Source organism: Micromonospora sp. NBC_00362 (assembly GCF_026342155.1).
Lineage (GTDB): Bacteria > Actinomycetota > Actinomycetes > Mycobacteriales > Micromonosporaceae > Micromonospora > Micromonospora hortensis.
The window spans coordinates 3,152,332-3,208,776 of the sequence record NZ_JAPENH010000001.1 but is presented as its reverse complement, the minus strand read 5'-3'; the positions used below and the strand labels follow the sequence as shown (position 1 = coordinate 3,208,776).

General features: G+C 71.7%; 57 protein-coding genes (2 of these 57 cut by a window edge). 26 read left to right on the top strand and 31 right to left on the bottom strand.

Annotation, left to right across the window (positions count from 1 at the left end; genetic code table 11):
- Positions 1-552, top strand: the 3' portion of a protein-coding gene (locus OG992_RS14565) for a ribokinase (RefSeq protein ID WP_266303494.1). The gene continues 345 nt to the left of window position 1, outside the view; 552 of the gene's 897 nt are visible here — the last part of the coding sequence; its start codon lies beyond the left edge, outside the window; it ends in the stop codon at positions 550-552.
- Between the two features lie 49 nt (positions 553-601).
- On the opposite strand, the gene OG992_RS14560 is transcribed toward OG992_RS14565, so the two are convergent.
- The 4 genes from OG992_RS14560 to OG992_RS14545 form a co-directional block, all read right to left on the bottom strand.
- Complete coding sequence (locus OG992_RS14560; protein ID WP_266303493.1) at positions 602-1,330, bottom strand: hypothetical protein; 729 nt, start codon at positions 1,328-1,330, stop codon at positions 602-604.
- A 47-nt stretch (positions 1,331-1,377) separates the two neighbouring features.
- Entirely contained in the window at positions 1,378-1,767 is a 390-nt protein-coding gene (locus tag OG992_RS14555; protein ID WP_266303492.1) for a hypothetical protein, read from the bottom strand.
- On the bottom strand, positions 1,764-2,246 hold the full coding sequence (locus tag OG992_RS14550; protein WP_266303491.1) for a DUF6232 family protein: 483 nt from the start codon (positions 2,244-2,246) through the stop codon (positions 1,764-1,766). Before OG992_RS14550 ends, OG992_RS14555 begins: the two co-directional genes overlap by 4 nt.
- A gap of 361 nt (positions 2,247-2,607) precedes the next feature.
- Complete coding sequence (locus OG992_RS14545; protein ID WP_238684707.1) at positions 2,608-3,087, bottom strand: DUF6232 family protein; 480 nt, start codon at positions 3,085-3,087, stop codon at positions 2,608-2,610.
- A gap of 98 nt (positions 3,088-3,185) precedes the next feature.
- Between OG992_RS14545 and OG992_RS14540 the strand changes: the two genes are divergently transcribed.
- Together OG992_RS14540 and OG992_RS14535 are read left to right on the top strand one after the other, a co-directional pair.
- Positions 3,186-3,959, top strand: coding sequence for an enoyl-CoA hydratase/isomerase family protein (locus tag OG992_RS14540; protein ID WP_210781058.1), 774 nt, complete (start codon positions 3,186-3,188; stop codon positions 3,957-3,959).
- A 121-nt stretch (positions 3,960-4,080) separates the two neighbouring features.
- Positions 4,081-5,703, top strand: coding sequence for an acetolactate synthase (locus tag OG992_RS14535; protein ID WP_266303490.1), 1,623 nt, complete (start codon positions 4,081-4,083; stop codon positions 5,701-5,703).
- Positions 5,704-5,751: 48 nt separating this feature from the next.
- On the opposite strand, the gene OG992_RS14530 is transcribed toward OG992_RS14535, so the two are convergent.
- Genes OG992_RS14530 through OG992_RS14520 form a run of 3 tightly spaced genes read right to left on the bottom strand, consistent with a single transcriptional unit; the run spans position 5,752 to position 6,890 of the window.
- Positions 5,752-6,168, bottom strand: a complete 417-nt coding sequence (locus tag OG992_RS14530) for a PLD nuclease N-terminal domain-containing protein (protein WP_238684705.1) — start codon at positions 6,166-6,168, stop codon at positions 5,752-5,754.
- Between the two features lie 27 nt (positions 6,169-6,195).
- A complete protein-coding gene (locus OG992_RS14525) occupies positions 6,196-6,501 on the bottom strand; it encodes a DUF202 domain-containing protein (RefSeq protein WP_266303489.1) in 306 nt (101 codons plus the stop codon).
- Positions 6,498-6,890, bottom strand: a complete 393-nt coding sequence (locus OG992_RS14520; protein ID WP_238684703.1) for a YidH family protein — start codon at positions 6,888-6,890, stop codon at positions 6,498-6,500. Before OG992_RS14520 ends, OG992_RS14525 begins: the two co-directional genes overlap by 4 nt.
- Positions 6,891-6,932: 42 nt before the next feature.
- Between OG992_RS14520 and OG992_RS14515 the strand changes: the two genes are divergently transcribed.
- From OG992_RS14515 to OG992_RS14500, 4 genes are all read left to right on the top strand, one after another.
- Positions 6,933-7,730: a GNAT family N-acetyltransferase gene (locus OG992_RS14515; RefSeq protein WP_266303488.1), complete on the top strand. Its 798-nt coding sequence runs from the start codon at positions 6,933-6,935 to the stop codon at positions 7,728-7,730.
- Positions 7,727-8,140, top strand: coding sequence for a hypothetical protein (locus tag OG992_RS14510; RefSeq protein ID WP_210781064.1), 414 nt, complete (start codon positions 7,727-7,729; stop codon positions 8,138-8,140). The genes OG992_RS14515 and OG992_RS14510 overlap by 4 nt, the downstream gene beginning before the upstream one ends.
- Positions 8,141-8,327: 187 nt before the next feature.
- Positions 8,328-9,107 carry an electron transfer flavoprotein subunit beta/FixA family protein gene (locus tag OG992_RS14505; RefSeq protein WP_266303487.1) on the top strand — a complete coding sequence of 260 codons (780 nt, stop codon included), beginning with the start codon at positions 8,328-8,330 and terminating at the stop codon, positions 9,105-9,107.
- Between the two features lie 15 nt (positions 9,108-9,122).
- Entirely contained in the window at positions 9,123-10,082 is a 960-nt protein-coding gene (locus OG992_RS14500) for an electron transfer flavoprotein subunit alpha/FixB family protein (RefSeq protein WP_266303486.1), read from the top strand.
- 94 nt (positions 10,083-10,176) lie between these two features.
- Here the strand turns inward: OG992_RS14500 and OG992_RS14495 are convergent, their stop codons facing one another.
- Together OG992_RS14495 and OG992_RS14490 are read right to left on the bottom strand one after the other, a co-directional pair.
- The gene (locus OG992_RS14495; protein WP_266303485.1) at positions 10,177-11,010 is read right to left on the bottom strand and encodes an anti-sigma factor; all 834 of its coding nucleotides are present in this window, start codon (positions 11,008-11,010) and stop codon (positions 10,177-10,179) included.
- Positions 10,964-11,566, bottom strand: a complete 603-nt coding sequence (locus OG992_RS14490) for an RNA polymerase sigma factor (protein WP_238684699.1) — start codon at positions 11,564-11,566, stop codon at positions 10,964-10,966. Before OG992_RS14490 ends, OG992_RS14495 begins: the two co-directional genes overlap by 47 nt.
- Before the next feature lie 230 nt (positions 11,567-11,796).
- Between OG992_RS14490 and OG992_RS14485 the strand changes: the two genes are divergently transcribed.
- From OG992_RS14485 to OG992_RS14455, 7 genes are all read left to right on the top strand, one after another.
- Positions 11,797-12,627 carry a DUF4397 domain-containing protein gene (locus OG992_RS14485; RefSeq protein WP_238684698.1) on the top strand — a complete coding sequence of 277 codons (831 nt, stop codon included), beginning with the start codon at positions 11,797-11,799 and terminating at the stop codon, positions 12,625-12,627.
- Positions 12,624-13,277 carry a class F sortase gene (locus OG992_RS14480; RefSeq protein WP_266303484.1) on the top strand — a complete coding sequence of 218 codons (654 nt, stop codon included), beginning with the start codon at positions 12,624-12,626 and terminating at the stop codon, positions 13,275-13,277. Before OG992_RS14485 ends, OG992_RS14480 begins: the two co-directional genes overlap by 4 nt.
- A gap of 104 nt (positions 13,278-13,381) precedes the next feature.
- The gene (locus tag OG992_RS14475) at positions 13,382-14,557 is read left to right on the top strand and encodes a cysteine desulfurase family protein (protein ID WP_266303483.1); all 1,176 of its coding nucleotides are present in this window, start codon (positions 13,382-13,384) and stop codon (positions 14,555-14,557) included.
- A gap of 176 nt (positions 14,558-14,733) precedes the next feature.
- Positions 14,734-15,807, top strand: coding sequence for a tRNA 2-thiouridine(34) synthase MnmA (gene mnmA, locus OG992_RS14470; protein WP_266303482.1), 1,074 nt, complete (start codon positions 14,734-14,736; stop codon positions 15,805-15,807).
- A 37-nt stretch (positions 15,808-15,844) separates the two neighbouring features.
- Positions 15,845-16,849, top strand: coding sequence for a methionine synthase (locus tag OG992_RS14465; protein ID WP_266303481.1), 1,005 nt, complete (start codon positions 15,845-15,847; stop codon positions 16,847-16,849).
- Between the two features lie 36 nt (positions 16,850-16,885).
- Entirely contained in the window at positions 16,886-17,251 is a 366-nt protein-coding gene (locus OG992_RS14460; RefSeq protein WP_238684693.1) for a VOC family protein, read from the top strand.
- Between the two features lie 30 nt (positions 17,252-17,281).
- Positions 17,282-18,292 carry an ADP-ribosylglycohydrolase family protein gene (locus OG992_RS14455; protein WP_266303480.1) on the top strand — a complete coding sequence of 337 codons (1,011 nt, stop codon included), beginning with the start codon at positions 17,282-17,284 and terminating at the stop codon, positions 18,290-18,292.
- Between the two features lie 29 nt (positions 18,293-18,321).
- On the opposite strand, the gene OG992_RS14450 is transcribed toward OG992_RS14455, so the two are convergent.
- Positions 18,322-18,855: a type II toxin-antitoxin system PemK/MazF family toxin gene (locus OG992_RS14450; RefSeq protein WP_238684691.1), complete on the bottom strand. Its 534-nt coding sequence runs from the start codon at positions 18,853-18,855 to the stop codon at positions 18,322-18,324.
- A 358-nt stretch (positions 18,856-19,213) separates the two neighbouring features.
- Between OG992_RS14450 and ligA the strand changes: the two genes are divergently transcribed.
- The 4 genes from ligA (at position 19,214) to gatA (ending at position 26,121) form a co-directional block, all read left to right on the top strand.
- The gene (gene ligA / locus OG992_RS14445) at positions 19,214-21,349 is read left to right on the top strand and encodes an NAD-dependent DNA ligase LigA (protein WP_266303477.1); all 2,136 of its coding nucleotides are present in this window, start codon (positions 19,214-19,216) and stop codon (positions 21,347-21,349) included.
- A gap of 158 nt (positions 21,350-21,507) precedes the next feature.
- Positions 21,508-24,180: a bifunctional diguanylate cyclase/phosphodiesterase gene (locus OG992_RS14440; RefSeq protein ID WP_266303476.1), complete on the top strand. Its 2,673-nt coding sequence runs from the start codon at positions 21,508-21,510 to the stop codon at positions 24,178-24,180.
- 145 nt (positions 24,181-24,325) lie between these two features.
- Positions 24,326-24,631, top strand: coding sequence for an Asp-tRNA(Asn)/Glu-tRNA(Gln) amidotransferase subunit GatC (gene gatC / locus OG992_RS14435; protein WP_091393256.1), 306 nt, complete (start codon positions 24,326-24,328; stop codon positions 24,629-24,631).
- Positions 24,628-26,121 (top strand): Asp-tRNA(Asn)/Glu-tRNA(Gln) amidotransferase subunit GatA, encoded by a 1,494-nt coding sequence (gatA, locus tag OG992_RS14430; RefSeq protein WP_266303475.1) that lies wholly within the window; start codon positions 24,628-24,630, stop codon positions 26,119-26,121. Before gatC ends, gatA begins: the two co-directional genes overlap by 4 nt.
- 75 nt (positions 26,122-26,196) lie before the next feature.
- Here the strand turns inward: gatA and OG992_RS14425 are convergent, their stop codons facing one another.
- A complete protein-coding gene (locus OG992_RS14425) occupies positions 26,197-26,793 on the bottom strand; it encodes a hypothetical protein (protein WP_266303474.1) in 597 nt (198 codons plus the stop codon).
- Entirely contained in the window at positions 26,790-27,035 is a 246-nt protein-coding gene (locus tag OG992_RS14420; protein WP_238684686.1) for a hypothetical protein, read from the bottom strand. Before OG992_RS14420 ends, OG992_RS14425 begins: the two co-directional genes overlap by 4 nt.
- A gap of 121 nt (positions 27,036-27,156) precedes the next feature.
- Here OG992_RS14420 and gatB point away from each other — a divergent pair, with 121 nt between their 5' ends.
- Both gatB and OG992_RS14410 read left to right on the top strand, forming a co-directional pair.
- Positions 27,157-28,656, top strand: a complete 1,500-nt coding sequence (gatB, locus tag OG992_RS14415) for an Asp-tRNA(Asn)/Glu-tRNA(Gln) amidotransferase subunit GatB (protein WP_238684685.1) — start codon at positions 27,157-27,159, stop codon at positions 28,654-28,656.
- Positions 28,657-28,782: 126 nt separating this feature from the next.
- Positions 28,783-31,140, top strand: a complete 2,358-nt coding sequence (locus OG992_RS14410) for a pyruvate dehydrogenase (protein WP_266303473.1) — start codon at positions 28,783-28,785, stop codon at positions 31,138-31,140.
- A gap of 44 nt (positions 31,141-31,184) precedes the next feature.
- On the opposite strand, the gene OG992_RS14405 is transcribed toward OG992_RS14410, so the two are convergent.
- From OG992_RS14405 to OG992_RS14395, 3 genes are all read right to left on the bottom strand, one after another.
- Positions 31,185-32,780 carry a metallophosphoesterase gene (locus OG992_RS14405; RefSeq protein WP_266303472.1) on the bottom strand — a complete coding sequence of 532 codons (1,596 nt, stop codon included), beginning with the start codon at positions 32,778-32,780 and terminating at the stop codon, positions 31,185-31,187.
- A gap of 60 nt (positions 32,781-32,840) precedes the next feature.
- Positions 32,841-34,013 carry a sorbosone dehydrogenase family protein gene (locus OG992_RS14400; protein WP_266303471.1) on the bottom strand — a complete coding sequence of 391 codons (1,173 nt, stop codon included), beginning with the start codon at positions 34,011-34,013 and terminating at the stop codon, positions 32,841-32,843.
- A 92-nt stretch (positions 34,014-34,105) separates the two neighbouring features.
- Positions 34,106-35,923, bottom strand: coding sequence for a SpoIIE family protein phosphatase (locus OG992_RS14395; RefSeq protein WP_266303470.1), 1,818 nt, complete (start codon positions 35,921-35,923; stop codon positions 34,106-34,108).
- Positions 35,924-36,109: 186 nt separating this feature from the next.
- Here OG992_RS14395 and OG992_RS14390 point away from each other — a divergent pair, with 186 nt between their 5' ends.
- Entirely contained in the window at positions 36,110-37,036 is a 927-nt protein-coding gene (locus OG992_RS14390) for a 2-hydroxyacid dehydrogenase (protein ID WP_238684680.1), read from the top strand.
- Here the strand turns inward: OG992_RS14390 and OG992_RS14385 are convergent.
- A complete protein-coding gene (locus OG992_RS14385; protein WP_238684679.1) occupies positions 37,030-37,422 on the bottom strand; it encodes a PH domain-containing protein in 393 nt (130 codons plus the stop codon). The two genes, OG992_RS14390 and OG992_RS14385, sit on opposite strands and share 7 nt — an antisense overlap.
- A 217-nt stretch (positions 37,423-37,639) precedes the next feature.
- Here OG992_RS14385 and OG992_RS14380 point away from each other — a divergent pair, with 217 nt between their 5' ends.
- Positions 37,640-40,006 carry a GGDEF domain-containing phosphodiesterase gene (locus tag OG992_RS14380; protein WP_266303469.1) on the top strand — a complete coding sequence of 789 codons (2,367 nt, stop codon included), beginning with the start codon at positions 37,640-37,642 and terminating at the stop codon, positions 40,004-40,006.
- 6 nt (positions 40,007-40,012) lie between these two features.
- On the opposite strand, the gene OG992_RS14375 is transcribed toward OG992_RS14380, so the two are convergent.
- Positions 40,013-41,032 (bottom strand): LacI family DNA-binding transcriptional regulator, encoded by a 1,020-nt coding sequence (locus OG992_RS14375; RefSeq protein WP_238684677.1) that lies wholly within the window; start codon positions 41,030-41,032, stop codon positions 40,013-40,015.
- A gap of 110 nt (positions 41,033-41,142) precedes the next feature.
- Here OG992_RS14375 and OG992_RS14370 point away from each other — a divergent pair, with 110 nt between their 5' ends.
- Both OG992_RS14370 and OG992_RS14365 read left to right on the top strand, forming a co-directional pair.
- Positions 41,143-43,611, top strand: a complete 2,469-nt coding sequence (locus OG992_RS14370; protein ID WP_266303468.1) for a glycoside hydrolase family 2 protein — start codon at positions 41,143-41,145, stop codon at positions 43,609-43,611.
- A 467-nt stretch (positions 43,612-44,078) separates the two neighbouring features.
- Positions 44,079-44,615: a hypothetical protein gene (locus OG992_RS14365; protein ID WP_266303467.1), complete on the top strand. Its 537-nt coding sequence runs from the start codon at positions 44,079-44,081 to the stop codon at positions 44,613-44,615.
- A gap of 116 nt (positions 44,616-44,731) precedes the next feature.
- Here the strand turns inward: OG992_RS14365 and OG992_RS14360 are convergent, their stop codons facing one another.
- The 6 genes from OG992_RS14360 to OG992_RS14335 are packed head-to-tail and all read right to left on the bottom strand — an operon-like array spanning position 44,732 to position 49,731.
- Positions 44,732-45,475: a copper homeostasis protein CutC gene (locus OG992_RS14360; protein ID WP_238684674.1), complete on the bottom strand. Its 744-nt coding sequence runs from the start codon at positions 45,473-45,475 to the stop codon at positions 44,732-44,734.
- Entirely contained in the window at positions 45,472-46,491 is a 1,020-nt protein-coding gene (locus OG992_RS14355) for an asparaginase (protein ID WP_266303466.1), read from the bottom strand. The genes OG992_RS14360 and OG992_RS14355 overlap by 4 nt, the downstream gene beginning before the upstream one ends.
- Positions 46,488-47,357 carry an amino acid ABC transporter permease gene (locus OG992_RS14350; protein WP_238684672.1) on the bottom strand — a complete coding sequence of 290 codons (870 nt, stop codon included), beginning with the start codon at positions 47,355-47,357 and terminating at the stop codon, positions 46,488-46,490. The genes OG992_RS14355 and OG992_RS14350 overlap by 4 nt, the downstream gene beginning before the upstream one ends.
- Positions 47,354-47,998, bottom strand: coding sequence for an amino acid ABC transporter permease (locus tag OG992_RS14345; protein WP_091393215.1), 645 nt, complete (start codon positions 47,996-47,998; stop codon positions 47,354-47,356). Before OG992_RS14345 ends, OG992_RS14350 begins: the two co-directional genes overlap by 4 nt.
- Before the next feature lie 16 nt (positions 47,999-48,014).
- Positions 48,015-48,983 carry a glutamate ABC transporter substrate-binding protein gene (locus tag OG992_RS14340; RefSeq protein ID WP_266303465.1) on the bottom strand — a complete coding sequence of 323 codons (969 nt, stop codon included), beginning with the start codon at positions 48,981-48,983 and terminating at the stop codon, positions 48,015-48,017.
- Positions 48,984-49,002: 19 nt separating this feature from the next.
- Positions 49,003-49,731, bottom strand: coding sequence for an amino acid ABC transporter ATP-binding protein (locus tag OG992_RS14335; protein ID WP_210781094.1), 729 nt, complete (start codon positions 49,729-49,731; stop codon positions 49,003-49,005).
- Between the two features lie 163 nt (positions 49,732-49,894).
- Here OG992_RS14335 and OG992_RS14330 point away from each other — a divergent pair, with 163 nt between their 5' ends.
- Both OG992_RS14330 and OG992_RS14325 read left to right on the top strand, forming a co-directional pair.
- Complete coding sequence (locus OG992_RS14330; RefSeq protein ID WP_238684669.1) at positions 49,895-51,067, top strand: ROK family transcriptional regulator; 1,173 nt, start codon at positions 49,895-49,897, stop codon at positions 51,065-51,067.
- A 176-nt stretch (positions 51,068-51,243) separates the two neighbouring features.
- Positions 51,244-52,071, top strand: coding sequence for a DUF3152 domain-containing protein (locus OG992_RS14325; RefSeq protein ID WP_266303464.1), 828 nt, complete (start codon positions 51,244-51,246; stop codon positions 52,069-52,071).
- A gap of 15 nt (positions 52,072-52,086) precedes the next feature.
- On the opposite strand, the gene OG992_RS14320 is transcribed toward OG992_RS14325, so the two are convergent.
- The 8 genes from OG992_RS14320 to OG992_RS14285 form a co-directional block, all read right to left on the bottom strand.
- On the bottom strand, positions 52,087-52,581 hold the full coding sequence (locus OG992_RS14320; protein WP_266303463.1) for an RloB family protein: 495 nt from the start codon (positions 52,579-52,581) through the stop codon (positions 52,087-52,089).
- An 88-nt stretch (positions 52,582-52,669) separates the two neighbouring features.
- Positions 52,670-54,001 (bottom strand): ATP/GTP-binding protein, encoded by a 1,332-nt coding sequence (locus OG992_RS14315; protein ID WP_266303462.1) that lies wholly within the window; start codon positions 53,999-54,001, stop codon positions 52,670-52,672.
- Positions 54,002-54,446: 445 nt separating this feature from the next.
- Positions 54,447-54,710 (bottom strand): hypothetical protein, encoded by a 264-nt coding sequence (locus OG992_RS14310; protein ID WP_151490548.1) that lies wholly within the window; start codon positions 54,708-54,710, stop codon positions 54,447-54,449.
- A 94-nt stretch (positions 54,711-54,804) separates the two neighbouring features.
- Positions 54,805-55,236, bottom strand: a complete 432-nt coding sequence (locus OG992_RS14305) for a hypothetical protein (protein ID WP_266303461.1) — start codon at positions 55,234-55,236, stop codon at positions 54,805-54,807.
- The gene (locus OG992_RS14300; protein ID WP_266303460.1) at positions 55,184-55,894 is read right to left on the bottom strand and encodes a hypothetical protein; all 711 of its coding nucleotides are present in this window, start codon (positions 55,892-55,894) and stop codon (positions 55,184-55,186) included. The genes OG992_RS14305 and OG992_RS14300 overlap by 53 nt, the downstream gene beginning before the upstream one ends.
- Positions 55,891-56,151 carry a hypothetical protein gene (locus OG992_RS14295; RefSeq protein ID WP_266303459.1) on the bottom strand — a complete coding sequence of 87 codons (261 nt, stop codon included), beginning with the start codon at positions 56,149-56,151 and terminating at the stop codon, positions 55,891-55,893. Before OG992_RS14295 ends, OG992_RS14300 begins: the two co-directional genes overlap by 4 nt.
- Positions 56,152-56,239: 88 nt before the next feature.
- A complete protein-coding gene (locus OG992_RS14290; protein WP_266303458.1) occupies positions 56,240-56,434 on the bottom strand; it encodes a DUF397 domain-containing protein in 195 nt (64 codons plus the stop codon).
- Positions 56,427-56,445, bottom strand: the end of a protein-coding gene (locus OG992_RS14285) for a helix-turn-helix transcriptional regulator (RefSeq protein WP_266303457.1). Its footprint extends 863 nt past the window's final position; the window shows 19 of its 882 coding nt (coding positions 864-882); the start codon falls outside the window, past its right edge; its stop codon occupies positions 56,427-56,429. Before OG992_RS14285 ends, OG992_RS14290 begins: the two co-directional genes overlap by 8 nt.

Here is a 56,445-nt window from a genome sequence, read left to right as displayed (position 1 = left end):
GACGCCCTGGTCGGCCTCACCGAGGAGGAGCTGACCACTGTGCGCGCGGCGGACGTCCTGGTCGCCCAACTGGAGATCCCGGTGCAGACCGTGACGGCCGCCGCGGTGGCCGCCCGCGAAGCCGGAACGAGAGTCATCCTGAACGCCGCCCCGGCGCGGGACCTCCCACCCGAGCTGCTCGCCGCCGTGGACCTGCTGGTCGTCAACGAGGGCGAGGCGCAGGCGCTCGCCGGCCGGGGTCGGGAGGAGCCGCGTGCGCTGCTCGACCTGACCCCCCGGGCCGTGCTCACTCTCGGCGGCGAGGGCGCCTGGTACGTCGACCGGGACGGCACCGAGGTGCACGTGCCGGCGGTACCTGTCGACGTGGTCGACTCGACCGCCGCCGGTGACGCGTTCACCGCCGCGCTGGCAGTCGGCTGGGGCGAAGGACGCGACCTGGTCGACGCGGTGCGCTGGGCGTCGGCGGCCGGCGCTGCCTGCGTCCGCAAGCTCGGCGCCTCGGTGGCGCTACCGCAACGCGCCGAGATCGACGAGCTGTACGTACCGGCCTGAGCGCACCCGCCACACACCGGCCTACTCGCCCGCCCGCGCGGCCCGGCCGTCAGCTGACCGGCTCGTCGGTGAGCTTCTCGCCGCGTCGGCGCAGCATGCCCAGCCCGGGGATACCGGCCACCGCGAGCTTGAGGTCGCGGGTCACGTCCAGCAGGTCGTGCAGGTCCGGCCCGACCCGGTCCAGCGTGGCCAGGATCGGCAGGATGTCCGCCGTCAGGTGTTCCTTGAGCTTGGGCAACTCGTCGATCAGGTGGATCGCCGCGCTGATCTCCTCGTGGCTCAGCTCCTCGACGAACCGCCCGGCCATCGGCGCGGCCCGGCGCAGCGCCGGCTCGTACGCCGCCAGCAGCTCAGCCGCGGTGGCGGCGGCCTCCGTCGCGGTGCCCACTGTGGTGGCGGCGCGGTTCGCGACCCGGTCGGCTTCGGCGACCACGGTGCCCGCCGCCCGGGAGACCCGGTCGGCTTCGGCGACCACCACGGCGGCGGCGGTGGCCACCTCGGTGGCCGTGTCGATGGCGGTGGTCGCGGCGGCGCTGATGACGGCCACCTCGCGGACCGCCGCCTCGGCGTCGGTGAGCACCTGGTCGGTCCGGTCCAGTGTCGTCTCGATCCGGTCGACCACGCCGTTGATCCGGGCCAGCAGCGCCTCCACCCCGTCCAGCACCGCGAACGCGCGGGCGGGCACGGCGGCCATCGAGGTGGCCGAGCCGAGCGCCTGGTCGAGAGCGGAGCGGGTCAGGCCGACCACGGCGGCCGGGGTGGGGAGGGGAATCGCCATGGGATCAAGTGTGCGTCGGCCGTGCCACAACCGCCCGACGGAGCCGGTCAGCGGGCCTGTCGACAGGCGGTGTCGGCGCGGGCCACCCGCAGCGCCCACCAGATCAGCGGCACCTGCAGCGGCACCCGGCCGTACGCGATGGCCCGCTTCGTCGGGCGTCGGTGTCGCCAGTCCACTGCCATCTTCACGTTCGCCGGCAGGACGGCGACGAAGAGCGCGGCGGCTGCCCGACCGCCGGCCCGCCGGGTGGTCGGGTGCGCCACGGCCGCCGCCACCGCCAGCTCGGCCACCCCGCTGGCGTACGTCCAGAACCGGGGTGGGCCAGGCAACGCGCGCGGCACGATCGGGTCGTAGACGCCGGGTCGCAGCAGATGGGTGACGCCGGCCGCCGCGAGCAGGCCGGCCAGTGCGACGGCCTCGCCGCGACGGTTGGTCATCGATGGTCCCCCTGCTGTTCGACGGCGCGCTGCACGGCCCGGTAGATCTGCCCGAACCGTAGCGCGTCCGGAGTGCGCACCAGCAGATCCTCCCGACCGTGGTGCTGCACCCACAACTCGTGCACGTGGCTGCCGCGCTCGTAGGAGCGGTCCAGCCAGCCAAGGGGGATCTCCAGGAACGGCGCCAAGGCGAGCGCCCCCGCGGCGCAGGCGGCGAGAATGATCAGCGCCAGCTGCCAGTTGCCCCGGTCCTGAGCCGACCAGGCCAGCGACAGCACGCAGACCACGGCGACCAGCGGCGGCAGCGAGAGCAGCAGGACCAGGACACCGCGCCCCAGCACACGGCCGCGTACGGCGAGGGTTTTCCGCCCCCGGTCGTGCCAGACGAACGTCACGTCGGACAGGGCGATCACGTGACCGCCCGCCCGGATCGACTCGGAGGTCACCTGCACCGCGTCGTCCCGGTAATAGAGGGTCATCACTAAGCCTAACCACCGCCAGGCAAACCGCGCCTCGCTCGGACCTTGGCAGATGGCTTCTTTCGCAGAGGATCGGCCAGTCCGCGCAGAGGATTCGACGGAGGCCGTCCGACGGGGTAGAGGTGATGTTGCAGTGGTCCTTTGGAGCTGAATCGTCTGCGACATCACGCGTCGCGCCGCAAGGCCAACGGTCGATTCGTTTGTGATATCAGCTCCAAAGGCACTGCAGGAAGGCTGCGCTCGCATCCGTTGCGCACGCGTCCGTTGCGTCCCACCTGGCTCGGCGAGAGCTGTCGCTGCGCAGGTCCCACCCGTGACGACAGGTCCGGTCAGGTCGGGACGTGAAGCGGTACCGGGCTGGCTAGCGGCGCGTGACGGGGTGGGCCGGCTGGCTGTGCTCGACCGCGCGCTGCACCGCCCGGTAGATCTGCCCGAAGCGCAGCGCGTCACCGGTGCGCAGCAGACGCACCGGCTGACCCCGCCAACGGGCCCAGATCTCCAGTTGGCGGCTGCCCCGGGCGTACGAGCGGTCCAGGTGTTCGAAGAGGAAGTCGGCGACCGGCCCGACGGCCAACCCGACCAGCACCGACGCGCCGACGATCGCGATCGTCACTGTGGGTGAGCGGTGCAGCCAGACGGCCACGCCAATGCCGAGCACCGCCGCGACCAGCGGGCCGGCGAGCGCTGCGCCGATCGCACCCCGTCCCACCAGCACGCGCCAGGAACGGGTGCCCCGGCGGTGCCAGATCATGGTGATGTCGGCCAGCTTGTAGCTGCGACCGTCGACACGGAGGGTGGTGGAGGTGACCTGCACCGACCTGTCGTCGTAATACGTGATCATGGCTGGACTCCCGCCCACGGGGCTGACACCACACTACTTACCCAAACGAGCCGGGTCGTAAGGTTGGCACGCGACTTCGACGAGGAAGTGAGGGCAGCGTGGGCGAGTTCGTTCGGCTGGAGACCACTGACGGCATCGGCACGATCCGGCTGGAGCGGCCGCCGATGAACGCGCTCAACACCCAGGTGCAGGAGGAGTTGCGCGCCGCCGCCACGGCGGCCACCGCCGATCCCGAGGTCCGCGCCGTCATCGTGTACGGCGGGGAGAAGGTCTTCGCCGCCGGCGCCGACATCAAGCAGATGGCCGACATGTCCTACGTGGACATGGCCGACCGGGCCGCGAACCTGTCCAGCGCGCTCGGCGCGATCGCCCGGATCCCCAAGCCGGTGGTCGCCGCTATCACCGGGTACGCCCTGGGTGGCGGCTGTGAGCTGGCGTTGGCCTGTGACTGGCGGGTGGTCGCCGAGGACGCGAAGCTCGGCCAGCCGGAGATCAAGCTGGGCATCATCCCGGGTGCGGGCGGCACCCAGCGGCTGGCCCGCCTGGTCGGCCCGGCCCGCGCCAAGGACCTGATCATGTCGGGGCGGATGGTGGACGCGCAGGAGGCGCTGCGCATCGGCCTGGCCGACCGGGTCGCCCCGGCCGCCGAGGTGTACGACACGGCCGTCGCGCTGATCACTCCGTACCTGACCGGGCCGGTGCAGGCGCTGCGCGCCGCGAAGCTGGCGGTCGACGGCGGCCTGGACATGGATCTCAACTCGGGCCTGGCCTGGGAGAGTCAGCTCTTCGCGGCGCTGTTCGCCACCGACGACCGGCGCGAGGGCATGGCGGCCTTCGTCGAGAAGCGCAAGCCGGGCTTCACCGGCCGCTGATCCGTCGCCTCCCGCGCCAACGGCCCCTGACCTCGGCAACGTCCCCCGGCAGGGGCCACGGTCGCACTGCCAAGTGACTGGCCGGTAACCTGTGATCCCGGCCACGGACGATGGGAGCGACATGACGGAGCGGATCGAGGGTCACGGCGGCGAGTTGGCGCTCGCGGCACTACGCGCGCACGGCGTACGGGAGATGTTCACTCTGTCCGGCGGGCACGTCTTCCCGCTCTACGACGCCGCGTACAAGACCGACTTCCCGATCTACGACGTCCGGCACGAGCAGTCCGCGGTCTTCGCCGCCGAGGCGGTGGCCAAGCTCCAGCGCCGCCCCGGCCTCGCCGTGCTCACCGCCGGGCCCGGTGTCACCAACGGCATCTCCGGCATGACCAGCGCGTTCTTCAACGCCTCGCCGGTGCTGGTGCTCGGCGGGCGCGCGCCCGCGTTCCGCTGGGGCTCGGGCAGCCTCCAGGAGATGGACCACCTGCCGCTGGTCGCCCCGGTCACCAAGCACGCCGAGACGGTGTTCAGCACCGACGACATCCCGCGTGCGGTGGGTGCGGCGCTCAACGCCGCGCTCACCCCGCACCGCGGCCCGGCCTTCCTCGACTTTCCGCTGGAGACGGTCTTCTCGGTCGCGGAGGCCGAGCTGCCGACCGTGACCGGTGTCGACCCGATCGCCCCGGACCCGGAGGAGGTCGGCCGCGCGGCGATGCTCATCGCCGGGGCGCAGCGGCCGGTCATCATCGCCGGCTCCGACGTGTACGCGGGCGACGCGGTCGCCGCGCTGCGCGAGGCCGCCGAGGCGTTGCAGGTGCCGGTCTTCACCAACGGCATGGGTCGCGGCTCACTCCCGCCGGAGCACCCGCTGGCATTCGCCAAGGCCCGCCGGGCCGCGCTCTCCGGCGCCGACGTGGTCGTGGTGGTGGGCACCCCGCTGGACTTCCGGCTCAGCTTCGGTGACTTCGGTGACGCCAAGGTGGTGCACATCGTCGACGCCCCCAGCCAGCGGGCGACGCACGTGCAGCCGGCCGTCGCCCCCGCCGGTGACCTGCGCCTGATCCTCTCCGCGCTGGCCGACCACTCCGGTGACCGGGCCGACCACGCCGACTGGATCGCCGACCTGCGCGTCGCCGAGGACGCGGCGAAGGCTCGGGACGCCGCGGAGATGGCCGCCGAGACCGACCCGATCCGCCCGGCCCGGATCTACGGCGAGCTGCGTCGGGCGCTCGCCCCGGACGCGATCACCATCGGCGACGGCGGCGACTTCGTGTCGTACGCCGGGCGGTACCTGGAGCCGGCCCAGCCCGGCACCTGGCTTGACCCGGGCCCGTACGGCTGCCTGGGCACCGGCATGGGTTACGCGATGGGCGCCCGGGTCAGTCACCCGGACCGGCAGATCTGTGTGCTGATGGGCGACGGGGCGGCTGGCTTCTCGCTGATGGACGTCGAGTCGCTGGTCCGCCAGAAGCTGCCGGTGGTGATCGTCGTCGGCAACAACGGCATCTGGGGGCTGGAGAAGCACCCGATGCGGGCCATGTACGGCTACGACGTGGCCGCCGACCTTCAGCCGGAGCTGCGGTACGACACGGTGGTCAGCGCGCTCGGCGGGGCGGGGGAGACGGTCGCCAAGGCGGCCGACCTGGGCCCGGCGCTCCAGCGGGCGTTCGACTCCGGAGTGCCGTACCTGGTGAACGTGCTCACCGACCCGACGGATGCGTACCCCCGGTCGTCGAACCTGGCCTGAGTCGCACCCGCCGCCGCCGTCGCTCCTGCGCCGGCGGCGGCGGCGCGCTCACACCTCCGGTCGGTCGCCTTCACGCGGCGGCTCACCGTCGCGGCGGCGCAGGTCGTCCTCGCGTCGCCGCAGGTCTTCCTCCCAGCGCTGGAACAGCTCCTGGTCCTGCTGCTGGGCGCGTTCCTCGACGGAACGCAGGAACTCCGGGTCGTCGTCCGGGGCCACCGGCCGAGGGCGCTGCCGCTCGCCGCCGCCGGTGCCGCCCGGCCAGCCCTTGTGGGCGCCGGGGCTGGGCTCCCGGCCGACGATGAACCAGGCGATCGAGCCGACCAGCGGGAAGAACAGGATGATCAGCACCCAGGCGATCCGGGGAAGGGCACGGATCTTGCCCTCCTCGGCGGAGAGGCAGCTGATCAGCGCGCAGACGGCGAGGACAATCTGCACCAGGAAGAGGAGTACGCCAAGCCGGGCCATGGACCCATGATGACGCACCGGCGCGCGTCACCACAGTCCGCGCAGCACCAGCAGCACTCCGAGTAACGCCAGCACCACAGTGCCCACGGTGACCAGGGGCAGAGTCCGGCCGCCGGTGCGGGCCGGACCCGTGCCGGTGCCCCGTGGCCAGCAGAGCACCAGCACGGCGCCCCACACCAGAACGGCGCCGCCGGCGATCAGCGCACCGGTCGCGTCGCCGGTCGACGCCAGCCGAACGGCGAGCACTGTCACCACTGTCACAGTGAGCAGGGTGCGCCGCCAGGCCAGCCTGGTCCGCTCCGGTTGCAGCCCCGGGTCGCGTCCGGTGCTCACCGCCCGCCGATCGCCCGCATCAGGACGGCGGCCACCAGCAGCAACGCGCCGACGCCGACGGCGAGCGCCAGGATGGCGGGGAACCGAGACGCGGGCAGTTCCTGACCGAGCCGGATGGCCCGCTCGGTACGCGCCCAGTGGTCCACAGCGCGGATCGCGACCGCCGCGCCGAGCAGCAGCAACGCCACAGCGATCACCTCCCGCAGGTGGCTCATCGGCAGGGGTGGCAGGAACTGCGCGGCGGCCAAACCGCCCCCGACCAGCGCCAACCCGGTGCGCAGCCAGGCGAGGAAGGTCCGTTCGTTGGCCAGGGAGAAGCGGTAGTCCGGTGTTTCACCGACCGAGCCCAGCTCCGCCGGGTCGAACCACCGCCTGATCGCCTCCCACACAGTGGGAGATTATCCGCTTCCCATCCCGCTTAGCCTGGGCCGGTGACTGATCTCGACGTACAGACGCTCCGGGCCGCCTACGACAACCAACTCCGTCCGGAAATCCCCGACCCGGTTCCGGCCGGGGTGACGGTGGAGCGGGACGGGCCGTTGGTCCGGATCTCCGGGCTCGACTCCGGTGGGTTCATCACCTACCGCGACCTGGGCGGGTTGACCGGCGACGCGCTGGACGAGCTGATCGCCCGGCAGGCGCGGTTGTGCGGTGAGCGGGGCGAGTCGGCGGAGTGGAAGCTCAACGAGCACGACGAACCGGCGGACCTGGCGGACCGCCTGCGCGCGGCCGGCTTCGTGCCGGCGGACCGGGAGACCGTCGTGGTCGGCCCGGTCGCGCCGCTCGCCGCCGCGCTGCCGGTCGTCCCCGAGGGGATACGTCTGCGTGAGGTGACCTCCCGGGAGGACCTGGAGCGAATCGCCGCCATGGAGGAGGAGGTCTGGCAGGAGGACCGCTCGCACCTCGTGTGGGGCCTGGGCAAGGAGATCGACGCCGACCCGAACTCGATCACCGTCGTGGTGGCCGAGGCGGACGGGACTGTGGTGAGTGCCGGCTGGGTGCGGTTCCCGGCGAACACCGGCTTCGCCTCCCTGTGGGGCGGCTCGACCCTGCCGCAGTGGCGGCGCAGGGGCATCTACCGGGCGTTGGTCAACTACCGGGCGCGGCTGGCCGAGCAGCGAGGTCGGACGCTCATGCAGGTCGACTGTTCCGAGGACAGCCGGCCCATCCTGCAGCGGCTCGGCCTCGTCGCGGTCACCACCACCACCCCGTACGTCTACACTCCGTGATCATGGAGCAGCGGTTGACGGACGAGGAGCGGCTGACCCTCAAGACCGGTGCCTTCGGCGCCGTCTTCCTGGTCTCCAACGCCGACCCCGGTGTCCTGGGGGTGATCCGGGAGAGCATCGCCGCGTCCGGCGCGCTGGCCGACGCCAGTGGCACGGTCAAGGAGGCGCTGACCACCGGCCCGCTGCCGCGACTTCCCCGGGACTCGCAGCTGGAGATCGAGTCGGTGGTGCTGCCGGCGCTGGGGCAGGCGGTGCGGATCCTGCGTGAGAAGTCCCCACGGGACGTGGACGCGTACCGCGAACTGGTGTTGGCCGCGGCGGATCAGGTGGCCCGCGCGCACGACGGGGTGGCGCCCGCCGAGGCGGCGGCCATCGACCAGATCCGGGTCGCCCTGGCCGAGCCGGCCTGACCGGCTGCGCGTCGGTGAGCTGTGTCACTCTGAGTGCTGCGGGAGCGCAACCTACTGGCAGGTAACATTGCGCCGTGGGCAACTGCACAACCGCCCTCGGTTGACCTGGCGTCGACCGACGCGCGACGCTGCGCCCCAGACCGGGCGAGCGAATCGCAACACCACACAGGAGGGTCGTCGAAGCGCGATGAACATCGTCGTACTCGTCAAGCAGGTGCCTGATTCGGGCGCGGACCGCAACCTGCGCAATGACGACAACACCGTCGACCGCGGTTCGGCGAACAACGTGATCAACGAGATGGACGAGTACGCCATCGAGGAGGCGCTGAAGATCAAGGAGGCGCACGGCGGCGAGGTCACCATCCTGACCATGGGTCCGGACCGGGCGACCGAGTCGATCCGCAAGGCGCTCTCCATGGGCCCGGACAAGGCCGTCCACGTGCTGGACGACGCCCTGCACGGCTCGTGCGCCGTCGCCACCTCGAAGGTGCTCGCCGCCGCGCTCGGTCAGCTCAATGCCGACCTGGTCATCTGCGGTGCCGAGTCCACCGACGGCCGGGTCCAGGTCATGCCGCACATGATCGCCGAGCGGCTGGGCGTCGCGGCGCTCACCGGTGCCCGCAAGCTCACCGTCGACGGCGCGACGCTGACCGTCGAGCGGCAGACCGAGGAGGGCTACGAGGTGGTCACCGCCGCCACCCCGGCCGTGGTCTCCGTCTGGGACACCATCAACGAGCCGCGCTACCCCTCCTTCAAGGGCATCATGGCCGCCAAGAAGAAGCCGGTGCAGACGCTCTCGCTGGCCGACCTCGGGGTCGCTGCCGACGAGGTGGGCTTCGGCGGCGCCACCAGCGCCGTCGTCGAGCACACCAAGCGCCCCCCGCGCTCCGGCGGCGCCAAGATCACTGATGAGGGCGAGGGCGGCGTCAAGCTGGTCGAGTTCCTCGCCACCGAGAAGTTCGTGTGAGAGGGGGGTTCTGACATGTCCGAGGTTCTCGTCGTCGTCGAAGCCACAAAGGAATTCGGCGTCAAGAAGGTCACCCTGGAAATGCTCACCCTCGCGCGTGAGCTGGGCGCCCCGAGCGCTGTGGTGCTCGGTGGCGCCGGCGCCGCCGAGGCGCTGAGCGGCAAGCTGGGCGAGTACGGCGCGGAGAAGATCTACGCCGCCGAGGGTGACGACATCGACGGCTATCTGGTGGCCCCCAAGGCGACAGTGCTGGCCGAGTTGGTCAAGCGGGTGCAGCCGGCCGCCGTGCTGCTGGCGTCGGCCCAGGAGGGCAAGGAGATCGCCGCCCGGCTCGCCGTCAAGCTCGACAACGGCATCCTGACCGACGTGGTCGGCCTGGACGCCGACGGCATCGCGACCCAGGTCGCCTTCGCCGGCTCCACCATCGTCAAGTCCAAGGTCACCAAGGGCCTGCCGCTGGTCACCGTCCGGCCCAACTCGGTCACCCCCGCCCCGGCGGCCGCCACCCCGGCGATCGAGCAGCTCAGCGTCTCGGTCACCGACACCGACAAGCTGGCCACTGTCGTCGAGCGGGTCGCCGAGCAGAAGGGCTCCCGCCCCGAGCTGACCGAGGCCGGCGTCGTCGTCTCCGGCGGCCGGGGCGTCGGCAACGCCGACAACTTCAAGCTGGTCGAGGAGCTGGCCGACCTGCTCGGCGGCGCCGTCGGCGCGTCCCGCGCGGCCGTCGACTCCGGCTTCTACCCGCACCAGTTCCAGGTGGGCCAGACCGGTAAGACGGTTTCCCCGCAGCTCTACGTCGCCCTCGGCATCTCCGGTGCCATCCAGCACCGGGCCGGCATGCAGACCTCGAAGACCATCGTCGCTGTCAACAAGGACGGCGAGGCGCCGATCTTCGAGCTGGCCGACTTCGGGGTGGTGGGCGACCTGTTCAAGATCGTCCCGCAGGCCGCCGAGGAGATCCGCAAGCGCAAGTAGGCAAGCGATACGTCAGTGGCCGCCCGTGTGAACGGGCGGCCACTGACGTGTGGGGAGCTGATCGGCGAGCCGGGGAGCTGAGCCGGCCCGCCGATCAGCCCGTCAGGGAGCCCCTCAGCAGGCTGTCGCCGGAGTGGCGGGTGTTGTTGTCGTACTGCTCGGCGGAGACGTCGACCACCGAGTAGCTCTTGAGGTCGACATTCGGGGGCAGGGGTAGCAGGGCGTCCGGACCGCCACCCAGGGTGCCGACCGAGAACATCTCCATCGTCGTCGGATTGATGAGCCAGACCTCGTAGTACCCCGGGACGCTCGGGAGATTCGCCACATGCAGATGTAGTTGGCCGTCCTGGAAAACCCGGGCGTCGCCCTTGGCCGCAGGCGGTGTCGCCCCGTACGCCGCCAGCGGCGCGCTCGCCACCACCACCGGCGTCGGGGTGGGCGTCGGATCGTCCGGTCGGAGCACCGAGACGGTGCCCACGACGCCGACCGCCGCGGCGGCGGCCGCGGTCACCGCTGTGGCCACCCAACCGGACCAGCCGCGACCCCGGCGGGATCGCCGCGTCGGGTCGAGTCGGGTCACCGTCGGCTCGGCCGCCGCGCCGAAGGTCTGCTCGGCCGTGGTGGTGTCGGCCTGCTCGGCCGTCGTGGTGTCGGCCTGCTCGGGCACCCGGTGTCGACGGGTCTCGGTCAGCAAAGGCCCGGCCTCCGCCGCCCTGACCTGGGCTTCGATGCCCTGCCAGACGTGCTCCGGCGGGTCGGGCAGGTCGGCCAGGCCCTGCGTCTCGGTGCCGAGCCCCGCCACCTGTTGAAGGCTCGCGACCTCCGCCCGGCAGAGCGCGCAGGTGCCGAGGTGGGTGCTCTCCCCGTTGTCCGCCTCGCTCTCACCGAGTGCCAGAAATACCAGCCGGTCGTGGTCCAGGTGCTGCACCGTCCACCTCCCATCTGCGTTTCAAGCTCGCCATGCCGCGTCGGATGTGACTCTTCACGGTGCCCAACGGCACGCCGGTCACAGTGGCTATCTGCTGGTGTGTCAGGTCGTCGTAGAAGGCCAGCTCCAGCATCCGTCGCTGATCGTCCGGGAGACGAGCCAGTTCGTCGGCGATCACCAACCGGTCCACCACGCGGTCCGGGTCCGGCTGGGTCTGTGCCGGCTCGGGCAGTTGTCGGACCGTCTCCACCACCCGGGTCTCCCGGGCCGAGGCGCGCATCCGGTCGATCACCTTTCGCCGGCCGATGCCGAGCAACCAACCGATCAGCGACCCCTTGGCCGGGTCGAACGTGTCGCGTCCCAGCCAGGCGGCGACGAACGTCGCCTGGGTGACGTCCTCGGCGTCGCTGCGGTTCGCCAGCATGGACGTGGCCAGGTGGAGCACGGCACGACCGTAGCGGTCGTACGCCTCGCGCAGCGCCACGTCGTCGCCGTCGCGGAACCTGCGGTCGAGGTCGTCCACCGGAGGGTCCGGTTCCTGTCGTAGCGCCGTCATCGGGCGGCTCGCCTTCGATGGGGCATGCCCGACTGTAGCTGCCACAGTCCCCGCCCCACTTCCCCGGTCGATGTCATCTCACCAGCTCTTCGTCTCCCGACCCCGTTCCGGATGCGGTTGGGGCCGGAAAAGAAAAGTGCCTCCGGGGCGCATCCGCCCGACCGAGAGCCGGCGTAACCCGTTCTGCAAGCCAGGCCTGACGAATCAGCACCAAATATCAGGAGGCAGACATGCAGCTCTCGTACTTCCGTCGGGTCGCCGCGGGCGGCGCGGTCGCCGCGCTGGCCTTCGCCGGCGTCGGTGCCCTCACCGCCAGCCCCGCGTACGCCGCCACGTCGAAGGTCTCCGTCGTGCACGGCATCCCGGACACCCCTGTCGACGTCTACGTCAACGGCAAGAAGACCCTTGACAACTTCAAGCCCGGCGACGTCGCCGGCCCGCTGAACCTGGAGGAGGGCGACTACGACATCGCGCTCACCAAGCCGGGCGAGCCGATCGGCAGCGCGATCCTCAAGGTCGACAACGCCGCGGTGCCGGGCGGTGCGAACATCAGCATCGCGGCCCACCTCGACGCCGCCGGCCAGCCGAAGATCACCCCGTTCGTGAACGACGTCTCGAAGGTCGACGCCGGCAAGGCCCGGCTGATCGTCCGGCACACCGCCGCCGCCCCGGCGGTCGACGTCCGCGCCGGTGGCACCCCTGTCTTCGAGGCCCTCACCAACCCGAACGAGGCCAAGGGCGACGTCGACGCGGGCGAGGTGAAGGCCGACGTGGTGCTGGCCGGCACCGACACCGTCGCCATCGGCCCGGCGGACCTCAACCTCAAGGAGGGCACCGCCACGATCGTCTACGCGATCGGTTCCGCCGAGGGCAAGACTCTCGACGTGGTGGCCCAGACCATCACCGGCCTGCACTCCGCCCCGGGCGGCGTGCCCAGCGGTGACGGCGGCCAGGCCGGCACGGGCGTGGACACCTGGTGGTACGTGCTCACCGGTGCCGGCGTACTCCTGCTGCTTGGTGGTGGGGTGCGGATGGCGACCGCGCGGACCGGCCGCAAGTGACGGTGCGCAACCGCGGCGCGCTGGCGGCCCTCGCCGCCGGCGTTGCCGCGCTCACCGCCGCCACCCTGGTGGCGTGCGCCAACCAGCCGGCCGGGACGGTGGGGGCCGACGAGGCGAGCACGCTGGCCAGCCCCGCACCGACCGCCGCCAGTGCCCCGTCGGTGCCGGTGACCGCTGGTGAACTGCCCGCCGGTCCGAAGATCATCCCGCCGGTACGGCTGCTGATCCCGGAGATCGGCGTCACCGCCACCGTCAACGCGGTCGGCATCAACGAGCGGACCAACGAGTTCGAGGTGCCGCCGAGCGTCGACCAGATCGGCTGGTACCGCTACGGCCCCGGCCTGGAGGCGGAGGTCGGCTCGGTGGTCATCGCCGGTCACGTGGACAGCGCCAAGCAGGGCAAGGGGGCGTTCTTCCGGCTGCGTGAGCTGGACCAGGGCGACACGTTGACAGCGACGGGCAGCGACGGTGAGGAGCGGCGGTACCGGGTCGTCGCCCGGGAGGAGTACGCCAAGACCAAGATCCCGCTGGACCGGTACTTCGCCCGCGACGGCAAGCCGCGGCTGACCCTGATCACCTGTGGTGGGCCGTTCGACGCCAAGGCCCGAAAGTACCGCGACAACATCGTCGTCACCGCGGTGCCCGCCTGACCGGGTCCGCGCGCATCGGGCCGGGGTGGAGTTCCACCCCGGCCGTTGCGTGCAGTCCCCTCCGGCATCCGGTCCCCAATGTGTCGGCCGTACGCTGAACGGCGATGGCTTACCTGGATCACGCGGCGACGACTCCCATGCTCGATGAGGCACTGGAGGCGTACGTCGCTACCGCCCGCGAGGTCGGCAACGCGTCCTCGCTGCACGCGGCGGGCCGCCGTGCCCGCCGCCGGGTCGAAGAGTCACGCGAACAGGTGGCAGCGGTGCTGGGTGCCCGGCCCTCCGAGGTGATCTTCACCGGTGGTGGCACGGAGAGCGACAACCTCGCGGTCAAGGGCATCTTCTGGGCCCGCCGAGCAGCCCGGCCCGACCGTCGCCGGGTGGTCTCCAGCGCCGTCGAGCACCACGCGGTGCTGGACGCTGTCGACTGGCTGGGCCAGCACGAGGGCGCCGAGGTCGGCTGGCTGCCGGTGGACGCCGTCGGTCGGCTCGACCCGCAGGCCCTGCGCGCCGAGTTGGCCGCGCACGCCGACCAGGTGGCAGTGGTCACCGCGATGTGGGCGAACAACGAGGTGGGCACCGTCCAGCCGGTGGCCGAGCTGGCCGCCGTCGCCGCCGAACACGGGGTGCCCTTCCACACCGACGCCATCCAGGCGGTCGGTCAGGTGCCCGTCGACTTCGGCGCCAGCGGGGTCGCCGCGCTGACCGTCACCGGGCACAAGTTGGGCGGCCCGACCGGGGTGGGCGCGCTGCTGCTCGCCCGGGACGTGCCGGCCACGCCGCTGCTGCACGGCGGCGGTCAGGAACGCGACATCCGCTCCGGCACCCTGGACACCGCCGGCATCGTCGCCTTCGCGGTCGCTGTGGAGTCGGCAGTGAAGGGTCAGCAGGAGTACGCGGCCCGGGTGGCCGCGCTCCGCGACGACCTGATCGAGCGGGTCCGCCAGGCGGTGCCCGAGGTGATCTACAACGGTGACCCGACCGACCGGCTGCCCGGCAACGCGCACTTCTCCTTCCCCGGCTGCGAGGGCGACGCGTTGCTGCTCCTGCTCGACGCGCAGGGGATCGCCTGCTCGACCGGCTCCGCCTGCTCGGCCGGCGTGGCCCAGCCCTCGCACGTGCTGCTGGCGATGGGTGCCGACGACGACCGCGCCCGCTCCTCGCTGCGCTTCACACTGGGCCACACCAGCACCCAGGCCGACATCGACGCCCTCATCGCGGCCCTCCCGGCAGCTGTCGACCGGGCCCGCCGAGCCGCCGCTCTCCGCACCCCCCGCTAGCGCGGGTCAAGCCCCGCTATCGTGCGCTATTGGTTGGCCGTTCGCGCCTTGCGCGACATATGTCGCCGCAGAAACTGCAAGATCGCGAAGGTGGACGGGCGGGGCGGGCACGGGTCCGGCGGGTTTCCGGGGCTGGTGGATAGGGTTGTGGTGGGGACGGGAAAGGGAGTGGGTCAGTGAGGGTTCTGGCGGCGATGTCGGGTGGGGTTGACTCGGCCGTGGCGGCGGCGCGGGCGGTGGCGGCCGGGCACGACGTGACCGGCGTGCACCTGGCGCTGGCCCGCAACCCACAGACCTATCGGACGGGCGCGCGCGGCTGCTGCACCCTGGAGGATTCCCGGGACGCCCGGCGGGCGGCCGACGTGATCGGCATCCCGTTCTACGTGTGGGACATGGCCGACCGCTTCCACGAGGACGTGGTCGACGACTTCGTCGCCGAGTACGCCGCCGGTCGTACGCCGAACCCCTGCCTGCGCTGCAACGAGAAGATCAAGTTCGCGGCGGTGCTGGACCGGGCGGTGGCCCTGGGCTTCGACGCGGTGGTGACCGGGCACCACGCCCGCCTCGGCGCGGACGGGCTGCTGCGGCGCAGTGTCGACCTGGCCAAGGACCAGTCGTACGTGCTCGCCGTACTCACCCGTGAGCAGCTCGACCGGTCGATCTTCCCGCTCGGTGACGCGACGAAGGCGCAGGTCCGCGCCGAGGCCGCCGAGCGTGGCCTGGCCGTGGCCGACAAGCCGGACTCGCACGACATCTGCTTCATCGCCGACGGGGACACCCGCGGCTTCCTGGCCGGCCGGCTCGGTGAGGCCCCCGGCGAGGTGGTGGACGCCTCCACCGGCGCCGTCGTCGGCAGTCACAGCGGCGCGTACGCCTACACGGTGGGGCAGCGCCGCGGGCTGCACCTGGACCGGCCCGCCCCGGACGGCCGGCCACGCTACGTGCTCTCCATCACGCCGAAGACCAACACGGTGACTGTGGGCCCGGCCGAGGCCCTGGACGTGTCCGACGTGCACGCCGTACGTCCGGTCTGGACCGGCGGCGCCCGTCCGGACGCCCCGGTCGAGTGCGAGGTGCAGTTGCGCGCGCACGGCGACGCGGTGCCGGCGACCGTCGCCCTCGACGGTGACCGGCTGCACGCCGAGCTGCGCCGACCGGTCCGCGGTGTCGCCGCCGGTCAGGCCGTGGTCGCGTACCGGCCGGACCCTGCCGGCGACGTGGTCCTCGGCTCCGCGACCATCACCGGCTGACCGCACGGCCTGGGTGTTCGCGGGATAGCCTTCGCCCGTGACAGATCAGGCGTGGCCCTGGCCGGCCGGCGCGGCAACCGGAATTGGTTCGCTGCCCGGCACCGACATCGGCGAGGCTCAGCGGGTGGTCCTCGGGGAGCTTCCCGAGCTGCCCCACCTGCCCGAGTTGCCGGCCCGTGGCCCCGGAGCGGACATGATCGGCCGGTCCGCCGGGCTGCTCGTCGAGCTGCCCGTCGAGGTGTACGCGGGGCGGTGGCGGGTCGCCCCACGCCCGGGCCGGGACCTGCGCCGGGCCCGTGACCTGATGGAACGCGACCTGGACCAGCTCGCCGAGCAGGCCGAGGGGTACGCCGGGCCGATCAAGGTGCAGGCCGCCGGCCCGCTCACGCTGGCAGCCTCCCTGGAGTTGCCGATCGGTGGTCGAATGCTGCGCGATCCCGGCGCGGTCCGCGACCTGACCGGCTCCCTCGCCGAAGGGCTGCGCGCGCACGTCGCGGCGGTCGCCCGCCGGCTGCCCCAGGCATCGGTGCTGCTGCAACTGGACGAGCCGTCACTGCCGACTGTGCTGGCCGGGCGGGTGCCGACGGAAAGCGGTCTGGGCGCGTACCGGGCGGTCGACTCGGTGGACGCCGCCGCCCTGCTGCGTACTGTCGTCGAGGCGGTCGGCGTGCCGACGCTGGTGCACTGCTGCGCCCCGGACGTGCCGCTGGAGCTGATCCGCTCCACCGGCGCCGTCGCGGTCGCCCTCGACCTGGACCTGGTCACCAAGCTCGACCCGCTGGGCGAGGCGATCGACGCCGGCCTCGGGTTGCTGGCCGGGGCCGCGCCGACCCGGCCGCCGTCGGCCGGTGGCGTGCCGACCTCCGCGCAGATCGCCGATCGGGTACGCCAGGTGTGGGACCGCCTCGGCTTCCCTCGTCGCCAACTCGCCGAGCAGGTGGTGGTCACCCCGGCCTGCGGCCTCGCCGGCGCCACACCGGAGTACGCGCGGGCGGTGCTCGCCGCGTGCCGGGACGCCGGCCGACGCCTCGGCGAGGACTGAGGTTTCCTGTCGTACCCGGTGGGCAGGATGACGGTCATGATTGGACAGCTGCGTTCAGTGGTGATCGACTGCCCGGATCCGCGGGCGTTGGCGGCGTTCTACGCCGAGCTGCTCGGCGTACCGCTCGCCGAGGGTGACTCCGACGACGACTGGGTGGTGCTGGGCGGCCCACCCGGTCACCAGCCGCGCCTCGCCTTTCAACAGGCGCTCAACCTGCGCCAACCGGCCTGGCCGGATCCTGAGCGCCCACAGCAGTTCCACCTCGACGTGACGGTCGACGACATCGAGGCCGCCGAGAAGGCGGCGCTCGCGCTGGGTGCTCGGCGGCTGCCAGGTGAGGGCGAGGGCTTCCGGGTCTACGCCGATCCGGCCGGCCACCCGTTCTGCCTCTGCTGGGACTGACCCTGCCGTGGGTTGCGGCGGCCCGGCATCATGGCCGCCGTGATCCATACCTCTGCGCTTCGCGCCTCCGGTTCGCTCTTCGGCCTCGCCTACGGTGACGCGCTGGGCAAGCCGACGGAGTTCCTGACCGTCGCCGAGATCGTGCGCCGGTACGGCCCGGCCGGCCCCCGAGAGCTGTCCGGCGAGCCGGCACTGGTCACCGACGACACCCAGATGGCGCTCGCGGTGGGTTGGGCGCTGCACGAGGCCCCGTCGTTCACGCCGGAGGCGGTGGAGCCGCTGCTGCGTCAACGTTTCCTGGCCTGGGCGGTCAGCCCGGACAACAACCGAGCCCCGGGCATGACCTGCCTGCGTGCCTGCGCGGAGTTGAGCCGTGGGCTGCCCTGGCAGGAGGCGACGGTGGTCGGCTCGAAGGGCTGCGGGGCCAACATGAGGGTCACCCCGGTCGGGTTGCTCGACGTGGACCTCGACACGCTCGCCGGGTTGGCCCAGTTGCAGGCCGGGCTGACCCACGGCCATCCGACCGGGCTGGCCGCCAGCGAACTCACCGCGTACGCGGTTTTCGTGCTGCGCGCGGGCGTTTCGCTGCCCGACCTTCCCGCGGTGCTCACCGAGCGGGCACTGTCCCAGCGCCTGGTCTACTCCGAGCGGTGGCTGGGCGACCTCTGGCAGCACGCCGGTTCCGGTTCTCCGCAGGAGTTCATCGCCCGGGGCTGGGACGAGTGCCTGGCGGTGCTGGGCCGACTGACGGACGCCCTGCGCCAGCCCGACGACGGCGGCGACCCGTGCCGGGACACCGGGGAGGGCTGGGTGGCGGAGGAGGCGCTGGCCACCGCGCTGCTCTGCGCCGTACGGCACGCCGACGACCCGGTCGCTGCGCTGGCCCGGGGCGCGACCACCGCCGGTGACTCCGACTCGATCGCCGCCCTGGCCGGCGCGTTCGTGGGCGCGGCCGTCGGCATGACCGCCTGGCCGCGCGACTGGGCCAACCGCATCGAGTACGCGGACCAGTTGGCCACGCTCGGCGCGACCTGGGACTGATCCGGGCGGCCACGCGGATGGTGGGGTGGTCAGGAGGTGGGGAGGTGGCGCAGGCTGCGGACCTTTCGCCACAGGTCGGCGTCGCAGCGGCCGGCGTGGTCGGCGAAGGCGGCCGAGTTGAGTCGGATCGGCTCGGTGAGGCTGAGGTAGCTGTCGTGCTCCGCGCCCGGGTCCCAGTCCCGGGTGGGAATCCGCACGTGGTCGTCCCGGTCGCTCTTGTCCTGGCTGGTGATCTTCAGAACGTCGGCGCCCCGGGAGTCGGCGCGCAGCACCAGGCATGGGCGCACCTTCGACCCGCTGCCGTCGGCGTACGGCACGTCGGCCCACCAGATCTCACCGGGCGCCGGGGCGTCGCCGTGTCGGTCGGTGTCACGCGAGCGGGGCTTGGTGGACGGCCGTCCGGCGCCACGGGGCCGTGGTGGGGTGGAACGACGGCCACCGCTGCCGCCCCGACCCGGCCGGGTGCCCGGACGGTTGGCCACCCGGTGCCGCCAACTGTTCCACGCCCAGCCGGCGGCCACGGCCAGCAGGATCGCCGCCGCCCAGAGCAGTGCCTCGGGCATCCGTACCTCCGTGTCCCGGCGGCCCACGGGCCGCCATCGTCCGGCGATCCTCGCACGCCACCGCCCGTGCCGCTCGCCAACCACACCGCAGCCGCCCCGCCCGCGCCGATCTTGCAGTTTCGGTCGCCGAGATGCGCGGAACACCCCAAATGCCGCGACAGCAAATGCAAGATCGCGGGAAGGGTGGATCACCTGATCACCGGATAGGGCTGGGGGGAAGGAGGGGGGAAGGAGGGGGGGAGGGGAGGGAGGGGGTCGCGCTTTTGGGTGCGGGTGGGCGGCGGATTGTCCCACCGGCCCGATACGGTGCCGGAGTAGCGTGATCAGGGAGGTCGCAGGCGTGTCCGAAGGTGGCGGTGTGTCCGAGGAACAGATCGGTCAGCAGGTCAGCCCGGCGCAGGAGGCGGCGGCCGGGGCTGAGCCGACGCCGCAGGCCCGGGAACGGCATGCCGCGCTCAGTCAGGAGTTGACCGAGCACCAGTACCGCTACTACGTGCTGGACGCGCCGACCATCCCCGATGCCGACTTCGACAGGCAGTTGCGCGAGCTGGAGGCACTGGAGGAGGAGTTCCCGGCGCTGCGGACTCCCGACTCGCCGACCCAGCGGGTGGGTGGCACCTTCTCCACCGACTTCACACCGGTCACCCACGCCGAACGGATGCTGTCGCTCGACAACGCCTTCGCCGACGAGGAGTTGGCGGCCTGGGCCGAGCGGGTCGAACGGGACGCGGGCGGCCCGGTGCCCTACCTGTGTGAGCTGAAGGTCGACGGGCTGGCGATCAACCTGACCTACGAGAACGGCCGGCTGGTCCGGGCCGCCACCCGAGGCGACGGGCGTACCGGTGAGGACGTCACGGCAAACGTGCGCAGCATTCGGGACGTGCCCGGCCAGCTCGTCGCGTCCGCCGAATTCCCGGATGTCCCCGAGTTGGTGGAGGTCCGAGGCGAGATCTACTTCCCGATCGCCGCGTTCGCCGATCTCAACGCGGGTCTGGTGGAGCAGGGCAAGGCGCCCTTCGCCAACCCCCGCAACGCCGCCGCCGGCAGCCTGCGACAGAAGGATCCACGGGTCACCGCCACCCGGCCGCTGCGCCTGGTGGTGCACGGCATCGGCGCCCGCCGCGGGTTCCAGCCCACGGCGCAGTCCGAGTCGTACGCGGCACTCAAGTCCTGGGGGTTGCCGACCAGCGACCGGTGGCGGGTCGTCCCGGACCTGGCCGGCGTGGCGGAGTTCATCGCCTACTACGCCGAGCACCGGCACGACGTCGAGCACGAGATCGACGGCGTGGTGGTCAAGGTCGATCCGGTCTCCATCCAGGGCCGGCTCGGGTCGACCAGTCGTGCCCCCCGCTGGGCGATCGCCTTCAAGTACCCGCCGGAGGAGGTCACCACCAAGCTGCTCGACATCGACGTCAACGTGGGGCGCACCGGCCGGGTCACCCCGTTCGCCGTGCTCGAGCCGGTGCGCGTGGCCGGGTCCACAGTCGCGCTCGCCACGCTGCACAACGCCCGCGAGGTGGAGCGCAAGGGGGTGCTGATCGGCGACACGGTGGTGCTGCGCAAGGCCGGAGACGTGATCCCCGAGGTGCTCGGCCCGGTCGTCGATCTGCGGCCCGCCGACGCCCGGCCGTTCGTCATGCCGACCAGTTGCCCGGCCTGCGGCACCCCGCTCGCGCCGTCCAAGGAGGGCGACGTGGACATCCGTTGCCCCAACACCCGCAGTTGCCCGGCCCAGTTGCGGGAGCGGGTGTTCCACCTCGCCGGCCGGGGTGGCTTCGACATCGAGGTGCTCGGCTACAAGGGTGCCGCCGCCCTGCTCGACGCGGAGATCATCAGCGACGAGGGCGACCTGTTCCAGCTCGACGCCGAGCAGCTGTCCCGGTCGCCGTTCTTCGTCAACAAGGACGGCAGCCTGGGCAGCAACGCCACCAAGTTGCTGGACAATCTCGCGGTCGCCCGGGAACGGGACCTGTGGCGGGTGCTGGTGGCGCTCTCCATCCGGCACGTCGGCCCGACCGCGGCCCAGGCGCTCGCCCGGCACTTCCGCTCGATGGACGCCATCGACGCGGCCACCGAGGAGGAACTGTCCTCCGTCGACGGGGTCGGGCCGACCATCGCTGCCAGCATCCGCGAGTGGTTCGCTGTGGACTGGCACCGCGAGGTGGTCCGCAAGTGGGCCGAGGCCGGCGTACGGATGGCCGAGGAGGCGGTCGACGAGGGGCCGCGCCCGTTGGAGGGGTTGACGGTGGTGGTGACCGGCACCCTCGCCAGTTATTCGCGCGACCAGGCCGCGGAGGCCGTGCAGAGCCGGGGCGGCAAGGTCAGCGGGTCGGTCTCCAAGAAGACGAGCTTCGTGGTGGTGGGGGACAACCCCGGGTCGAAGGCCGACAAGGCCGCCAGTCTCAAGGTGCCGGTGCTCGACGAGGACGGGTTCCGCCTCCTGCTGGAGGCCGGCCCGGACGCCGCCCGGGAGGTCGCCCAACCGGGCGGCTGACCCCCGCCGGCGGCACGGCACGGCGAGTGGCCGCGTATACCAACTTAATTACGACTACGACCGATTCGTGACTGTCATACCGGGAAACTGGGGGCCGAGGGCGTTTCATTGGGTCACGGCGCGCGCACCGGCACGCCGATGGTCGGTCGGGAGGTGTGGTGGAGGTCGCCGACCCACGCAACTCGCTTCCTGCGGGACGGGTCGCACCGTTCGCCGCCTTCGTCGCCGGCATCCTGGCGTTCGCCGCGCTGACCGCCGCCGTTCCACTCGCGAGGCTTCCCGGCGAGTTGTCCCAGTTGCCGGTGGCGTTCTGGACGATGGCCGCGCTCGCCGTGATCTGCGACGCGCGCCCGTTCGTGCCACCGGGGCGCCGGCAGACGTCGGCGGTGTTCCCGTCCACCTGCTTCACCTTCGCGATCCTGCTCGGCTGGGGCCTCGGCCCGGCGGTGGTGGTGCAGGCGGTCGGTGTCGTCGTCTCGGGTTGGCGGATGCGGCACGCCGCGTGGCGCACGGCGTTCAACGTCGGCCAGTACGCGTGCGCCCTCGCCGCCGCGTACGGGGTGATCCAGCTCGGCTCGGGCACCATCTTCTCCGGTGGGCGGTTGCACTGGACCGACGTGGCCGCTGTCGGCGGTGCCGCGCTGGCCTGGTTCGTCGTCAACTACGGGTTGGTGAGCTGGGCGGTGCGGCTGCGTTTCGGGGATCGCTGGTGGCCGACCGTCCGCCAGGGCCTCGGCTTCGAGTTGCTCTCCACCGGCTCGCTGCTGCTGCTCGCCCCGGTGCTGGTCGCGGCGGCGCGGGTCAGCGCCGCGCTGATCCCGCTGGTGCTGGTGCCGCTCTTCGCCGTCTATCGGATGGCGCGGCTGACGAACGAACAGCAGCACCTCGCCGCCGCCGACCCGCTGACCGGGCTGCCCAACCGCAAGGCCCTGCTGGCCGAGGTCGCCGAGCAGGTGCACCTGCACGCCGAGCGGACCGCCCGCGGTGAACCCGACGGGCAGCTCGCGCTCCTGTTGATCGACCTGGACCGTTTCAAGAACGTCAACGACGCCCTCGGGCACGCCGTGGGCGACCGGCTGCTGGTCGAGGTCAGCGCCCGGCTCACCGACATGCAGCCCCGACCACAGATGATCGCCCGGCTGGGTGGTGACGAGTTCGCCATCGTGATGACCGGGCTGACCGATGTCGGTCAGGCGCGGGAGTTGGCCGACCGGGTCGTCGAGGCGCTGGCCGAGCCGGTGCCGCTCGACGGGTTGCCGTTGGACGTGGGCGGGTCGATCGGGATCGCCCTCTTCCCAGAGCACGGCGAGGACTTCGCCACCCTGATGCGCCACGCCGACGTGGCGATGTACGACGCCAAACACCGCAACGACACGGTGGCCGTGTACGCCCCGGAGTCCGACCACAATTCCGCCGAGCGACTCGGCCTCCTCGCCGACCTGCGCCGCGTGCTGGAGACCAGCCCGTCGGCCGAGGGACCGTTCGACGCCGACGCCGAGTCGGCGGTTGAGGGCCAGGGCGAGGGTACGGAACCGGACGGGAACGACCGGCACGGCGTGCCGAGCGACGCCGAGCGGACTGCCGACGTACCCCTTGTCGCGTCGGCGGAGGTGCGCGGCGGTGACGGGGCGGCGCTGCCCACCGGCGCCCCGGCCGAGGACGCGCTGCCCGGTGCGGCGTCGGACCGGTCCGGGCTGGCGGCGGACCCGGCGTCGGCGGTTGTCACAGCACGACCGGTTGCCGCCCGGTGGTGGGCACGCCGTAGGCGCACCGACGCCGAGCTGGTGCACTCCGATGAGCTGATCAACCGGATCGCCACCGGCGCCGACCCGATCCGGGGCCGCAATGCCCGTGCCACTGTCGCCGGCGCCCGCTCCGGCCCGGCCCGGGAGCGGCGCGCCGGTGGCGTGATCGGTCGGCGGTCCCCGAACGGGAGCGCGGTGGGCAAGGGGCGCAACGGGGCTCGTCGGGATGTCGGGCCGGGTACGCCTGGGCAGCCACTCGAATCGACCGGGTGGGCGCACGCGGACGACGAGCCGGCCGACGACGCCGGGGAAATCACCATGTACTACCAGCCGCAGATCGCCATCGCGACCGGCGAGGTGGTCGGTGTCGAGGCCCTGCTGCGGTGGCGGCACCCCCGGCGGGGCATGGTCGACCCGGAGGAACTGATCCGGGTCGCCGAGCAGAGCGCCGTGATGCGACTGCTCACCCGTCGTGTCGTCGACGACGTGGTGGAGCAGCTCGCCAAGTGGTCGGCGGCCGGCATCGGCCTGCGCGCGGCGCTGAACGTGAGCGTGCGCGACCTGCACACCGGCGAGATCGCCGACCAGATCGCCGACCGGTTGGCCCGCTACGGGGTGCCGGCCGAGCGGCTTCAGGTCGAGATCACCGAGGGCGCGTTGATGGCCGACCCGCGTCGGGTGCTGGCCACCATCTCCCGACTGCACCGGATCGGGGTGGCCATCGCGCTGGACGACTTCGGCACCGGCTACTCCTCGCTCCAGCACCTGCGCCGCCTGCCGCTGTCGGAGGTGAAGGTGGACCGGTCGTTCGTCCTCGGCATGGCCGACGACGCCGACGACGCGGCGATCGTCCGGTCGATGATCGAGCTGGCCGGCGCGCTGGGGCTGCGGGTGGTCGCCGAGGGTGTCGAGGACGAGCGGACCTGGCGGATGCTGCACGCCGCCGGCTGCGACGCGGCTCAGGGCTGGTTCTATGCCCGGCCGATGCCGGCCGAGGAGTTGGTCACCTGGCTGGCCCGGTACCGGCCGGTCCGCCCGACCGGCGGGCTCCCACAGCCGGATGTCGCTCGCCGCCCCACCCGCTGACCCGGCACGAGGGCCGCCGGAGGGGGAGTCGGGGACGCGGCACCGGAGCGGAACAATAGACTCGCTCCGGTCACCGCGTGTCTCGCTCCACCTGTCGCGCGGCCGGCACACCGCCCGACCAGCAGGAATTCAGAAGGGGGCACGGATGGCCGCCATCTCCCGCGAGGAGGTCGCGCACCTGGCGCGCCTGTCGCGGCTCGCCGTCACCGAGGAGGAGCTGGACACGTTCGCCGGCCAGCTCGACGTGATCCTCCAGGCGGTCGCCCAGGTCGGCGAGGTCGCCGCCGCGGACATCCCGCCGACCTCGCACTCGGTGCCGCTGACGAACATCTTCCGCGAGGACGTCGTCACGCCGTGCCTGACCCCGGAGGAAGCGCTGTCGGGCGCGCCCGACGCCGAGGACCAGCGGTTCCGCGTACCGCGGATCCTGACCGAGGATGTGGCCTCATGAGCGAGCTGACCGGCAATAGCGATTTGACCAGAATGACCGCGGCGGAGATCGCGAGCCTGGTCGCCGGGGGCGAGACCTCGGCCGTCGAGGTGACCCAGGCGCACCTGGACCGGATCGCCGCTGTCGACGACCGGGTGCACGCCTTCCTGCACGTCGACACCGAGGGCGCGCTCGCCGCGGCTCGCGCGGTGGACGAGCGCCGGGCCGCCGGCGAGGAACTGGGCCCGCTCGCGGGTGTGCCGGTCGCGGTCAAGGACGTGCTCGCCACCCGGGGCGTACCGACCACCGTGGGGTCGAAGATCCTGGAGGGCTGGCGCCCGCCGTACGACGCGACGATCGTGCAGCGGCTGCGGGAGGCCGGCACGGTGATGCTCGGCAAGACCAACATGGACGAGTTCGCCATGGGCTCCTCCACCGAATACTCGGCGTACGGCCCGACGCACAACCCGTGGGACCTGAGCCGGATCCCCGGTGGTTCGGGTGGTGGCAGCGCCGCGGCGCTGGCCGCGTACGAGGCGCCGCTGGCGATTGGCTCGGACACCGGCGGCTCGATCCGCCAGCCCGGTGCGGTCACCGGCACCGTGGGCGCCAAGCCCACCTACGGCGGCACCTCCCGTTACGGGCTGGTGGCCTTCTCCTCGTCGCTCGACACCCCCGGCCCGTGTGCCCGTACGGTGCTCGACGCGGCCCTGCTGCACCAGGTGATCGGCGGGCACGACCCGCGCGACTCCACCTCCATCCCGCAGCCGGTGCCGGACGTGGTGGCGGCGGCGAAGCTCGGCGCTACCGGTGACCTGACCGGTGTGCGGCTCGGAATCGTGAGCGAGTTCGTGGGCGAGGGCGCCGAGCCGGGCGTGATGGCCGCGTTCCGTGAGTCGGTGGACGCGCTGACCAAGATGGGCGCCGAGGTCGTCGAGGTGTCCTGCCCGACGTTCGCGTACGCCCTGCCGGCGTACTACCTGATCGCCCCGAGCGAGTGCTCCTCCAACCTGGCCCGGTTCGACGGTGTCCGGTTCGGCCTGCGGGTCGGCGACGACGGCAACCGGTCGTTGGAGGAGGTCATGTCGCTGACCCGGGAGGCCGGCTTCGGCCCGGAGGTCAAGCGCCGCATCATGATCGGCACGTACGCGCTGTCGTCGGGTTACTACGACGCGTACTACGGGCAGGCGCAGAAGGTTCGGACGCTGATCACCCGGGACTTCACCGCCGCGTTCGAGCGGGTCGACGCGCTGATCTCGCCGACGACCCCGTCGGTGGCGTTCCCGATGGGCGCGCGGACCGCCGACCCGTACCAGATGTACCTGGCCGACCTGTACACGATTCCGACGAACCTGTACGGCGGGCCGGGCATCTCGGTGCCCTGTGGGCTCTCCGAGGGGCTGCCGGTCGGTCTGCAGGTGATGGCCCCGACGATGGCCGACGACCGGATGTACCGGGTCGCCGCCGCGTTGGAGTCCGCAGTCGGCACGTTCACCCCGCCGGCGCTCTAGAACGGACGTCACCGCATCGGCGCCGAGGGACCTGTCCCTCGGCGCCGATCGCGCATCTGGCGGGTTGGGCGTGGATCAGGGCTGGCTCGGCGGCCCGGCGAGGTAGCGGCGGGCCTCCCGCAGACCACGCCAGCGCCACCAGGCGGCACCTCCCCAGAGCAGGATCAGCAGTGCGGCCAGCAGGCGGCCGAACGGGCGGACCGGGCTCACCAGGGGCCCCACCTGGGTGAGGAGACCTGCCACGAACAGCAGCAGCAGCCAGCGTTGACTGACCCGGGTTCGAGCCTCCTTGCGCGCCAGCGCGTCCAGGCGAGGGTCGTCAGTGGACCCGTCGCGTAGCGCCTGCCCGATCCGCCGCCTCGTCGTCGGGTCGGCACCGGCCGTCCGGGGCAGCCGCCTGAGCAGCCGGCGGCCGAAGGCGAGGGCGACGGCCGCGCCGACCAGCGGCGGGATCAGCATCCACGCGAACGTCACGAGCAGGTCATCGGACTTCACGGTGCCTCGGCCGACAAATGCGGCGGTGCCCAGCGCGGCGAAGAGGACCACTACCAACGCGGCGACAACGTACGTGCTCCGGGGGCGCTGCCGGCCCCGGTTCTCCGGAACCTGCGCCGCGGCCAGGTCTTCCTTCGCCACCTGCTTCTCAGCGGCGACACTCTCCTCGGTGCTCACGGCCGCCCCTGATTCCGACGCCGCCGGTTCACCAGGTGCACGCCGGCGTACGCGATCGCCACCGCCGCCACCCCGGGCAGCACCATGCCGATCACCAACTCGGCGGCCGTGTCCGGGTTCCGGTCCTCCCCGGAGGCGAACCAACTGATCAGCGTCACCACGACGGCCACCGCCCACACCGCGACCACCCCGACGAGCACCGGCCGGACCTGGGCTCCTGACTCTCTCCCCGTATTCGTCATTGTCGTTCCGTACCCCGCTGTCGGTGACGCCACGCGTGCCGGACGAAACCCGGCCGAGGATTGATCGGGCAACCCCATTAGGCTGGACAGGTTCTGTCCCGGATCGCGCCTGGAGCGTCTCATGACCACGACACTGCCCGCGTACGACGAGGTCGTTGCACGCTTCGAGCCGGTGATCGGCCTGGAGACCCACGTCGAGCTGGGCACGAACACCAAGATGTTCTGCGGTTGCCCGACCGACTTCGGTGGCGAGCCGAACACCCGGGTCTGCCCGGTGTGCCTGGGCCTGCCCGGTTCGCTGCCGGTGGCCAACAAGGCGGCCATCGAGGCGATCATCCGGATCGGCCTGGCGTTGAACTGTTCGATCGCCGAGTGGTGCCGGTTCGCCCGGAAGAACTACTTCTACCCGGACATGCCGAAGAACTTCCAGATCAGCCAGTACGACGAGCCGATCTGCGTCGACGGTTACCTGGACGTCGAGGTCAACGGCGAGACGGTACGGATCGAGATCGAGCGGGTGCACCTCGAGGAGGACACCGGCAAGACGCTGCACGTCGGTGGTGCCACCGGCCGCATCCACGGCGCGACGGAGTCACTCGTCGACTACAACCGGGCCGGCATTCCGCTGGTCGAGATCGTCACCAAGCCGATCACGGGCACCGGTGCGCTCGCCCCCGACGTGGCCAAGGCGTACGTCGCCGAACTGCGCGACGTGATCCGCACGCTCGGCGTCTCCGACGTGCGGATGGAGGAGGGTTCGCTGCGCTGCGACGTGAACACCTCGCTCAACCTGCCGGGCGCGGAGTGGGGCACCCGTACCGAGACGAAGAACGTCAACTCGCTGCGGTCGGTGGAGCGGGCGGTCCGCTCGGAGATGCTGCGGCAGGCGTCGGTGCTCGACGCGGGCGGCCGGATCACCCAGGAGACGCGGCACTTCCACGAGGACACCGGTGACACCACCCCGGGTCGCTCGAAGGAGACGGCCACCGACTACCGGTACTTCCCCGAGCCGGATCTGGTGCCGATCGCCCCGGACCCGGCCTGGGTCGCCGAGCTGAAGGCCGCCCTGCCGGAGCTGCCGCGGGTGCACCGGCGTCGGCTCCAGGAGCAGTGGGGCCTCTCCGACCTGGACATGCAGTCGGTGCTGAACGCCGGCGCGGTCGAGCTGATCGAGGCGACAGTGGCCGCCGGCACGACCCCGGCCGCAGCCCGCAAGTGGTGGCTGGGTGAGCTGTCCCGCCGGGCCAACGAGAGCGGCGTGGAGCTGGCCGAGATCGGTGCCACCCCCGCCCAGGTCGCCGAGCTTCAGGGGCTCGTCGACGCCGGCAAGCTCAACGACAAGATGGCCCGCACGGTGCTGGAGGGCGTGGTCGACGGTGAGGGCTCGCCCACCGAGATCATGACCAACCGGGGCCTGGAGGTCGTATCGGACACCGGCGCGCTCACCGCCGCCGTGGACGAGGCGATCGCCGCGAACCCCGGCATCGCCGACAAGATCCGCAGCGGCAAGGTCGCCGCGGTCGGCGCGCTGGTCGGCGCGGTCATGAAGACCACCCGTGGTCAGGCCGACGCGAAGACCCTGCGTGAGCTGATCCTGGAGCGCCTCGGCGTCGAGGGCTGAGAGACCCGACCGGAGCAGGCCGCCGCCGTGACCCGGCGGCGGCCTTCCGCAACCCCCTGTCGACTACGCGGCCACCCCGCACACCCCTCGCGAGGGCGTCAACGGCGACGCCTGGATGGAGCCACAGTGACCGAGCACGACCTCGATGTCCTCGACGAGATCCAGCGGCGGGTGCTCTGGCTCGCCACCCGGATCGTGGACGCCGCCAACCATGACCGGGTCACCGGCGACGGTGTGAAGGTCGGCGGCCACCAGGCGTCCAGCGCCTCCCTGGTCACGGCGATGACAGCGCTCTGGTTCGCGCACCTCGACGCCGAGGACCGGATCGCCGTGAAGCCGCACGCGTCCCCGGTGTTCCACGCCATCCAGTACCTGCTCGGCAACCTGGACCGCTCCTACCTGCCCCGGCTGCGGGCCCGTGGCGGCCTCCAGTCGTACCCGTCGCGCACCAAGGACCCGGACGCTGTGGACTTCTCCACCGGTTCGGTCGGCCTGGGCGCGGCGGCGCCGCTCTTCGCCGCCGCCACCCGGCGGTACGTCGACGCGCACTTCGGGGCCCGCCCGCACTCCCGGTTCGTGGCGCTGATCGGCGACGCCGAGCTGGACGAGGGCAACATCTGGGAGGCGGTGGCAGACCCGGCGACCACCGGGCTGGGCAACGTCATGTGGCTCGTCGACTTCAACCGCCAGTCGCTGGACCGGGTGGTCCCCGGCATCCGGATCAACCAGTGGCGGGGCCAGTTCGAGGCTGCCGGCTGGCACGTCGTGGAGGTCAAGTACGGCCGCCGGCTCGCCGAGGCGTACGCCCGGCCGGGCGGCGAGGCGCTGCGCGACTGGATCGACGCTATGCCCAACGAGCAGTACCAGTCGCTGTTCGGGCTGGCCGGGCCGGCGCTGCGCAAGCAGTTCCTGGACGGCGCTCCGGCCGGCATCGCCGAGCTGATCGCCGACGTCTCCGACGAGGAGCTCGGCCCGCTCGTCACCGACCTGGGCGGGCACGACCTTCAGGCGATGCTTGACGCGTACGCCCAGTGCGACGCGGTCACCGACCGGCCCAGCGTCGTCTTCGCGTACACCGTCAAGGGTTGGGGGTTGCCCATCGCCGGTAATCCGCGCAACCATTCCGCGCTGCTCAGCTCCGAGCAGGTCGACACGCTGCGCGCCGCGCAGGGGTTGACCGCCGAGACCGAGTGGGACCGCCTCGACCCGGCGTCACCCGCCGGGATCCAGGCCGGCGCCCGCCGCGAGGCGCTGTCCCGTGCGCCGCGCGAGCGCGCGCTGGCGGTCACCGTTCCGGAGAGCACCGGAGTACGCGCCAACAAGCCGATCTCCACGCAGGAGGTCTTCGGTCGGGTGCTGGTGGACCTGGCGCGGGACCGGGAGGTGGGCCGCTACCTGGTCACCACCGCCCCGGACGTGGCCACCTCCACCAACCTCGCCGGGTTCATCAACAAGACCGGGGTGTTCGCCCCCACCGAGCAGCGTTCCTGGACCGAGGACCGGATGCTGCGCTGGACGGAGAGCCCCGCTGGGCAGCACATCGAGCTGGGCATCTCGGAGATGAACCTGTTCCTGCTGCTCGGCCAGCTCGGGCTGTCCTGGGACCTGTCCGGGCAGCCGCTGCTGCCGGTGGGCACTGTCTACGACCCGTTCGTGCTGCGCGGCCTCGACGCGTTCCTGTACGGCACCTACTCCGGCTCCCGGTTCGTGGTGGCCGGCACGCCGTCCGGCATCACCCTCGCCCCGGAGGGCGGCGCCCACCAGTCCACCATCACCGCGTCGGTCGGCCTGGAGCTGCCCGGGGTGACCTTCATCGAGCCGGCGTACGCGGCCACCCTCGACTGGCTGCTCTGCGACGCGCTCGGTCAGATCGCCGGTGGGCCGGCCCCGGCCGCGACCGCCGCACCCGCCGAGGACGGCGCGTACTACTTCCGGTTGAGCACCCGACCGCTGGACCAGGCGCCGTTCGAGGCGGCCCGGGCGCGGCTCGGCGACGCGGTGCTGCGCCGGCAGGTCGTCGCCGGGGCGTACCGGCTGGTCGACGCGCACCAGACGTACCCGCACCTGGTCGACGCCCCGGTGGTGCAACTGGCCGCCTCCGGCGCGGTCCTGCCCGAGGTGCTGGCCGCCGCGGCGGAACTGGCCGACGAGGGCATCGCCGCGCACGTGGTGGACGTGACCTCGCTGGACCGGCTCTACCGGGCCTGGCAGCGCACCCTCCGCCAGGGCGTACGGACGGCCACTGTGCCCAGCGTGCCGGGCGCGCTGCGGTCCGCGTTCGCCGATCGGGTGCCGGTGGTGACAGTGCACGACGCCGCGTCGCACGCGATGGCCTGGCTCGGTTCGGCGGTCGGCGCGCCGGCGGTGCCGCTCGGCGTGGACGAGTTCGGCCAGTCCGGCAGCGTCGCCGAGCTGTACGAACTGCACGACCTGCTGCCCGGCAGCATCGTCAACGCCGCACTGGCCGCCATCGCCCTGCGCTGACCCGTCGACCGCCCGCCGATCCGTTGGCGGGCGTCGACGTCGGCTCAGCCGGTCGGTGTGGGCGTGGGTGCACCGCCGCTCGGCGTGGGTGTGGGCGTGGCGGGGACACCGGCGGCCGGGTTCTCCACCAGGCGCCGTTCCAGGTTGACCTGGGCCTGCCCGGTGCCGCCGACGGTGATGGTGTCGTACGCCTGGAGCAGCTTCTGCTGGTCGAAGTAGAGCACGCTCATCGACAGCGGGGTGGGCTTCTCGCCCTCCAGGCCGCGCAGCCCGGCGCCGCCGGTGGAGCCCTCCACCATCAGCGTGGTGCGCTGCTGCCCGGGCGCCTGCGGCAACTCCGAGACCTGCCGGGAGTGGGTGTGCCCGGCCAGCACCAGCGGGCAGGTGCCGGCGAGCGGCCCGGCCGACGCCGGGTCGTGCACGAGCGCGATGTTGACAGGTCGCGGTGAGCTGCGAACCGTCGCGGCGAGCTGGTTGCCGACCCCGATCACCTGGTCGGCCACCTGCTGGGTCAACCCGCTGCCAGCCGGGGAGGTGTTCTTGTCCGGGGTGAAGCGCGGGTCGCCGATGCCGGCGATGGTCAGCCCGGCGACGGTCGTCGTCGTGTTGTTCAACACGATCGCGTTCGGCTGACGGGCCACAGCGGCGGCGGTCTTACCGGAGTCGTGGTTGCCCCTGATGAAGACGTACGGCTTCTTCAGCAGGCCGATCGAGGCGACGAAGGAGGCTTCCGGTTCGCTGCCCCAGTCGGTGATGTCCCCGGTGTCGATCACCACGTCGATGCCGAACTGCTCCACGACCGTCCGGATCAGCTGCCAGCCGGTCGGGTTGAGGTGCATGTCGGAGACGTGCAGCACCCGGGTGGTGCCCGGGGTCGGCTCCAACAGCGGAAGCGCCGAGACAGTGGTGTAGAGCTGGCTGACGTTGCCGACCAGGCGCTGCAACTGCTCCGCGTACTTGGTGTAGTCGTTGGCGATCCGGCGGGCGTCACCGACGATGGCCGGCGCGTTGACAAGCAACCCCTCGTAGCGTGGTTCCTCGATGGCCTGCGGACGAAGTGTCGCCGCCGCCGTGCCGAGGCTGCCGGCGGTGACCAGCAACGCCAACCCACCCGCCCAGGCGGTGCGCCGGACGTCGCGGAAGATCAGCCCGGCCAGGATCAACGTGACGAGCAGCGACGCGCCGAGGGTGCGCAGGCCGAGGCGCATCACCCCGGAGCGGACGTCTTCCACGGCGCTCTGGCTGGCCCGACTGATGCTGGCCGGGTCGTCGATCAGCGCCTCGGTGCGCCCCTGGTCGAGGGCGCCCAGCCGGACGGTGAGATGGGTCGGCCCGTCGTGGCTGTCGAGCAGCAGCGCGCCGAGCGGCGGGATGTCGACGGTGGTGCCGCCGTCCCGGGCCGGGGAGATGCTGAGATTGGCCCGGAACGGGCCGATGTCGGTGCTCACCTGGCCACCGGCCAGCACCCCGAGCACCGCCCCGGCCAGGGCCACGGCGAGGACGGCGACGATCAGCCCGAGGCGGCGCAGCGGGCCGGCGGCCCCGACCCACCAACCCGTCGGGCGCGGCCGATCGTCGCCGGTCACCGGGTCGTCCCGGTCATCGGCGTCGTCGTGCCGCTCGTCGCGTTGCCCGTCCATGCTGAAAGTCTGACCTGCCCGTCGGAAGATCTTGGCAAACCTGAACGGATGGTGACGCAATCAGCTGCGTCCGCCGTCACCACCCGCGAAGACCACTCGCAGGAGCCGGTCGTCGTCGCCCGCCGGGTCACCCCGGCCGTCGTGGTTGGAGGTGCTCACCCAGAGCGACCCGTCCGGTGCCGCGGCCACCGCACGCAGCCGACCGTAGCGGTTGGTGAGGAGCTCACTGGGCTGACCGAGCAGGGTGCCGGTGTCGGTCAACTCCATCACCCAGAGGCGCTTGCCGCGTAGACAACCGGTGACCAGCAGCCGGTCCGTGGCGGCCAGACCGGAGCAGGACGCGTCCGACGTCGCCCACTGCGCGATCGGGTCGGTGAACCGCCTGTCGCCGGCCTGACCCTCGACCTCCGGCCACCCGTAGTTGCCGCCCTTGGTGATCTGGTTGATCTCGTCCCAGGTGTTCTGGCCGAACTCCACGGCGTACATCCGCTTCGCGGCGTCCCAGGCGAAACCCTGGACGTTGCGGTGCCCCATCGACCAGACCGGGGAGTTGGGGTACGGATTGCCGGCGGCGGGCTTGCCGTCCGGGGTGATCCGGAGGATCTTGCCGCCGAGGCTCTTCACGTCCTGCGAGAGGGGGCGCTGACCGGCGTCACCCGTGCTGACGTAGAGCTGCTTGTCCGGGCCGAAGCCCAGCCCGCCGCCGTTGTGCACATTGGCCTTGGGGATGCCGGTGAGGATCGGGGTGGGCTGCCCGCCGAGTTGCAGCCGGGCGACCCGGTTGTCCTGCTCGGCGGTGTAGTAGACGAACACCGTCCGGTCTCGGGCGTAGTCGGGGGACACCGCGATGCCGAGCAGGCCACCTTCGCCCGCCGCCGCCACGTCGGTGATCGTCTGCACCGGGCGGACCCGCAGCCCGTCCGGCCCGGACTCGGGCCCGACCTGGAGGATCCGGCCGTTGTCCCGCTCGGTGACCAACGCGCCGCCGTCCGGCAGGAAGGCGATCGCCCAGGGCACCCGCAGACCCTTGGCGAGCACTGTGGCCACCGCCTGCTGACCGGCGCCGCCGGGGCTCGCCGACGCGGACGGGGTCGGCAGGTTGGGCGGTTCGCCGGCCGGGTCGGGCTCCGGCTCACCGAAGCTGCAACCGGCGGTGAACAGCAGCGCCGCGCAGGACACCGCGAGGGCCACCCGGAGGCGGTGGATGCGAGGGTACGGGGGACGGGCGCTCACCCGGCCCAGGGTAGCCCGCCGCGCGACCCGACCGGGCCCGTCGAGATGCAACGGGTGCCGAAGGACCCCCCCGATGATCCCCGGTGGACCGCTCACCGAGCCCGTACGGCAAGCAACGCGGTGTCGTCCTCACGGTGCCGGATCGAGGCGAGCAGCAGGTCGCACAGGTCGTCGAGGGGCAGCGTGTCGGTGCCGGTCAGCAGGCCCACCAGCTCGGCCAACCCCTCGTCGATGGAGCGGTCCCGCCGTTCGATCAGCCCATCGGTGTAGAGCAGCAGGGTGTCGCCGGTGGCCAGGACGGTCGACTGGCTGCTCCGGGGCGACGGGCGGGCCAGGCCGAGCAGCGGTTCCGGCGTCGCCTCCAGGACCTCCACCGCCCCACTGACGCGGACCACCAGCGCCGGCGGGTGCCCGGCATTGGACCAGGTCACCTCGTGCACACCGGCGTGCTGCGGACAGATCCGTACCAGCGTCGCGGTGGCGGCGATCGGCAGCCGCAGGCCGCGGATGGCGCCATCCAGGTTGCTCATCAGTGACCCGACCGCGTCCGGCCGGCCGAAGGCGTTGCCCCGCACCAGGTTGCGCAGTTGGCCCATGGTCGCCGCCGCCTCGATGTCGTGCCCGGCCACGTCGCCGATCGCCGCGATCACGTCACCGTCGGGCTGCACGAAGGCGTCGTACCAGTCACCGCCCACCTCGTTGCGGTCGGCCGCCGGCTGGTAGCGGGCCGCCAACTCGAGCTCCGTCACCACCGGAAGCCGGGGCAGCATGCTGTGTTGCAGGACCTCGGCGACGTGCCGCTGCTCGCCGTACATCGAGCTGTTGCCGACTGCCTGGCCGGCCCGGCGGCCGATGTCGACAGCGGTGAGCAGGTCCCGGTCGTCGAACTGCTGACGTTGGCCACCATTGACGAGCGTGATCGCCCCCAGCACCGTGCCGCCGACACCCCGCACCGGCACGCTCAGGTAGGAGGCGATGCCCAGCCGACTGGCGATGGAGGCCATCTCCGGGTTCGTGGTGCCCCTCGTGACGTCGGCCAGGGACGCCACGCCGCCCAGCCGGGGCTGGCCGGTCCGGAGCACCGCCCGGATGACCGACTCGGGGCTCAACCCGGTGCGCAGCAGCTCGCCGAAGCGGTCGACGTCCGCCGTGCGGGCCGGGTCCCGGTGCACCGAGACCACCTCGCGGGGCAGGCCGGTCGGCCCGATCAGGGTGAGCAGGCACCAGTCGGCGAGCAGCGGCACCATGGTGGCGGCGAGCCGGCGCAGCGCGGTGCCCACGTCCAGGGTGCCGGCCAGCGTCTCGCTCACCCCGGCCACGAGTTCCAGCCGCTCGTGCGCCTGCACGACCCGCCGCCGGGCCTCCTGCGCGCCGTCGAGCGCGATCCGCAGGCGCAGCTCGGACGAGCAGGCGGCGGCCAGGTCGGCCAGTGTCCGCAGCTGCGCTGCCGTCCAGGCGCGGGGCTTGCTGTCGATGGCGCAGAGCGAGCCGAGCACCCGGCCGGAGAGGTCGGTCAGCGGCATCCCGGCGTACGCGACCACGCCGAGGTCGTCGATGGCCAGGTTGTCCCGGACACGGGGGTAGAGCCGGGCGTCCGGCAACACCATCGGCACCTCGGTGTCCACCACGTGCTGACAGAACGAGTGGCTCAACGGAGTCTGCCGGCGCTGCGACCAGGGCTCGGGCAACCCGACCGCGCCGGGGAAGAACTGCCGGTCGGCGGAGACCAGGGAGACCAGCGCGACCGGCACGTCGAGCAGGTCACTCACCAGCCGGGCGAACCTGTCGAACGCCTCGTCCGGGACGGCGTCCAGCCCGGTGTCGGCGAGCGCGCGCAACCGCTGCGGGTCGCCGAGCACCGAAGGTGGCGCGATCGAACGCCGGGCGGGGCCGGGGGAGCCGTCGGTCATCGAGCACCTGTCTGCCGGGGCGGAGGCCGACCGGCCCTCCGACCCTTCGTTATACCTCGTTGGGGGCGGAGTCGAACATCGGTGTGCTGAGTCTCGCCCGCCTCGACACCGCGCGCCATCCCCCGGGACGCCGGTTCGCTGCCGTGCCTCCACCAGCCGCGGCGCCGGGGACTATCGTCGGCGGACGTGAAGGTATGGATTCCGCACCAGGCCGGCCTGAACCTCCTGGGCGAGCTGCCCGCGGACGTGACGGTGGAGGTCTTCGAGCACACCGACCGGATGCCGTCCGAGGCGGCGGACGTCCGCTTCTGGGTGCCGCCGTTCCTGGGTGGCTCGGACGCGACGGCGGTGCTGCGGGAGCTGCCCGACCTGGCGGTGGTGCAGTTGCTCTCCGCCGGGGCGGACGCCTGGGCTGGCCGGACACCGCCGGCTGTCACGCTCTGCGATGCCCGGGGCGTGCACGACCCCTCCACCGCCGAGTGGGTCGTCACAGCGATCCTCACCCAGCTGCGGGCGTTCCCGGCGTTCGTCCGCGCGCAGGCCGAGCGGCGCTGGACGTTCGCGGAGAACGCCCCGACCGACGAGTTGACCGGTAAGCGGGTGCTCATCATCGGCGCCGGCTCGATCGGCTCCGCGGTGCGCGACCGGCTCGCCCCCTTCGACGTGAGCTTCACACTGGTCGCCAGGACGGCCCGCCCGGAGCAGGGGGTGCACGCCGTCGAGGAGTTGCCCCGGCTCCTGCCCGACGCGGACGTGGTGGTGGTGCTGGTGCCGCTCACCGACCAGACCCGTGGCCTGATCGACAAGGCGTTCCTGGCCGCGATGCCGGACGGGGCGCTGCTTGTCAACGCCGCCCGGGGCCCGGTGGCGCACACCGAGGCGCTCGTCGCCGAGCTGGGCACCGGTCGGATCTCGGCGGCGTTGGACGTCACCGACCCGGAGCCGTTGCCCGCCGACTCTCCGCTCTGGGTCATGCCGAACGTGCTGCTCACTCCGCACGTCGGCGGGTCGGTGCGCGGGCTGCTGCCACGGGCCTACCGGCTGGTGGGCGATCAGGTCCGCCGGTTCGCCGCCGGGCAGCCGCTGATCAACACGGTGGTCGACGGCTACTGACCGGGGGTCTCCGCCGGAGCGTCCGGCAGCGGCTGGCCGGTCGCCGCGACCAGTCGGGGCAGATCCGCGCCACGGACGGCCGGCAGGGCGACCTGGCGGCCGTCGTCGAGCCGGGCCACAGCCCGCCCGCGCTGGTCGGTGGTCAGCTCGAGGACCTGGTCCCAGTCGATCCGACGGTGCCCGATCAGTGCCCGGATGCGCAGCTCCCGCGCGTCGGCGTCGGTGCCGGCCCGCCAGGCCCACACCGCGACCGCTAGCGGGACGAGCAGCACCGGCAGCAGGTAGTCCTGGGCGTTGGCCAGCGGCAGGGCGCCGACGAAGGCGATGATCGCGGCCACCAGGATGGCTTGGTTGTACCGGAAGCGGACCGTGTCGGGCTTACTCACCCTCCGATGATCCCACTTCGGGTTGTTTCGGCTCGCGGCGGGCGGTGCCGGCAGCGTGCGGTACGCCGTACAGTGACACGGGTCGTTGTCTTCCCTGAGTGACCGGCAAGTAACCAATTCGGCCGTCCATCGTTGCCAATCGTGGGTAGCGGACTCGCAGCGTCCGATGTCCCGCACCGCCGCACCGCCCCCGTGCCCCCTCACGAAGGCGACCGCCGTGCTCCTCGCGTACCCGTTCCGCGTTCTCGTCCCCCGCCGTGCGGCGCCGGAGGCCGCCACGTCCGTGGCGGTGGCGCTGCTCCTCCTCGCCGGTTCCGTCGACCTGGTCCCGCCCTCGGTGGTGATCGCGCTGGCCGCCGGTGCCGGTGCCACGCTCGCCGGGTTGCGACTGTCCCGGCTGGCCTCCCGCCGCGGCACCGATCCGACACCGCGTGCGGCGGGGGTGCTGCTCGACGCGGCGGTGGTGGCCGCGGGTCTCACCGCCGTCGTGCTGCCCCTGGCCGGCATCGGGCACACCCTCGCCGTGCTGATCGGGTCGCTGGTCGTGGCGGCCCTCTCGACGGCCGGTCTGTACCGGCTCCCCGGCCGGTCCCGAGCGGCGGCCTCGGTCCGGTTGCGGTGGCTGGCCGAGTCGACCGGCCCGGCAGTCGGTCTGGCCCTCGCCGGCTGGTTGTTGCTGCCCCCCGACGGCCCACCGGTCCCGGTTCGGCTGGCCGCCGCGTTGACGCTCGGCGGGTTGGGCATGGCCGCGTTGAACGCGTTCGCGGGGCCACGGCGGCGCTCGGGCGCGGCGCTCTGCCGGGGCGGCGTCCTGCTCACAGTGGGCGGGCTGGTGCTGCTGGCCACGTTGCCGTCCGCGCCGGCCGGCCGGGTGGCCCTGCTGGCCGTACCTCCGTTGGTGTTCGGGATGTTGCTCGTCGCGGTCGGCGCGGCGCATGCGGCGGACGACACGGAGTCGGTGGAGCCGGTCGCCGCGGCCTGGCCCCGGTCGGTGCTCCCCGCGGCGGTGCTGCTGCTGGCATCGGGTGTGCACCTCGGCGCCGGCCGCGCACCGGACCGGACGAGCGTGCTGTTGGCCCTGGCGGCGGTACCGCCCCTGGTGCTGCGCGAGCTGCTGCGCGCCGGCGACGCGTCCACGTCCGTTCGGCGGGCCGCTCATCGGCGACCGGCCGGCCGGTCGCTGCGGCACCGCCGGGCGGCCCCCGGCCGCTGGCCGGGCACGCCGGAGCCGCTGCCCGAGCGAACCCTCGACGTCCCGGAGGGCGCGGCAACCGCCACGGGCGCCGGCTCGACCTGGTCGCCTGATCACAGTTCCGCGTGGTCGGGGCTCAGCCGGCGGCCCGCGGCGGCGGGCGGCGGCGACCGGGCTGCCCTGCTGGACGCCCTGGCGGCGATCGGCGACGTTCCGGCGCCGGCCGGCGCGCTGCTGCTGGTGGACCTGCACGGCACCGAGGGGTTCGGCCCGACGGCCCGGGAGGACGTGCTGGCCGAGGCGGTACACCGGGCCCGCGCGGTCATCGCCCCCGACGATCTGGTCACCGGGTGCACGGGCACCGGCTTCGCGGTGGTCACCGCCGCCGGCCCGGTGCTGGCCTACGCGCTGGGCACCCGACTGTTGAGCGCGCTCGGCCCGCCCTACCGCCTGGCCGGCGCGATGCTGCGTGTGCAGACGAGCATCGGGTTGGCCGAGGTGAGCGGCGCGGGGCCGGCGGACGTGCTCCGGCAGGCCGAGCTGGCCCGACGACGGGCCGTGCAGCTGGGCCGGGACCGGGTGGAGTGGTACGACGCGTTCCTGGAGGAACAGCTGGTACGCCGGCTCGACCTGGAGCGCGAGCTGCCCGGTGCGGTGGCGCGCGGCGAGCTGGACCTCGTCTACCAGCCGGTGGTCGACCTGACCGACGGGCAGCCGGTGGGCGCGGAGGCGCTGCTGCGGTGGCGCAGCCCGGTGCTCGGCACCGTGCTCCCGGCCGAGTTGTTGCCGGTCGCCGAGGACCTGGACCTGGTCGGCGAGTTGGAGTGGTGGGTGCTGGACCGGGCCTGCCGGCAGTTGTCCGACTGGTCGGTGGGCGCCCGGGAGCTGTGGATGGCGGTCAACGTCACGACCCGGGAGCTGACCACCCCCGACTTCGTCCAGCGGCTCGCGGCAGTGCTGGCCGCTTACGGGGTGCCACCGGAGCGACTGGTGGTGGAGGTGAGCGAGCCGAGGGTCGCCGGTGACCTGTCGACGGTGGTGGCTCGGCTGGCCGGGCTGCGGTCGTTGGGCGTACGCACCGCGTTGGACGACTTCCGGGCCGAGCACGCCTCACTGGCGCAGCTTCGCCGCCTGCCGATCGATCTGCTCAAGGTGGGCCCGGAGTTGGTGGGCGCACGGCCGGACGGGCAACCGCCGCTGATCGACGTGGTGGTCAACGTGGGTGAGCGGTTGGGCGTCGAGATCGTCGCCGAGGAGTTGGAGTCGTCGACCCAGGTCGAGGGGGCGCGCCGGGGTGGTTGCCGGTACGGGCAGGGGTTCGCACTGGCCCGGCCGGCGACGGCCGAGCGGGTCGAGGCGTACTTCGAGGAGTTTCCCTCAGCGTCTCGCTGAACCGGTTCATCTCCCCCGGGGCGGTGCGGTGCTGCCGCGCGGCGTGAGGTGCGCTGTCTCGTCCTGCACCCGCCCGCCCGGCTGCCCGGCGACGACGGCGAGCAGTTGCCGGGCGGCGTGCGCGCCGTACGCCGGGATGTCCCGGCCCAGCGCGGTCAGCGGCGGGTGCACCAGCCGGCACAGCGGCGAGTCGTCCCACGCCACGATGGACAGATCGCCGGGCACTGTCAGGCCCATCTCCTGGGCGACGGAGAGCCCGGCGATGGCCATCACGTCGTTGTCGTAGATGACGGCTGTGGGCCGGCTGGCCGAGCTGAGCAACCGGCGGGTGGCCCGGCCGCCCTCCTCGCCGGTGTAGTCGGACCAGACGGTGACCGCGTCGACCAGGCCGAGTCGCTGGCAGACCGCCGCGAAGGCATCGGTGCGGATCTCGGTGTGCCGCAGGTCGGGCAGGCCGGCCACCCGGGCGATCCGCCGATGCCCGAGCGCGGCCAGATACTCCACCGTCTCGGTCAGCGCGGCGGCGTCGTCGGACCAGAGACTCGCCAGCTCACCGGTGCCGCCGGGGCCGCCGATCACCACCGCCGGCAGTTGCAGTTGTTCGAGTGCGGGAATGCGACGGTCGTCGGTGCGCAGGTCGCAGACGAGCACCCCGTCCACCCGTCGTTCGCCCCACCACCGCCGGTAGACGGCGATCTCGGCGTCCGGGTCGGCCACCACCTGGAGGGTCAGCGCGTACGAGCGGGCGGAGAGTTCGGCCTCGACGCCACTGATCAGCGCCATGAAGAACGGCTCGACGCCGAGGGTCCGCGCCGGTCGGCACAGGGCCAGGCCGATCGCCCCGGCGGTGGCGGCCGAGAGGGCTCGGGCGGCGCTGCTGCGGCTGAAACCGATCTCCGTGGCGATGGCCAGGATGCGCTGCCGGGTGGCCTCGGAGACGCCGGGCTGCCCGTTCAGCGCGTACGACACGGCGCCCTTTGACACCCCGGCGCGTTGGGCGACGTCGGCGATGGTCGGCCGCTTCACCGGCGTGCTCCTTCGCTCTCTGGCCGTTGACAGCCCGGATTCCGGACCGTACCGTTTCTCAGCTTATCCGGTTCAGTTCGGCATCTTTCGATGCGGGAAGGTGCGGTGACATGGTGAGCCGACAGGCACTCTACGACGGTTGGACAGTGCGAGCGGCCCCCGGAGCACAGGTGCCCGAGGAGATCGCCGGTCGGTCCGTGCCGGCGACAGTACCGGGCTGCGTGCACACCGATCTGCTCGACGCCGGGCTGATCGGAGACCCGTACCTCGACGACAACGAGCGGGCGGTGGCCTGGATCGGACGCACCGACTGGGTCTACCAGTCCACATTCGTGCACCGGGCGGGCGACGACGAGCGCGTCGACCTGGTGTGCGCCGGCCTGGACACCGTCGCCACGCTCGCAGTCAACGGTGTGGAGGTCGGCCGCACCGCGAACATGCACCGCGGCTACCGGTTCGACGTCCGAGGGCTGCTGCGCGACGGGAACAACGACCTGGTCGTCACGTTCGACTCCGCGTACCGCTACGCCGAGGCACAGCAGGAGCGGCTCGGCGACCGGCCGAACGCCTACCCGGAGCCGTTCCACTTCATCCGCAAGATGGCCTGCAACTTCGGCTGGGACTGGGGGCCGACAGTGGTCACCGCCGGCATCTGGCAGGAGATCAGCCTGCACGCCTGGTCGACCGCCCGACTGGCCACGGTCCGTCCGCTGGTCACCATGGACGGTCGCGACGGCCGGGTCGAGGTGCACGTCGAGGTCGAGCGGGTGGCGGACGTCCCGCTGACCGTCCGCGCCGCCGTGGCCGGCGTCCGCGCCGAGGTGGTCGTCCCGGCCGGGCAGCGCACCGCCGTGCTGACCCTCACCGTCCGCGAGCCGGCGCTGTGGTGGCCCCGGGGGTACGGCGAGCAGGCCCGCCACCCGATCGCTGTGACGCTGCACGCGCCGGACGGCGACACGCTGGACAGTTGGTCGCACCGCATCGGCTTCCGTTCGGTGCGGCTGGACACCACACCCGACGAGCACGGCACCCCGTTCGCGTTGTCGGTGAACGACGTCCCGGTCTTCGTCCGCGGGGTCAACTGGATCCCGGACGACACGTTCCCCACCCGGATCACCCGGGAGCGGCTGGCCGAGCGCTTCGACCAGGCCCTCGCGGCCAACGTCAACCTGCTCCGGGTCTGGGGCGGCGGCCGGTACGAGTCGGCGGACTTCTACGACCTCGCCGACGAGCGCGGTCTCCTCGTCCAGCAGGACTTCCTCTTCGCCTGCGCCGCGTACCCGGAGGAGGAGCCGTTCGGCACCGAGGTGGCCGCCGAAGCCGCCGAGCAGGTCACCCGGCTCGCGCCGTACCCGTCGCTGGTGCTCTGGACCGGCAACAACGAGAACATCTGGGGCTGGCACGACTGGGACTGGCAGCAGGCCCTCGCCGGGCGTACCTGGGGGCGCGGCTACTACCTCGACGTGCTGCCCCGAATCGTCGGCGAGCTGGACCCGACCCGCCCGTACTGGCCGGGCAGTCCCTGGTCGGGCACCGAGGCGATCCACCCCAACGACCCGGCGCACGGCACCACCCACATCTGGGACGTGTGGAACACCCACGACTACACCAGGTACCGGGAGTACGTCCCGCGCTTCGTTGCCGAGTTCGGCTACCAGGCCCCACCGGCGTACGCCACGCTGCGCCGCGCGTTGAGCGACGAACCCCTGGCGCACGACTCACCGGGCATGGCACACCACCAGAAGGCGGCCGGCGGTGACGCCAAACTCCAGCGGGGCCTCGACGCGCACCTGCCCGCCCCGGCGGACTTCGACGACTGGCACTACCTGACCCAGCTCAACCAGGCCCGTGCGATCCAGCTCGGGGTGGAACATTTCCGCTCCCACCGGGACGTCTGCGCGGGCACCATCGTCTGGCAGCTCAACGACTGCTGGCCGGTGACCTCCTGGTCGGCAGTCGACGGCGACGGGCGCCGCAAACCCCTGTGGTACGCGCTGCGCCACGCGTACGCCGACCGGCTGCTCACCGTGCAGCCCCGCGACGGCGGCCTGGCCCTGGTAGCCGTCAACGAGACCGCCGAGGCGTGGACCGTGCCGGCCGCGGTCACCCGGTTCACGCTCACCGGGGAGCCGAGGGCGAAGACCTCGGTCAACCTCGACGTCGCGGCGTACTCCTCGGTGGTGCTGGCGCTGTCGACGGACCTGGCGCGGCCGGAGGATGCTCGGCGCGAGGTGCTGGTCGCGGAGGCCGGCGGCAGCGCAGAGCGCGCCCTGTGGTTCTTCGCCGAGGACCGGGAGGTGGACTGGCCGGCGGCGGCCTGGGACGCGACTGTCGAGCCGGTCGACGGTGGGCAGCGGGTCCGGGTCACGGCCCGCACGGTCCTGCGCGACCTGGCCCTCTTCCCGGACCGGCTGGACGCCACTGCCACTGTGGACACGGCCCTTGTCACTCTGCTGCCCGGCGAGTCGACGACCTTCACCGTGCGGGCGGATCGGTCGCTGGACTCTGCCGCACTGACCGCACGCCCGGTGCTGCGCTGCGTCAACGACATCGCGTCGAGTCAGCGCACAGTCCCATGATCGTGCTCGATCGATGAAGTAGTGGCCTCCCGAGGCTGCGGAGGCCACTACTTCCATGTCATCGCCGCACTGATGTCCTTTGCGTGACTGCTGGGTGTCTCTGTTGGCGTCTGCCCGAGGTGGCCGGGGGGTGAGGGGTGTTGGGTGTCGGTTGTCCTTTGCTCTGCACCCGCGGGCGCGACGGCTACGGTCTGCGACTGGCGCTTATTGGGGTGCAGAGCAAAGGGGGTGGGGGTGGCCTGTGCCCCTCACCACGGCGAGGGGCCCACTGGTGATCAAGGTCTTGCCTAGCCGGCCGCTCCGTCTGACCGGCCGTAACGGTCGGGAGGCGCGTGATCGGGGCGGGTGCGGGCAGGGCAGCCGTCCCGATGCGGCAGTATCTACCGCGATCATGATCGCGGCTCGACAATGTGGCTGACAGACGAGGCGAAGACAGACGTCGAGCCCAGGCAATGATCGGGGAGCCAATGATCACCGAACATGTCCGAGACGCGGCGGCGACGGCGTTCGTCTTCGGCTTCTTCGCCACCAGTTGGTTCGGTTGGGCGCAGGAGGCGCCCCCGAAGCGGTGGCGGCGGGTGCTCATCGCCGGTTCGGTTCTTTCCCTGCTCACGGCGGCCGCCGGGGCCCTGCTCGCCTGGCGTCACTGGTCGGACGGTACGGCATTCGACGCCGACACCAGCCGTACCTTCGGCATCGTCGTCGGCATCGAGTTCGGCGCCGCCGCGGTCGGTGCGGGGCTGCTGGCACTGCTGCGGCGCAATGAGCTGGCCGCCCCCTGGATCGCCCTCGTCGTGGGGGTGCACCTCTTCCCGGTCGCGGCGCTGATCGACTATCCGTTGATCTATGTGGTCGCCGTGCTCGTCACCGTGGTGGCCCTCGCGGCGGTGCCGGTGGCCCGGGCCCGCGCCATGGCGGTGAGTGCTGTGGTCGGGCTCGGCACCGGCGGTGTGCTCCTGGTCGCCGCGGTGTCCTCGCTGCTCGTCGCCCTGTTGGGCTACTGAGCAGTCGCCGCCAAACCGGGGTGACGTCGCGGCCTGGCCCGTCGGCTGATACCCGCGAGCGGTGGGCCTGAAGGTGGTTTCTCCAGACCCACCGCTCGGCGAAGCAGCCGACTGGGTCAGGCGCGGGCGGCGGCGAGCACCTGGCCGACCAGGGCGCCCGAGGTGCCCGAACGCTCGTACTCGGGCCGGTTCAGGCTGCCACCCATCAGCGGCGCCGGGTTGCGGTGCACGGCCGGGCTGTCCGAGCTGACCAGGGCCGCGAAGTGGTACTCGTCGGCGCCGGTCGCCTCGACGATCCGGGCGATGTTGCGCGGGGTGATGCCACCGCCCGGCATGACGACGATCCGGCCGGCGGCGCGGCGCACCAGGTCGGCGATGAGCGGGGCACCCTCCAGCACGCTGACCTCCTGCCCCGAGGTGAGCACCCGGTGCACGCCCAGCTCGATCAGCTGCTCCAGCGCCGCGTGCGGGTCACGGGTCATGTCGAACGCCCGGTGGAAGGTGATGCTGGCGTCGCCCGCGGCGGCGATCAGCCGGCGGGTGGTCGGCACGTCGACGTCGCCCTCGGCGGTCAACGCGCCGATCACGATGCCGTGCGCGCCGGCCGCCACCGCGGCCCGGACGTCCCGCTCCATGGCCTCGATCTCGAACGGCGAGTAGATGAAGTCGCCGGCCCGGGGACGGACGATCACGTGTACCCGGATCCGGCTGACCGCGCGCAGTGTCGTCTCGATGGTGCCCAGGCTGGGGGTCAGCCCGCCGTCGAAGAGCGCGGAGCACAACTCCACCCGGTCGGCGCCGGCCTCCTCGGCGGCGACCGCTCCCTCGACGCTGTCGATGCAGATCTCGAATGTGTTCATGATTCTTCCTTTTCCGTGCGAGGCGATGCCGCTTCGGTCCGAGACGATGCTGTGGTCCAGTCGATGACGGCCGTGACGGCACCAACGGGTACGCCGCCGCCGAGCACCGGCACCTGGCGCAGCGCGTCGGCCCCACCCACCGGTACGCCCACGGCGTCGAGGGCGGCGAGGGCGATGGCCGTGGTGGCTCGGGGCGAACCGTCGATCGCCTTCACCGCCACCGCGTGACCGTCCGGTGCGGCCACCGCGAGCACGCCCTCGGCCCCGCCCTTGGCGAGGAAGCCGGGCAGCGCCCGCATCAGGTCGGTGTTCGGGTGCCCGTTCCAGCCGCCGACGTACTCCGGATGTTGGCGCATGGCCTGCGCGACCAGCGCCTCGTCGCTGCCGGTGGGCGCGGTGACAAACGCCTGGAAGGTGCGGGCCAGGCCGGTCAGCGACAGGCCGAACAGCGGTGCCCCGCAGCCGTCGACGGCGTGGTGCGCGATCGGCGTGCCGGCCAGCCGGGCGACGGCGGCGGCGGTTTCCCGCTGGAGCGGGTGGTCGGGGTCGAGGTAGTCGTGGGTGCTCCAGGACTGGGCGACGCAGGCGACGAGCATCGCTGCGTGCTTGCCGGAGCAGTTCATTCGAATCCGGTCGCGCTGTCCGTCGGCGCGGATCAGCCGTTCCCGGGTCGGTTCGTCCTCCGGCCAGTCCTCCGGGCAGCCGAGCGCGTTCTCGGTCAGGCCGGCCCCGGCCAGCATCGCCCGTACCACTTCGACGTGCCGGTCGTCTCCGGTGTGGCTGCCGGCGGCGAGGGCCAGCGCCGGGCCGGTCAGCTCGTCGCCCGCCGCGATCCGGCAGGCCAGTGCCTGCACCGGCTTGAGGGTGGAGCGGGGCAGCACCGGCTCGTCGGGTACGCCGGCGGCGAGGGCGACAGTGCCGTCCGGGGCGAGCACCACGACGCTGCCGTAGTGCCGGCTCTCCACGAAGCCGTTGCGCACGACCCGGGCCAGTTCGGCGTAGCGGAAGATGGTCACCGGGGGGTGTTCCCTTCGAGAAGTGGCGGGGGCAGCTCGGCGGTCCGCCGTCCGCGCCGTCCGCCGAAGCGGCCGTTGCGGGCCTGGAGGACACGGGCGAACTTCGACAGCGAGGCGTTGACCACCAGGTAGATCAGCGCCACCACCAGGAACGTCTGGATCAGCAGGTGGGTGTACGAGGAGAGCACCTGCCCGCTGTAGAGCAGCTCGGTGTAGCTGACCACGAAGCCGAGCGAGGTGTCCTTGAGCAGCCCGACCAGCTGGCTGACCAGGGACGGGGCGAGTTGCAGCAGCGCCTGTGGCAGGACCACCAACGCCATCACCTGCCCCCGGCGCAGTCCGACCGCGAGGCCGGCCTCGGTCTGGCCACGGTCCAGCGCCAGGATGCCGGACCGGAAGATCTCCGCGAACGCCGCCGAGTTGGAGACCACCAGCGGCACCACGAGCTTCCAGAACAGCGGAAAGTTCAACCCGTACTGCGGCAGCGCGAACAGCGTCACGTAGATCAGCAGCAGGGTGGGTACGGTCCGGAAGATCTCCACGTACGCGCCGGCCAGCCAGCGCAGCGGTCGGTGCGTCGACAGCCGGCCGAGCGCCAGGAGCAGTCCGAGCGCGGCGCTGAGCACTGCGGTCGCGGCGGCGGCGCGCAGCGTGGCCCAGAGGCCGTTGAGCAGGTACCGCCAGATGGGCCAGGTGGTGAACGGTTCCCACCGGGCGGCGGCCAACTCGCCGTGGCTGGCGAATTGGTAGACGGCCGCGACCACTGCGCCGACCAGGAGAACGGCACCCAGCACCGTGGCGATCCGGATCCGCCGTTGGGCGCGCGGACCGGGCTCGTCGAAGAGGATCTGTTGCGTCTTGTTCATCGGACGATCGCCAGCCTTCGTTCGAGCAGGCCGGTGACCTGACCGATGATCAGCGCCAGCAGCATGTAGGCGAGGCCCGCGCCGGTGAAGACGGCGATCGGTTGAGCCTCGACCAGGTTGACGGTGTTGGCCGCCTGGGTCAGCTCGACCACGCCGACGGCGGCGGCCAGCGAGGTGTTCATCAGCAGCGCGATGCAGATGTTGCCGATCGGTTGGATCACCGCCCGGAGTCCCTGCGGCAGGATCACGTGCCGCAGGGACTGCCCGAAGGTGAGCCCGATGGCTCGGGCTGCCTCAGCCTGACCCACGCCGACCGTGTTGATCCCGGCGCGGATCGCCTCGGCCAGGTACGCCCCCTCGTACACGGCGATGACGATCGCGGCAGAGGTGAACAGCGGGAACGTGATGCCGATGGTCGGCAGCGCGAACACGAAGAGCACCAGTAGCGCCAGCAGCGGCAGGTTCTGGAACACCTCCACGTACGCGGTGCCGATGGCGCGCAGCAGCGGGACGGGGGCGATGCGCAGGGTGGCCACGACGATGCCCAGCAGCATCGCGCCGACGGTGGTCACGACGGTCAGTTCGACCGTCGTGACCAGGCCGTGGCCAAGCTCGCTCAGGTGCGAGGTGAGGGCTTCCATCGGTACGAGAGGCTGCTCAGGAGCCGTCGGCGGAACCGAGGGCGGGCGGGGTGGGCGCCCCACCCTCCACCACCGAGCCGAGGGTGCCTTCCCAGACCTTCGCCCAGGTGCCGTCAGCCTGGATCTTCTTCAACCAGTTGTTGACGAACTCCTTGAACTGCGCGTCCTCCTTGTTCAGGCCGATGCCGTAGGCCTCGGTGGTGAACGGCTCGCCGACCACCTTCATCCCCGGGTTCGCCTTGGCCCCCGAGGCGAGCAGCGTGAAGTCCTGCACGTACGCGTCGGCGCGCTTCTGCAGCAGCGCCTGCAACGCCTGCGGGTCGGTGCCGAAGGCGATCTGCTTCGAGCCGGGCGCGGCGGAGGGCAGCGCGGTGACGGCGGGAGTGTTCGCCCCGACGATCACGGTCTTGCCGGCGAGGTCCTTGACGCTCTTGATCGAGGTGTCGTCCTTGCGGACCCCGACGGCGAGGCCGGAGGTGAGGTACGGCCCGGCGAAGGCGACCTGGGTGGCCCGCTGCGGGGTGATCGTGTACGTCTGGAAGACCGCGTCCACCGACTTGGCCTGGAGCATGGCCTCCCGGGTCTGGGTGCCGATGGTCGTCGTCTTCACCTCGGGCTTGCCGATGATGTACTTCGCCAGCAACTTCGCCATGTCGGCGTCGAAGCCCTCGATGGTGCCGCTGACCGGGTTCTGCTGGGCGAGCAGCGGCGCGTCCAGGGATCCGCCGATGTTCAGGTAGCCGCGCTTGCGGATCGCCTCCATCGTCGAACCGGCCGGGATGTCCGCGTCGGTGGCCACCGGGGCGGCGTCGTACACCGACTGGGCGACCACACCGTCTCCGCCCAGGCCGGGGTTGCCGGGCAGCGTCGGAGCGCCGCCGCCGCTGTCGCCGCCGCAGCCGGTGGCGGCGAGGGCCACCGCCACGGCGGTGGCGGTGAGGGCGAGCGACCGCCGCCCGGTGAAGCTCATCTTGAGGATTGACATGACACCCTCCCGTTGGGGGCTAGTGCTGGAGGATCTTGGATAGGAAGTCGCGGGCCCGCTCGGTGCGCGGAGCTGCGAAGAAGTCGTCGGGTGCGCCGGATTCGACGATCCGGCCGTCGTCCATGAAGACCACCCGGTCGGCGGCGCGACGGGCGAAGCCCATCTCGTGGGTCACCACGATCATGGTCATCCCCTCGGCGGCGAGGGAGACCATCACGTCGAGCACCTCGTTGACCATTTCCGGGTCGAGGGCCGAGGTCGGCTCGTCGAAGAGCAGCACCTTCGGTTGCATCGCCAAGGCGCGGGCGATCGCGGCTCGCTGCTGCTGCCCGCCGGAGAGTTGGGCCGGGTGGTGGTCCGCCTTGTCGGCGATACCGACGCGCTCCAGCAGGGCCATCGCCTGCTGTCGCGCCTCGGGTCGGGGGATCCGGCGGACCCGGGTCGGGCCGAGGGTGATGTTGTCCAGCACCGTCTTGTGGCCGAAGAGGTTGAAGGACTGGAAGACCATGCCGACATCGGCGCGTAGCCGGGCCAGCGCGCGTCCCTCGGCGGGCAGCGGCTCACCGTCGATCTCGACGCTGCCCTGCCCGGCGGTCTCCAGCCGGTTGAGGCAGCGGCACAGTGTCGACTTGCCCGAGCCGGAAGGCCCCACCACGACGACCACCTCGCCGGCGGCGACCGTGAGGTCGATGTCCTTGAGCACGTGCAGCGGACCGAACCACTTGTTCAGGCCGCGTACCGACACCATCGGTCGGTTCGCACCCGTCGTCTCCGGTGCCACCAGACGGCCTCACTTCCTTCGACTACAAAACTAAGTCAGCTTCATATCGAACCAACAGCGCCATCTAAAGGTAGCTAGCAAACTAAGTCAACCGGTTGCTTGAACAAACTCCGGGTGCTAAGAAGCTGACGTGACGATTGACGACGCGCCACGCGATGCCCTCCGGGGCGGCCCCCGGGAGCTACTGCGCTGGGTGGCCACCGGAGCGGCCGTCAGTCGGGCCGACCTGTCCCGCCTCTCCGGGCTTTCCCCGTCGACGGTCTCGCAGCGGGTCGAGGCGTTGATCAGCCAGGGGTTGCTGGAGGAGGCCGGCGCCGGGCGGTCCCGGGGCGGGCGGCGACCCCGCCAACTCGCCGTGCCCACCGGCGGTGCCGTGGTCGGCGCCATCGACCTCGGCGCGCATCACGCCCGCGTCGGCGCACTGGATCTCTCCGGTCGGGTGGTCCAGGCCCGCACCCTGCCGGTCCGCATCGAGGACGGCCCGGAGGCGGTGCTCGGCGCGCTACTCGCCGAGGTCGCCACCCTGGTGGGCAGCGCCCCGACGGCCGGCGGCTCGGCAGGAGGTGCGCTCCGTGGCGTCGGGATCGGGATTCCCGGTCCGGTGCAGCACTCCACCGGGCGGATCGTCAGCCCATCGCGGATGCCCGGCTGGAACGGCTTCGACGTCGCCGCGTTCTGCGCCGGCCGTGTCGACGTACCGATCATCGTGGACAACGACGCCAATCTGATGGCGCTCGGCGCGCACCGCACCGCGCATTCCGAGTTGGACCACGCCGTCTACGTCAAGGCTGGCACCGGAATCGGCTCGGGTGTGATCTCCAGTGGACGGTTGCACCGGGGCGCGCAGGGCTCCGCCGGGGACATCAGCCACTGCCGGGTGGTGGCCGACCCCGCGCCGCCGTGCACCTGTGGCAACGCCGGTTGCCTGGAGGCGGTGGCCAGCGGCGCCGCACTGGTCACCGCGCTCCGGGAGCAGGGCGTGCCGGTCTCCGACCTGACCGGTGTGATCCGCCTGATCGACGACGGTGACCGGCAGGCCACCGCACTCGCCCGGCAGGCCGGCCGCGCCGTCGGCGAGATCCTGGCCGTGGTGGTCAACTTCTTCAACCCGCAGGTGGTGGCCATCGGCGGTCGGCTCGCCGACTGCGAGCCGCTGCTGGCCAGCATGCGGGCCACCCTCTACGAGCGGTGCCTCCCGCTGGCCACCCAGACCCTGCTCATCGAACGGGTCGCCGCCGGCCAGGACGTAGGCATCACCGGTGCCGCCCACCTGGTGATCGACCACGTCGTCGCGGCCGCCTGACCTCGCTCAAACCGACAGCACTGATCACCTAGGGTGACCTGCCTCGGTATCGCATGCCGGATCTATATGCTTTTGCCCGCGCGACGGCACCGATCATCCTGACAGTTTCCTTACAGGCAGTCACGTAGCCTTCCGGTGTTCCTCACTCACCCGTGATTGCTCCTGGAGGTCTCGACGTGCGGATCAACGGACGGCTGCTCCTGCCGATCTCGTTGGCAGCGGTGCTGGCAACCGCCGCCTGCGGCCTGTCGGCACCGGCGTCCGGGCAGGCCGAAGTCCCACGCCCCGGCCCGAGTACGCAGAACTCCGCTCCGAGCCCCGACGACACGCCAACCTCCAGCCCGACTCCGGAAATCCCCACCGACGCGCAAATCCCCACCAGGGCCGCCGGCACCTTCACCACCGCCACCGGCAAGGGTCGCGTGATCGGCAAGGGCAAGAAGCGGGTGCGCTACAGCGTCTCGGTGGAGAAGGGCATCGCCTGGGGTGACATCCCCGCCTGGAAGCCCGACCGGTTCGCCGCGAGCATCGAGCAGGTGTTGGCCGCACCGAACGGCTGGGCCACGTCGGCCCAGCACCCGGTCACCAACGCCTCGGTGAACCTGACCCGGGCGTCGTGGTCCTTCCAACGGGTCGGCACCTCGACTGTCGACGTCGACGTGCGGCTCGCGACACCGAGGACAGTGGACCGCCTCTGCGGCGCGAGCGGCGTCGACACCGAGGGCGTCTACTCCTGCAAGTACGGCAAGACCATCATGATCAACCTGCGGCGTTGGCTTCAGGGTTCACCGGGATACCCGGTCAGCATCGACGATTACCACGCCGGCGTGATCAATCACGAGTTCGGCCACTTCCTCGGCTTCGCCCACATGAAGTGTGGCGGTCGCGGCAAGCCGGCCCCGGTCATGATGACCCAGACGATGGGCCTCGGCGGCTGCGTGCCAAACGTCAGCCCGTTCGTCGGCAACGGCCAGTTCGTCAGCGGACCCTGGGCTCCGTCCTGACCTGGCTTGCCGGTCTTAACGAAGCGCAGCGATTATGTGCCCGACGGAGGTAGACGGATTGCCATCCGGGGGTGGGTCGAGTCGATCAGCCCGCTGACAGGCGTCCTCAACCCGGTCGCGGAAGTTGCCGAAGTCGAGCCTGGTCTTGTCCCAGGAGGGGTCGTGCTCCCGCAGCAGGTCGCGGGCTCTCTTGGCGTTCTCCACGAACCGGCTGCAGTTGCCGTAGTGGAGCAGTAGCCACACCTCGAAGCAGGGATTGGACCAGGCCAGATTGACGTCGTTAGCGGCAGATTCGCGGGTCGCCGGCTCGGTGGCGAAGTCGTCGACATCGCAGACGGCCCATGCCTCGTCGAAGTCGTCGCGCTGCCGACGCCGCGCCGCACCTCTTACCACGTTGACAGGGGAGCCGCGCTCTGCCACGACGACCACCCGAGGCCGTACCCACGCCTCCTGCTTGAGGCCGTTGAAGTAGTCCCGTTCCGTGGATTCACCGTTGGTGGCGATCAGCACGGTTGTCCGCTGCTCTCGGGTCGATGCGCGGCGTCGGAGGTCGGTCTCGCGGCCACGGCCGGACCGTATCGAGCCCGAGGCGCGCCGATCACCCTGCCGGGGCGTCATCCGATCCTCCACGGGTGGCAAGGGCCTGCTCAAACAGGTCGGTGGACAGGTCGGGAACCGCGCCGTAGTTGCCGTTCAAGTAACGGCGCTGACGGTTCTCACCTTCTTTCCTGGGCTTGAAGTCGGTCAACGGATACAGCGAGGAGGCACCCTCGTTGTCCTTCTCCACGAACCAGATCTCGTCGCGGCGGAGGATTTCTTCAGCGTCGAGGGTGCCGAGCAGGGCGGCGTCGTGGCTGGTGAAGATGAGTTGGCCTCCAAGGGGGTTCGCGGCCGGGCTGCGGAACAGGCTGATGAGCTTGGCGGTCAGGATCGGGTGCAGGCTCGCATCGATCTCGTCGATCAGCATTGTGGTGCCGGTACGGAGCATCGCCGCGGCATGCAGACCCAGGGTCAGCAGTTGCCGGGTGCCCGTCGACTGGTCCTGCAGGTCGAGCAGTGCGGTGCCGTGCGGACCCTGATGAGCGAACTGGACGCGGGGCGAGGGCCGGATAGCCGCGACGGCTCTTTTTAGTCGGTCGCTCGATCTCCTGGCTGGCAGGTCGGACCAGACGGTCTGATCATCACCCGAATCAGAGGCGATCACCACGTCGACGATCCCCACATCGGCGGCCTGCAACAGGTCGACGACCAAGCGGCGTACCTCGTCGGCATCCGATTGGCCGATACGGACGAGGGCGGACAGCCCAGAGTTGGGGTCAGTCCGTTGGCCGGTCAGGTAGAACCACCGGTAGGTGTCGTGCAACGGCTGTGGGTTTGTCGGATCCGGTTGGGGGCGGCTCTGGCCGAAGCGTGCGACAGTGCTGAGGAATAGTGCTGTTGGCGCGGTGATGCCAGCGATCTGCTCCAGGTCGCTGCGCCGGCCCGACTCCTCGCCCCAGTTGAAGACGTCGCCGTCGCGCTCGAATACGCGCCGCCTGCGCCCCAGCGGAAAGTGGTAGAGCCACTCCTCCAGCACTCGGTCGTCGTCGATCGAGAAGCCATAGGTGTGTCTGACTCCGCCGAGCCGAAGGTCGACGACATAGCGCGATGGCTGGACGGCTTCCTCCGGATCCAACCGGAACGGCTCCCGGGACAGGCCCACACCGGGCTCGACCGCCCGGTCGGACTCCACGACCATGTGCCGCATGAACGCCAGCGCGCCCAGGCAGTTCGACTTGCCCGACGCGTTGGCTCCGAAGATGCCGACGACCTGGACCGCCTGCGGAGCCGGCTCGTCGGCCTCGGCCCCGTCGCCGTAGACGGGCGTCAGATTCAGCTGATGCTCGTCGCGAAACGAACGATGGTTGGCGAAGCGAAAACTCAGCAGCATTGGCCGCGTGCCCCTAGCTCGTGGGCGGTTACAAGTACATCTCTGCGAGTAAACCACGAGAAGCGGCACAAAGGGCCAACGCAGGCCAGCCTTGCCGCTGGCGGCGCTTTTGATCACGGCGCTATGCCGTCAGTGCCGAAGCTGCGCACCTCAGGCGCGTGAGGAGAGGCTGACTGCCTCGGCGAGGATGGCATCCAGCTCGTCGTCCGTGATGTGGCGGGGCAGCCTCGGCCAGGAGGCGGGCGTAGCGGCCGGCTTTGTCGCGGGCCACCTCGGCGTCCGCGACTGCCGCGCTCAACCAAAGCACGATGGCGTCCGCCATCCGGGTTGCCGCCTCCGCGTCGGAGGCGGCCTGGTCCAACACCCGACGTCCCTGACGGGCAGCTTCGATGGCGACGCGGAGGGACGCCTTGACCTCGCCAACACAGATCGTGGTGGTCGGTGATCAGCCAAGGACGCTGATGTAGCGGCGTGCCGCCTCCGAGCTGCCCTGCACGAGTGCCATGGCTTCGGCGAGGCGCTGCTTGCTCTGTTCGCCGCGTGCGATGGCTTCGGCGATCGCCGGGTGGCCGGTACCAGCGGAGATGGCGCGTAGCCGGGCCAGCATTTGTTCGGTGTTGTCGGCGGCGGCCCGGATCTGGTTAATCGTGGAGTTGCCCTGCTCCGCGGCCTGCATCAACGCCGCCTTGACTTCCTCGATGCTGGCCATGCCGCCCTCCGTCTGATGATCGCGCTAACGAGTTCACGTTTGCGTGGTCGGACGGACACTATCGGAGATGAAGGTGGCACGCAGCCCTCGCTGGTTACATGTACTCGGCGGCCGTGCGCTCCACGTCGGCGATGAAGTCTTCAAGCTGCGTTTCGGTGGGATCGCGGTCCTGAAGCAGCTTGCCGAGGAATACGATCTGCATCTGCAGGGCGGTCTCGGGGCTGAGATTGTCGATCAGCCCGACCTCGCCGAGGGCCGCGCGGACGAGGCCTTCCATCTCCAGGGTAGGCAGCGACTCCGCGCCCGGAAACTGGGTGCGAGTCTCGGCGACGAAGCGAGCGACGTCGGTGGGGGAGTGAGCGGCGCCGAAGCGGTCGTTGACCGCGATGGCGAACGCTGCGCCGATCACCTGGTTCCCGCCGCGCCATCCGGAGGCCTCCAACCCGTCCAGGAGTTGGTCCACGGTGCCCCAGTCACGCCGCGCCATCGCGCGAATCAGGTCGCTGAACTCGGTCCGTACGCTCACGATCTCGTAACCTCGCTATTCCCTTGCGGATTGATTGAACGGAGCGGTGGACGGCGATGCTCGCCACCAGCCCCACCACGACGAGGTGTCCCGCCGCATCCGGTGCTTCGTTGAGGAGACGCTGCCCTACCGTAGGGCCGACCGTCGGGGTTGTGGTGCCGGCTTGCTGCGCCCCTGGTGGGCCCTGCGGACCCCGAATGATCGTGAACGCTTCCCTGGCCGCCGCCACCGACTTCTGGGTGTTCTCCTGGACGTCCTCAACCTTCCTGGTCATCGTACTCAGGAAGGAAGCGACGTTCTTTCGTGCGGAATCGCGCTCGACGGTCTCGGCGAGTAGATCCTCACCGGACGGTGTGGCTGAGTCGGATGGCTGCGTGGTCGGGGCAGAGCCAGGAGCGACCGCATTGGAGTAGGCGCCTACGCGGTCGGCCGCCTCGCTGATCAGGCGGGCGAGTTTGCCGGCCTTCTCGCCAGCGGTCTTGCTCTCGGTCACAGCGCCGGTGAGTTCGGGATGCCTGCTGCCCTGCGCTGCATGGGTGTAGTGCGTATTGGCCTGTTCCGCGTCAGCCTGAGCGCGTCGCGCGACAACGGCGGCGCTGTGGAGGGTGTCGATGGCGCTTCTCAGTTGGGCGACGACTTCGCCGATGCTTCCGCTCATCCGATGACGGCGAGGTAGGCGGCAGCATGGTCCTTGGCAGCCTTGATTCGGCGAAGCACCAACTCGACCTCGTCGGCAGCCTCACGGAGGGCCTCCCGGGACTGCCTCGCCTCGCCGCGTTCGCTGTCATGCAGGGCTGCGATTGCCAAAGCGGTCGCGTCGGCGAGCTTGGCGTTGGCCTTCTCGATGCTCATCCGAGCGTTGTCGAGTGCTTGATCGCCCTTCCGGATCGTCACCTTAACATCGCCGATTGTCACTGCCGCACGTTAACCGAACTCGGTCGTCGAGCGCAGCCCCCGCGGCGGGTGGGTGTCCCCCGGAGACCCCGAGACACCCACCTAAGCCTCAGCGCGAAATGCGGGTCGAGCGCACGAAGCTTGCCCAGGCGGTGGGGGAGAAGTTGAGGGCCGGGCCGTGCGGGTCTTTGCTGTCGCGCACGGCGACGATGCCGGGCAAATTGTCGGCAACCTCGACACAGTCGCCACCGTTACTGCCGCTACGGGTGCTCTTACGCCATCGGGCGTCGGTCAGATCAGCCATGGTGTACCTCC

Bases quoted from the DNA above. Each gene is read 5' to 3' on its own strand.
- OG992_RS14405 (WP_266303472.1), bottom strand. From the start codon at position 32,780: ATGGACGGGCAACGCGACGAGCGGCACGACGACGCCGATGACCGGGAC.
- OG992_RS14340 (WP_266303465.1), bottom strand. From the start codon at position 48,983: ATGTCAATCCTCAAGATGAGCTTCACCGGGCGGCGGTCGCTCGCCCTC.
- OG992_RS14505 (WP_266303487.1), top strand. From the start codon at position 8,328: ATGAACATCGTCGTACTCGTCAAGCAGGTGCCTGATTCGGGCGCGGAC.
- OG992_RS14370 (WP_266303468.1), top strand. From the start codon at position 41,143: ATGGTGAGCCGACAGGCACTCTACGACGGTTGGACAGTGCGAGCGGCC.
- OG992_RS14460 (WP_238684693.1), top strand. From the start codon at position 16,886: ATGATTGGACAGCTGCGTTCAGTGGTGATCGACTGCCCGGATCCGCGG.
- OG992_RS14365 (WP_266303467.1), top strand. From the start codon at position 44,079: ATGATCACCGAACATGTCCGAGACGCGGCGGCGACGGCGTTCGTCTTC.
- gatB (WP_238684685.1), top strand. From the start codon at position 27,157: ATGACCACGACACTGCCCGCGTACGACGAGGTCGTTGCACGCTTCGAG.
- OG992_RS14300 (WP_266303460.1), bottom strand. From the start codon at position 55,894: ATGAGCGGAAGCATCGGCGAAGTCGTCGCCCAACTGAGAAGCGCCATC.
- OG992_RS14475 (WP_266303483.1), top strand. From the start codon at position 13,382: ATGGCTTACCTGGATCACGCGGCGACGACTCCCATGCTCGATGAGGCA.
- OG992_RS14560 (WP_266303493.1), bottom strand. From the start codon at position 1,330: ATGGCGATTCCCCTCCCCACCCCGGCCGCCGTGGTCGGCCTGACCCGC.
- OG992_RS14490 (WP_238684699.1), bottom strand. From the start codon at position 11,566: ATGACGGCGCTACGACAGGAACCGGACCCTCCGGTGGACGACCTCGAC.
- OG992_RS14450 (WP_238684691.1), bottom strand. From the start codon at position 18,855: ATGCCCGAGGCACTGCTCTGGGCGGCGGCGATCCTGCTGGCCGTGGCC.
- OG992_RS14315 (WP_266303462.1), bottom strand. From the start codon at position 54,001: ATGCTGCTGAGTTTTCGCTTCGCCAACCATCGTTCGTTTCGCGACGAG.
- OG992_RS14545 (WP_238684707.1), bottom strand. From the start codon at position 3,087: ATGATCACGTATTACGACGACAGGTCGGTGCAGGTCACCTCCACCACC.
- OG992_RS14310 (WP_151490548.1), bottom strand. From the start codon at position 54,710: ATGGCCAGCATCGAGGAAGTCAAGGCGGCGTTGATGCAGGCCGCGGAG.
- OG992_RS14530 (WP_238684705.1), bottom strand. From the start codon at position 6,168: ATGGCCCGGCTTGGCGTACTCCTCTTCCTGGTGCAGATTGTCCTCGCC.
- OG992_RS14350 (WP_238684672.1), bottom strand. From the start codon at position 47,357: ATGAACAAGACGCAACAGATCCTCTTCGACGAGCCCGGTCCGCGCGCC.
- OG992_RS14535 (WP_266303490.1), top strand. From the start codon at position 4,081: ATGACGGAGCGGATCGAGGGTCACGGCGGCGAGTTGGCGCTCGCGGCA.
- OG992_RS14455 (WP_266303480.1), top strand. From the start codon at position 17,282: ATGGCCGCCGTGATCCATACCTCTGCGCTTCGCGCCTCCGGTTCGCTC.
- OG992_RS14360 (WP_238684674.1), bottom strand. From the start codon at position 45,475: ATGAACACATTCGAGATCTGCATCGACAGCGTCGAGGGAGCGGTCGCC.
- OG992_RS14485 (WP_238684698.1), top strand. From the start codon at position 11,797: ATGCAGCTCTCGTACTTCCGTCGGGTCGCCGCGGGCGGCGCGGTCGCC.
- OG992_RS14395 (WP_266303470.1), bottom strand. From the start codon at position 35,923: ATGACCGACGGCTCCCCCGGCCCCGCCCGGCGTTCGATCGCGCCACCT.
- OG992_RS14500 (WP_266303486.1), top strand. From the start codon at position 9,123: ATGTCCGAGGTTCTCGTCGTCGTCGAAGCCACAAAGGAATTCGGCGTC.
- OG992_RS14290 (WP_266303458.1), bottom strand. From the start codon at position 56,434: ATGGCTGATCTGACCGACGCCCGATGGCGTAAGAGCACCCGTAGCGGC.
- OG992_RS14550 (WP_266303491.1), bottom strand. From the start codon at position 2,246: ATGACCCTCTATTACCGGGACGACGCGGTGCAGGTGACCTCCGAGTCG.
- OG992_RS14555 (WP_266303492.1), bottom strand. From the start codon at position 1,767: ATGACCAACCGTCGCGGCGAGGCCGTCGCACTGGCCGGCCTGCTCGCG.
- gatA (WP_266303475.1), top strand. From the start codon at position 24,628: ATGAGCGAGCTGACCGGCAATAGCGATTTGACCAGAATGACCGCGGCG.
- OG992_RS14420 (WP_238684686.1), bottom strand. From the start codon at position 27,035: ATGACGAATACGGGGAGAGAGTCAGGAGCCCAGGTCCGGCCGGTGCTC.
- OG992_RS14335 (WP_210781094.1), bottom strand. From the start codon at position 49,731: ATGGTGTCGGTACGCGGCCTGAACAAGTGGTTCGGTCCGCTGCACGTG.
- OG992_RS14345 (WP_091393215.1), bottom strand. From the start codon at position 47,998: ATGGAAGCCCTCACCTCGCACCTGAGCGAGCTTGGCCACGGCCTGGTC.
- gatC (WP_091393256.1), top strand. From the start codon at position 24,326: ATGGCCGCCATCTCCCGCGAGGAGGTCGCGCACCTGGCGCGCCTGTCG.